General features: G+C 65.9%; 57 protein-coding genes and 4 pseudogenes (1 of these 61 running past the window's edge). 28 read left to right on the plus strand and 33 right to left on the minus strand.

Annotation, left to right across the window (positions count from 1 at the left end):
- The first annotated feature begins 160 nt into the window (after positions 1-160).
- On the plus strand, positions 161-679 hold the full coding sequence (locus BEMPMBAN_RS19790) for an Rv2253/PknI dimerization domain-containing protein (protein ID WP_159232961.1): 519 nt from the start codon (positions 161-163) through the stop codon (positions 677-679).
- 62 nt (positions 680-741) lie between these two features.
- Here the strand turns inward: BEMPMBAN_RS19790 and BEMPMBAN_RS19795 are convergent, their stop codons facing one another.
- The 12 genes from BEMPMBAN_RS19795 to BEMPMBAN_RS19850 all read right to left on the minus strand — a co-directional run bounded on the left by BEMPMBAN_RS19795 (position 742) and on the right by BEMPMBAN_RS19850 (position 15,292).
- The gene (locus tag BEMPMBAN_RS19795; RefSeq protein ID WP_159232962.1) at positions 742-2,322 is read right to left on the minus strand and encodes an MCE family protein; all 1,581 of its coding nucleotides are present in this window, start codon (positions 2,320-2,322) and stop codon (positions 742-744) included.
- On the minus strand, positions 2,322-3,653 hold the full coding sequence (locus BEMPMBAN_RS19800) for an MCE family protein (protein ID WP_159232963.1): 1,332 nt from the start codon (positions 3,651-3,653) through the stop codon (positions 2,322-2,324). The genes BEMPMBAN_RS19795 and BEMPMBAN_RS19800 overlap by 1 nt, the downstream gene beginning before the upstream one ends.
- A complete protein-coding gene (locus BEMPMBAN_RS19805; RefSeq protein WP_159232964.1) occupies positions 3,650-5,140 on the minus strand; it encodes an MCE family protein in 1,491 nt (496 codons plus the stop codon). Before BEMPMBAN_RS19805 ends, BEMPMBAN_RS19800 begins: the two co-directional genes overlap by 4 nt.
- Positions 5,124-6,227 carry an MCE family protein gene (locus tag BEMPMBAN_RS19810; protein WP_159232965.1) on the minus strand — a complete coding sequence of 368 codons (1,104 nt, stop codon included), beginning with the start codon at positions 6,225-6,227 and terminating at the stop codon, positions 5,124-5,126. The genes BEMPMBAN_RS19805 and BEMPMBAN_RS19810 overlap by 17 nt, the downstream gene beginning before the upstream one ends.
- A complete protein-coding gene (locus BEMPMBAN_RS19815) occupies positions 6,227-7,252 on the minus strand; it encodes an MCE family protein (RefSeq protein WP_159232966.1) in 1,026 nt (341 codons plus the stop codon). Before BEMPMBAN_RS19815 ends, BEMPMBAN_RS19810 begins: the two co-directional genes overlap by 1 nt.
- On the minus strand, positions 7,249-8,412 hold the full coding sequence (locus BEMPMBAN_RS19820; RefSeq protein WP_159233021.1) for an MCE family protein: 1,164 nt from the start codon (positions 8,410-8,412) through the stop codon (positions 7,249-7,251). The genes BEMPMBAN_RS19815 and BEMPMBAN_RS19820 overlap by 4 nt, the downstream gene beginning before the upstream one ends.
- 53 nt (positions 8,413-8,465) lie before the next feature.
- Positions 8,466-9,323 carry an MlaE family ABC transporter permease gene (locus tag BEMPMBAN_RS19825; protein WP_159232967.1) on the minus strand — a complete coding sequence of 286 codons (858 nt, stop codon included), beginning with the start codon at positions 9,321-9,323 and terminating at the stop codon, positions 8,466-8,468.
- Positions 9,324-9,334: 11 nt separating this feature from the next.
- Complete coding sequence (locus BEMPMBAN_RS19830; protein ID WP_159232968.1) at positions 9,335-10,144, minus strand: MlaE family ABC transporter permease; 810 nt, start codon at positions 10,142-10,144, stop codon at positions 9,335-9,337.
- On the minus strand, positions 10,134-11,303 hold the full coding sequence (locus tag BEMPMBAN_RS19835) for a thiolase C-terminal domain-containing protein (protein WP_159232969.1): 1,170 nt from the start codon (positions 11,301-11,303) through the stop codon (positions 10,134-10,136). The genes BEMPMBAN_RS19830 and BEMPMBAN_RS19835 overlap by 11 nt, the downstream gene beginning before the upstream one ends.
- A 67-nt stretch (positions 11,304-11,370) precedes the next feature.
- Positions 11,371-12,546, minus strand: a complete 1,176-nt coding sequence (locus tag BEMPMBAN_RS19840) for an OB-fold domain-containing protein (RefSeq protein ID WP_159232970.1) — start codon at positions 12,544-12,546, stop codon at positions 11,371-11,373.
- A gap of 35 nt (positions 12,547-12,581) precedes the next feature.
- Positions 12,582-13,790 (minus strand): CaiB/BaiF CoA transferase family protein, encoded by a 1,209-nt coding sequence (locus BEMPMBAN_RS19845; protein ID WP_159232971.1) that lies wholly within the window; start codon positions 13,788-13,790, stop codon positions 12,582-12,584.
- Complete coding sequence (locus BEMPMBAN_RS19850; protein ID WP_159232972.1) at positions 13,787-15,292, minus strand: aldehyde dehydrogenase family protein; 1,506 nt, start codon at positions 15,290-15,292, stop codon at positions 13,787-13,789. Before BEMPMBAN_RS19850 ends, BEMPMBAN_RS19845 begins: the two co-directional genes overlap by 4 nt.
- A gap of 292 nt (positions 15,293-15,584) precedes the next feature.
- Between BEMPMBAN_RS19850 and BEMPMBAN_RS19855 the strand changes: the two genes are divergently transcribed.
- The 5 genes from BEMPMBAN_RS19855 to BEMPMBAN_RS19875 all read left to right on the plus strand — a co-directional run bounded on the left by BEMPMBAN_RS19855 (position 15,585) and on the right by BEMPMBAN_RS19875 (position 19,334).
- Positions 15,585-16,286 carry an SDR family NAD(P)-dependent oxidoreductase gene (locus tag BEMPMBAN_RS19855; RefSeq protein ID WP_159232973.1) on the plus strand — a complete coding sequence of 234 codons (702 nt, stop codon included), beginning with the start codon at positions 15,585-15,587 and terminating at the stop codon, positions 16,284-16,286.
- A 42-nt stretch (positions 16,287-16,328) separates the two neighbouring features.
- Positions 16,329-17,189, plus strand: a complete 861-nt coding sequence (locus BEMPMBAN_RS19860) for a mycofactocin-coupled SDR family oxidoreductase (RefSeq protein ID WP_159232974.1) — start codon at positions 16,329-16,331, stop codon at positions 17,187-17,189.
- Positions 17,190-17,200: 11 nt separating this feature from the next.
- On the plus strand, positions 17,201-17,395 hold the full coding sequence (locus BEMPMBAN_RS19865; protein WP_159232975.1) for a ferredoxin: 195 nt from the start codon (positions 17,201-17,203) through the stop codon (positions 17,393-17,395).
- A gap of 49 nt (positions 17,396-17,444) precedes the next feature.
- Positions 17,445-18,815 (plus strand): cytochrome P450, encoded by a 1,371-nt coding sequence (locus BEMPMBAN_RS19870; RefSeq protein WP_159232976.1) that lies wholly within the window; start codon positions 17,445-17,447, stop codon positions 18,813-18,815.
- Between the two features lie 78 nt (positions 18,816-18,893).
- Positions 18,894-19,334, plus strand: coding sequence for a hypothetical protein (locus BEMPMBAN_RS19875; RefSeq protein WP_159232977.1), 441 nt, complete (start codon positions 18,894-18,896; stop codon positions 19,332-19,334).
- Between the two features lie 166 nt (positions 19,335-19,500).
- On the opposite strand, the gene BEMPMBAN_RS19880 is transcribed toward BEMPMBAN_RS19875, so the two are convergent.
- Together BEMPMBAN_RS19880 and BEMPMBAN_RS19885 are read right to left on the minus strand one after the other, a co-directional pair.
- Positions 19,501-20,688 carry an acyl-CoA dehydrogenase family protein gene (locus BEMPMBAN_RS19880; RefSeq protein ID WP_159232978.1) on the minus strand — a complete coding sequence of 396 codons (1,188 nt, stop codon included), beginning with the start codon at positions 20,686-20,688 and terminating at the stop codon, positions 19,501-19,503.
- Positions 20,672-21,682, minus strand: coding sequence for an acyl-CoA dehydrogenase family protein (locus tag BEMPMBAN_RS19885; RefSeq protein ID WP_159232979.1), 1,011 nt, complete (start codon positions 21,680-21,682; stop codon positions 20,672-20,674). The genes BEMPMBAN_RS19880 and BEMPMBAN_RS19885 overlap by 17 nt, the downstream gene beginning before the upstream one ends.
- A 247-nt stretch (positions 21,683-21,929) precedes the next feature.
- Here BEMPMBAN_RS19885 and BEMPMBAN_RS19890 point away from each other — a divergent pair, with 247 nt between their 5' ends.
- The 4 genes from BEMPMBAN_RS19890 to BEMPMBAN_RS19905 are packed head-to-tail and all read left to right on the plus strand — an operon-like array spanning position 21,930 to position 25,532.
- A complete protein-coding gene (locus tag BEMPMBAN_RS19890; RefSeq protein ID WP_234897592.1) occupies positions 21,930-23,054 on the plus strand; it encodes an amidohydrolase family protein in 1,125 nt (374 codons plus the stop codon).
- Positions 23,055-23,075: 21 nt separating this feature from the next.
- On the plus strand, positions 23,076-24,218 hold the full coding sequence (locus BEMPMBAN_RS19895) for an amidohydrolase family protein (RefSeq protein ID WP_159232980.1): 1,143 nt from the start codon (positions 23,076-23,078) through the stop codon (positions 24,216-24,218).
- A 3-nt stretch (positions 24,219-24,221) separates the two neighbouring features.
- On the plus strand, positions 24,222-24,614 hold the full coding sequence (locus BEMPMBAN_RS19900; RefSeq protein ID WP_159232981.1) for a Rieske (2Fe-2S) protein: 393 nt from the start codon (positions 24,222-24,224) through the stop codon (positions 24,612-24,614).
- A 33-nt stretch (positions 24,615-24,647) separates the two neighbouring features.
- Positions 24,648-25,532: an alpha/beta fold hydrolase gene (locus BEMPMBAN_RS19905; RefSeq protein ID WP_159232982.1), complete on the plus strand. Its 885-nt coding sequence runs from the start codon at positions 24,648-24,650 to the stop codon at positions 25,530-25,532.
- Between the two features lie 41 nt (positions 25,533-25,573).
- On the opposite strand, the gene BEMPMBAN_RS19910 is transcribed toward BEMPMBAN_RS19905, so the two are convergent.
- Positions 25,574-26,056, minus strand: coding sequence for a hypothetical protein (locus tag BEMPMBAN_RS19910; RefSeq protein ID WP_159232983.1), 483 nt, complete (start codon positions 26,054-26,056; stop codon positions 25,574-25,576).
- Between the two features lie 36 nt (positions 26,057-26,092).
- Here BEMPMBAN_RS19910 and BEMPMBAN_RS19915 point away from each other — a divergent pair, with 36 nt between their 5' ends.
- From BEMPMBAN_RS19915 to BEMPMBAN_RS19955, 9 genes and pseudogenes are all read left to right on the plus strand, one after another.
- Entirely contained in the window at positions 26,093-27,394 is a 1,302-nt protein-coding gene (locus BEMPMBAN_RS19915) for an NADH-ubiquinone oxidoreductase-F iron-sulfur binding region domain-containing protein (RefSeq protein ID WP_159232984.1), read from the plus strand.
- 8 nt (positions 27,395-27,402) lie between these two features.
- Positions 27,403-27,702: a ferredoxin gene (locus BEMPMBAN_RS19920; RefSeq protein WP_159233023.1), complete on the plus strand. Its 300-nt coding sequence runs from the start codon at positions 27,403-27,405 to the stop codon at positions 27,700-27,702.
- The gene (locus tag BEMPMBAN_RS19925; protein ID WP_159232985.1) at positions 27,699-29,345 is read left to right on the plus strand and encodes a thiolase C-terminal domain-containing protein; all 1,647 of its coding nucleotides are present in this window, start codon (positions 27,699-27,701) and stop codon (positions 29,343-29,345) included. Before BEMPMBAN_RS19920 ends, BEMPMBAN_RS19925 begins: the two co-directional genes overlap by 4 nt.
- An 83-nt stretch (positions 29,346-29,428) precedes the next feature.
- The gene (locus BEMPMBAN_RS19930) at positions 29,429-30,262 is read left to right on the plus strand and encodes an alpha/beta hydrolase (protein ID WP_159233024.1); all 834 of its coding nucleotides are present in this window, start codon (positions 29,429-29,431) and stop codon (positions 30,260-30,262) included.
- The gene (locus tag BEMPMBAN_RS19935; protein ID WP_159232986.1) at positions 30,262-31,080 is read left to right on the plus strand and encodes an NAD(P)-dependent oxidoreductase; all 819 of its coding nucleotides are present in this window, start codon (positions 30,262-30,264) and stop codon (positions 31,078-31,080) included. Before BEMPMBAN_RS19930 ends, BEMPMBAN_RS19935 begins: the two co-directional genes overlap by 1 nt.
- 63 nt (positions 31,081-31,143) lie before the next feature.
- Positions 31,144-31,935 (plus strand): NAD(P)-dependent oxidoreductase, encoded by a 792-nt coding sequence (locus BEMPMBAN_RS19940; RefSeq protein WP_200846056.1) that lies wholly within the window; start codon positions 31,144-31,146, stop codon positions 31,933-31,935.
- A 124-nt stretch (positions 31,936-32,059) separates the two neighbouring features.
- Positions 32,060-33,262 carry a cytochrome P450 gene (locus BEMPMBAN_RS19945; protein WP_159232987.1) on the plus strand — a complete coding sequence of 401 codons (1,203 nt, stop codon included), beginning with the start codon at positions 32,060-32,062 and terminating at the stop codon, positions 33,260-33,262.
- Between the two features lie 28 nt (positions 33,263-33,290).
- Positions 33,291-33,491, plus strand: coding sequence for a ferredoxin (locus BEMPMBAN_RS19950; RefSeq protein ID WP_159232988.1), 201 nt, complete (start codon positions 33,291-33,293; stop codon positions 33,489-33,491).
- Between the two features lie 189 nt (positions 33,492-33,680).
- Positions 33,681-33,848, plus strand: a pseudogene (locus BEMPMBAN_RS19955) (cytochrome P450); the annotation flags it as partial.
- A gap of 108 nt (positions 33,849-33,956) precedes the next feature.
- On the opposite strand, the gene BEMPMBAN_RS19960 reads toward BEMPMBAN_RS19955, so the two are convergent.
- The 13 genes from BEMPMBAN_RS19960 to BEMPMBAN_RS20020 all read right to left on the minus strand — a co-directional run bounded on the left by BEMPMBAN_RS19960 (position 33,957) and on the right by BEMPMBAN_RS20020 (position 44,184).
- On the minus strand, positions 33,957-34,241 hold the full coding sequence (locus BEMPMBAN_RS19960; RefSeq protein ID WP_159232989.1) for a DUF1330 domain-containing protein: 285 nt from the start codon (positions 34,239-34,241) through the stop codon (positions 33,957-33,959).
- A 17-nt stretch (positions 34,242-34,258) separates the two neighbouring features.
- Positions 34,259-34,450 (minus strand): ferredoxin, encoded by a 192-nt coding sequence (locus BEMPMBAN_RS19965; protein WP_159232990.1) that lies wholly within the window; start codon positions 34,448-34,450, stop codon positions 34,259-34,261.
- Positions 34,447-35,730 carry a cytochrome P450 gene (locus tag BEMPMBAN_RS19970; protein ID WP_159232991.1) on the minus strand — a complete coding sequence of 428 codons (1,284 nt, stop codon included), beginning with the start codon at positions 35,728-35,730 and terminating at the stop codon, positions 34,447-34,449. Before BEMPMBAN_RS19970 ends, BEMPMBAN_RS19965 begins: the two co-directional genes overlap by 4 nt.
- A gap of 84 nt (positions 35,731-35,814) precedes the next feature.
- Positions 35,815-36,375, minus strand: coding sequence for a carboxymuconolactone decarboxylase family protein (locus BEMPMBAN_RS19975; protein ID WP_159232992.1), 561 nt, complete (start codon positions 36,373-36,375; stop codon positions 35,815-35,817).
- Positions 36,372-37,217: a TauD/TfdA dioxygenase family protein gene (locus BEMPMBAN_RS19980; protein WP_159232993.1), complete on the minus strand. Its 846-nt coding sequence runs from the start codon at positions 37,215-37,217 to the stop codon at positions 36,372-36,374. The genes BEMPMBAN_RS19975 and BEMPMBAN_RS19980 overlap by 4 nt, the downstream gene beginning before the upstream one ends.
- 25 nt (positions 37,218-37,242) lie before the next feature.
- Positions 37,243-37,587 (minus strand): hypothetical protein, encoded by a 345-nt coding sequence (locus BEMPMBAN_RS19985; protein WP_159232994.1) that lies wholly within the window; start codon positions 37,585-37,587, stop codon positions 37,243-37,245.
- Between the two features lie 2 nt (positions 37,588-37,589).
- Entirely contained in the window at positions 37,590-38,861 is a 1,272-nt protein-coding gene (locus tag BEMPMBAN_RS19990) for an aromatic ring-hydroxylating oxygenase subunit alpha (protein ID WP_159232995.1), read from the minus strand.
- Positions 38,862-38,915: 54 nt separating this feature from the next.
- Positions 38,916-39,659, minus strand: a complete 744-nt coding sequence (locus tag BEMPMBAN_RS19995; RefSeq protein ID WP_159232996.1) for an SDR family NAD(P)-dependent oxidoreductase — start codon at positions 39,657-39,659, stop codon at positions 38,916-38,918.
- A 21-nt stretch (positions 39,660-39,680) separates the two neighbouring features.
- Positions 39,681-40,751 (minus strand): ferredoxin--NADP reductase, encoded by a 1,071-nt coding sequence (locus BEMPMBAN_RS20000; RefSeq protein ID WP_159232997.1) that lies wholly within the window; start codon positions 40,749-40,751, stop codon positions 39,681-39,683.
- A 45-nt stretch (positions 40,752-40,796) separates the two neighbouring features.
- A complete protein-coding gene (locus BEMPMBAN_RS20005) occupies positions 40,797-41,252 on the minus strand; it encodes a MarR family winged helix-turn-helix transcriptional regulator (RefSeq protein ID WP_159232998.1) in 456 nt (151 codons plus the stop codon).
- A gap of 39 nt (positions 41,253-41,291) precedes the next feature.
- Positions 41,292-42,551 (minus strand): metal-dependent hydrolase family protein, encoded by a 1,260-nt coding sequence (locus tag BEMPMBAN_RS20010; protein ID WP_159232999.1) that lies wholly within the window; start codon positions 42,549-42,551, stop codon positions 41,292-41,294.
- Positions 42,548-42,916, minus strand: coding sequence for a hypothetical protein (locus BEMPMBAN_RS20015; RefSeq protein ID WP_234897593.1), 369 nt, complete (start codon positions 42,914-42,916; stop codon positions 42,548-42,550). The genes BEMPMBAN_RS20010 and BEMPMBAN_RS20015 overlap by 4 nt, the downstream gene beginning before the upstream one ends.
- A gap of 2 nt (positions 42,917-42,918) precedes the next feature.
- Positions 42,919-44,184, minus strand: coding sequence for an aromatic ring-hydroxylating oxygenase subunit alpha (locus BEMPMBAN_RS20020; RefSeq protein WP_159233001.1), 1,266 nt, complete (start codon positions 44,182-44,184; stop codon positions 42,919-42,921).
- Between the two features lie 207 nt (positions 44,185-44,391).
- Here BEMPMBAN_RS20020 and BEMPMBAN_RS20025 point away from each other — a divergent pair, with 207 nt between their 5' ends.
- The 9 genes from BEMPMBAN_RS20025 (at position 44,392) to BEMPMBAN_RS20065 (ending at position 53,563) form a co-directional block, all read left to right on the plus strand.
- A complete protein-coding gene (locus BEMPMBAN_RS20025; RefSeq protein ID WP_425294996.1) occupies positions 44,392-45,834 on the plus strand; it encodes an aldehyde dehydrogenase in 1,443 nt (480 codons plus the stop codon).
- Positions 45,835-45,839: 5 nt separating this feature from the next.
- The gene (locus tag BEMPMBAN_RS20030; RefSeq protein WP_159233002.1) at positions 45,840-46,661 is read left to right on the plus strand and encodes an emopamil-binding protein; all 822 of its coding nucleotides are present in this window, start codon (positions 45,840-45,842) and stop codon (positions 46,659-46,661) included.
- Positions 46,654-47,574, plus strand: a complete 921-nt coding sequence (locus BEMPMBAN_RS20035) for an NAD-dependent epimerase/dehydratase family protein (RefSeq protein ID WP_234897594.1) — start codon at positions 46,654-46,656, stop codon at positions 47,572-47,574. Before BEMPMBAN_RS20030 ends, BEMPMBAN_RS20035 begins: the two co-directional genes overlap by 8 nt.
- Before the next feature lie 11 nt (positions 47,575-47,585).
- Complete coding sequence (locus tag BEMPMBAN_RS20040) at positions 47,586-48,329, plus strand: hypothetical protein (RefSeq protein ID WP_159233003.1); 744 nt, start codon at positions 47,586-47,588, stop codon at positions 48,327-48,329.
- 12 nt (positions 48,330-48,341) lie between these two features.
- On the plus strand, positions 48,342-49,298 hold the full coding sequence (locus tag BEMPMBAN_RS20045) for a TIGR03564 family F420-dependent LLM class oxidoreductase (RefSeq protein ID WP_159233004.1): 957 nt from the start codon (positions 48,342-48,344) through the stop codon (positions 49,296-49,298).
- A gap of 280 nt (positions 49,299-49,578) precedes the next feature.
- Positions 49,579-50,241 carry a TetR/AcrR family transcriptional regulator gene (locus BEMPMBAN_RS20050; RefSeq protein WP_159233005.1) on the plus strand — a complete coding sequence of 221 codons (663 nt, stop codon included), beginning with the start codon at positions 49,579-49,581 and terminating at the stop codon, positions 50,239-50,241.
- Positions 50,242-50,257: 16 nt separating this feature from the next.
- Complete coding sequence (locus BEMPMBAN_RS20055) at positions 50,258-51,556, plus strand: acyl-CoA dehydrogenase family protein (protein ID WP_159233006.1); 1,299 nt, start codon at positions 50,258-50,260, stop codon at positions 51,554-51,556.
- Positions 51,553-52,587 carry a phosphotransferase family protein gene (locus BEMPMBAN_RS20060; RefSeq protein WP_159233007.1) on the plus strand — a complete coding sequence of 345 codons (1,035 nt, stop codon included), beginning with the start codon at positions 51,553-51,555 and terminating at the stop codon, positions 52,585-52,587. The genes BEMPMBAN_RS20055 and BEMPMBAN_RS20060 overlap by 4 nt, the downstream gene beginning before the upstream one ends.
- Before the next feature lie 4 nt (positions 52,588-52,591).
- Positions 52,592-53,563, plus strand: a complete 972-nt coding sequence (locus BEMPMBAN_RS20065; protein ID WP_159233008.1) for an NADPH:quinone oxidoreductase family protein — start codon at positions 52,592-52,594, stop codon at positions 53,561-53,563.
- A gap of 123 nt (positions 53,564-53,686) precedes the next feature.
- Here the strand turns inward: BEMPMBAN_RS20065 and BEMPMBAN_RS20070 are convergent, their stop codons facing one another.
- The 5 genes and pseudogenes from BEMPMBAN_RS20070 to BEMPMBAN_RS33200 form a co-directional block, all read right to left on the minus strand.
- On the minus strand, positions 53,687-54,196 hold the full coding sequence (locus tag BEMPMBAN_RS20070; RefSeq protein ID WP_159233009.1) for a hypothetical protein: 510 nt from the start codon (positions 54,194-54,196) through the stop codon (positions 53,687-53,689).
- Positions 54,193-54,846 carry a TetR/AcrR family transcriptional regulator gene (locus BEMPMBAN_RS20075; protein ID WP_159233010.1) on the minus strand — a complete coding sequence of 218 codons (654 nt, stop codon included), beginning with the start codon at positions 54,844-54,846 and terminating at the stop codon, positions 54,193-54,195. The genes BEMPMBAN_RS20070 and BEMPMBAN_RS20075 overlap by 4 nt, the downstream gene beginning before the upstream one ends.
- Positions 54,847-55,049: 203 nt before the next feature.
- A pseudogene (locus BEMPMBAN_RS20080) lies at positions 55,050-55,169 on the minus strand (SDR family NAD(P)-dependent oxidoreductase); the annotation flags it as partial.
- A 33-nt stretch (positions 55,170-55,202) separates the two neighbouring features.
- Positions 55,203-55,337: pseudogene (locus tag BEMPMBAN_RS20085) on the minus strand (SDR family oxidoreductase); the annotation flags it as partial.
- A pseudogene (locus tag BEMPMBAN_RS33200) lies at positions 55,335-55,391 on the minus strand (SDR family mycofactocin-dependent oxidoreductase); its annotated part runs 47 nt beyond the window's last position; the annotation flags it as partial. The pseudogenes BEMPMBAN_RS33200 and BEMPMBAN_RS20085, both read right to left, overlap by 3 nt.

Consider the following 55,391-nt stretch of genomic DNA (forward strand, 5'->3'; position numbering starts at 1 on the left):
GGCGGTTGGGCGGCCGCGGGCGGGGCGGCGAGCACCCACGCGGGGCCTGCCAGAGCAGCCATCGCTGCGACGAGGAAACGCACCCCGCCATTTTTCCATGTGTCGGAACGAAATTCTCACTTTTGGAGAGCATTGCTCCCGTGCCGATTAGGCTGAAGCCATGCGCGCAGTACGTGTGATGAGTGGCCTCGCCGCGACGACGGTCGCCGTCCTCGGAAGTCTAGGCGGTGCACCGTCTGCCAAGGCCACGGATTTCGGAGCCAACATCTCAGGCACATGGGAGGTGTTCTCCGACGGCGAATGGGCGCGGACCAACGGCGTTCTGATCGACCAGCTGCCGGTGCGTGAAACCTGGACCGTCAACGTGTCGTGCGTGAGCCCGATCGAGTGCACCGGAGAGGCGACCAGCAGCCTGGGATGGACCGGCACCGTCAGGCTGGCCGACTATTGGTTCATCGAGCACGATGTTCCCAACTGGATGCCCTGCCCCAACGGAACTTTCGCCACCGGGCATCAGAAGTTCATCTTGTGGGGCGTGAACCGCGCCACCGAGGAACGGCTGCTCAATGACTACACGTACATGGCAGGCCGCAACGTCACCAAGAGCGCCAGCGGTGCATGTGGTGTCAACACGCCGAAAGTCATCGAACTGCCGGTGTCGGCGCAGAAGGTCAGCTGACTCTGAAGTGTTGACCGGCAACGGAACACGTCGCCGATCCCGCTTCACTCCTTTCTGTTCACTCAGGTGGGCAGCAGGTCTTTCCACGTCTTCGGTGCCGCCCCGATGGCCACCTGCTGCAACGCACCGTCCGCCGTGAGGTACTGGCCGGTCTCCGGGTTGTAATGAGCGGTGGCCACCGATGGCCCCGCAGAAGCGTTGCCGTGGAACGCACTCGGCGCAGCCGGCACCGCCTGGCCCGAAGCCGGCGGCTCCACCGGTGCCGGCGGCGGCGGCGGGGTCGGGGCCAGCTCTGGTGAACCCTGCGGGGTTCCGGACGGTGCCACGCCGGGTGGCAGCGGGGTCCCCTCCGTCGGCGCGAATATCCGCTCCTCGAAGTCGACGCGGTCATCGAGCGGGACGCCCTGCGAGATCAGGTTGGGGTCGAATGGATACGGGCCCAGGAGATGATCGCGCATCGCCAACGGCTGATAGCCCCTGGGGTCATTGCACAGTTCGACAGTGGGTGCCCGCTTGCCCGGATGCTCGATGCACGGGTAGTTGCGGGCGCCGCGGACGTTGAGCGGAGAGTCCTGAGGCAACTTGCAGTACAACCCGTCCGGAGTGTCGATCGTGGTCTCGTCCTCCGGTGACCGCCATTGTGACGGCGGCAGGAATCCGGTGGTGCACGGGTTCGGATCGCTGACCGTGAGCGCGAAGTCGCCGGTGGGCAGCCCCGTCGGGTTGTTCTTGGGCAGGCCGAAGGACTGCTGCGCGGCAATGATGCCCGGGAAGACCACCAGGAGTTGCTCGATGGCCGGGTTGTAGGTGAGCAGCACCTGGCTCACTGTGGTGAGGTTGGCGAGCAGTATCGGCAGCGTGGGCTTCACCTGATCAAGCAGCGAGCTGACTTCCTGGGCGAAGCCGGGGCCCCGCTGCAGAATCGCACGCACCTCTGGATCGTTCTGCACCAGTTGAGCGGTGACGCCGGACAGACTCCGTGCCCACGTCCGGATCTCATCGGTGGTCTCGGCCTGGGATTCCAGCAGCGGACCGATGTCATCGACCAACGCCCGGGTCTCGCCGGAGGCATCGTTGATCTTGTCGGTCACCTCGGAGGCGGAATCGAGCAGCGATCCGAACTCCGGGCCGGCGCCGTTGAACGCGTTGAAAGTCTCGTCGAGCAGGTCGGGAATGCGGTCCTTGGGCAGGCTCTCCACCAGCGCGCTGAGCTGATCGAGCATGGGGCCGACCCGTTGCGGAATCGTGGTGGACGACACCGGGATTCGTGATCCATCCTCCAGGAACGGCCCCGATTCGGTGCGCGGACGCAGATCGACATACTGCTCGCCGACCGCCGAGACGCTGAGCACATCGGCCTGTAGATCTGCCGGGATCTTCGGCGACGTATCGAGCGACAGCGTCGCTTCGGCGCCGTTCTCGGTCAGCGCGACGTCGGTGACCTTGCCGATCTGCACCCCGCGGTAGGTCACGTTGCTGAACCGGTAGAGACCGCCGGAGGCCGGCAGTTCAAGTTTCACTGTCAGCCGACCGACACCGAGCAGCGTGGGTACCTGCATGTAGGCGAAGATCATCACACCGACGCCGACGATCGACGCGATGGTGAAGAGGATCAACTGAGTCCGGACAAAGCGAGTCAGCATCAGCCGCCCCCTCCCGGTGTCGGTGCCTCGGCGGCAGGTGGCGGGGCGGGCGCGGGGGGTGGCGCCCCGTAAGGCCCGGCGAAGATCTGCGAACCGGTGATCGGCTGAGACTGCGGTAGCCACGGCGCTGACGGCGGCGGCGGTGCCACCGGCAGCAGCGGTCCGGTCGCCGGTGGCATCGGCTCGCCCGGGGCGGCCCCCGGCGCCGGCAGCGCCTCCTCAGGCGGCGGCGCCACGCCGATCTTCAACGGATCGTAGGAGTAGTTGAGGTAGTACGGGTCACCCGGCGCGGGGATCAGCTTCGCGTTCTCGTCGCCCCAGCGGGTTCCGAGCAGCAGGGTCTTCTTCAGCCGCGGATACGTGATGTCGAAGATCGCGTACAGGTTGATGTAGTCACCCCGGGTGATCTTCTCGGCGAATCCCGGCCCGTACGGAAATGCCGAAGCCCACAGCAACGCGAGGTTGAGGTCCGGCCCGATGTCGGCCAGCGCCCCGAGGACGGGCCCGAGATTGTCCAGGGTCTGCACGAGGTCGTCGCCGGCGTCGTTGACCAGACCGGTGGCGGTGTCACTGAACTGGCCGAGCCGGTCCAGTGCGGTGGTGAATTGAGGTCGCTCCCGGATCAGTACGTCCAACGCGGGCGGAATATCCTTGAGCGCGCGATCGATCACGTCGGTCTGACCGGCGAAGGTGCCGGCGACGCGCTGGAGTTGCTGAATCGACGCGATGATGTTGCCCTGCTGCTGCTCCAGTACCCCGACGAAGTCGTCGAGTCGCACGAGCAGGTCCCTGATCTCCGATTCGCGTCCGGAGATGCCCGCGTTGAAGTTGTGGATGATGTCACCGATCTGGCCGAGCCCTCCCCCGTTGATCACCGTCGACAGCGACGACAAGGTCTGCTCGGTGGTCGGGTAGGTCGACGACGCGTTCAGCGGCAGGGTCGCTCCGGGCTGCAGCCTTCCGCTCGGCTCTTCACCGATCGGCGGGTTGAGCGACAGATGCATCGAGCCCAGCAGGCTGGTCTGACCGACCGTCGCCACGGCGTTGCCGGGCACGACGATGTCGGGCTTGACCGAGACCGTCACGCTTGCATGCCAGTCGTCCACCGTCATCTCACCGACGCTGCCGACGACCACGTCGTCGATCAGTACCGGCGAGTTCGACTCCAGCGTCGCGACATTGGCGATCTCCACGTGATAGGTGACCGCGTCGGGCCCCCGGCCGACCGCTCCCGGCAGCGGCAGCGAGTTGACCCCCTGAAAGGCGCACCCGGTCATGGACAGGGCGACACTGCACCCCACGACCGTCCATCGCTTCACACCACGGATCATGACGGCGGCATCCCCTCTGCTGGCAGCAGTGGCGCACCCGGCGGCACCGGCGCCGGCGCCGGGGTCGGGGGCAACAGCAACCCGTCGGCCGTCTGCGGCTGCGCCGGCAGGTTTGACAGCACGTTCGGCGGCCCCGGGATGGGTGCACCAGGGAACAACGCCGGCGACGGAATGGCGGGGGCGTCGTCGTCGGTGGTGTAGATCCCCGGCGGACCGGCAGGTGAATGCCAACCCGGGGGCGGCGGGACATCCCCAGCGCCCGTGTATGCGGACACCGACGGCGGATTCTCGGGCGGATCGCCGGGGCCCGCACCGCCGGGTGCCAGCTTCGGGTCGGTGTAGATCATCCGGTCCGGATTTACCGCAGGCCGCAGGTAGGGGTTGATCGGGAACGGCAGGTTGCCGAAGTTCACCAGCTTCAACGCCGGCCCGAGGTACTGAGAGCACAATTTGGCGGTCTCGGGGGCGGTGGTGTTCGCGATGCCGCCGATCAGGCCGCAGACGAACCACACCGGGTTCGCGAAGTTCGACAGGGAGAACGCACCTGTCACCGATCCGCCGTTGGGGTAGTAGATGTTGTTGAAGTTGGCGATCGCATTCGGCGTGATGTGCAGGACGTTCTCGAGGTCAAGACGTTGGTCGGACAGGACCTGGAGAACGTTGCCCAGTCGCTCGACCTGCTCGGAGGTCTGATTCCTGCTGCCGGCCACGAAGCGCTGGACCTCACCCATCGCGACCGACAGTTCCGACAGCGCCGCGTCGAGGTCAGACCGGCTGTCGTTGACCACACTGGTCAGGCTGGCGAGGCGGTTCTGGAACAGCACGATCTGGTCTTTGCTATCGCGGAGCGCACTGACGAAGGTCTGCAGGTTCTTGATGATGTCGACGATGTTGCCGCTTCCCTCGGCGAAGATCCTCGCCGCGCCGGACAGCTGGCTCAGCGTCTGCCGCAGCTTGTCGCCGTTGCCATCCAGGGCGTTGGCGGCGCTGTCGACGAACCGCGAGATTGACGTATCGGAGATGCCGTTCTGCGGTCCCAGTTCGGCTGCCAGCCGGGTTAATTGGGTCTTGACCTCGTCCCACTCGACGGGCACCGCGGTCCGGTCGCTCGGGATGACGCCGCCGTCGCCCATCGTGGGCCCGTCCCCGTCCCGGTAGGAGGGGGTGAGCTGGACGTAGCGGGCCGCCACCAGGTTCTGCGCGACGATCACCGCTTTGGCATCCGCCGGAATGGGCACGCCGCGATCGACCTTGAGGGTCATCTTCGCCTGGGTACCCTCGGGATCGATGCTGTCGATGGTGCCGACCGCGACGCCGGCCACCCGCACGTCATCACCGGGGTAGATCGCGGTGGCCGTGGGAAAGTACGCCGTGATCGTCTTCGGTCCGAAGAACACCTGCCGGACGAGGAAAACCGCGCCGGCGACGAGGGTGATGGCCAGCAGGATCGTCGTGCCGGCCACCAGTCGCTTACGGGTTGCCGTCATTGGGGAGGTCTCCTGGCTGCGGGATGCTGTTGACGGGGAAGGGGAGCTCCGCCCGCGGGCCGGCGTTGTCCGGCGGCTGGCCGGCGTCGACGCCGCGCCGGAACCCGAAGGCGTATTCCAGGAACGGCTGCAGCAACTGTGCCGGTTGGATGTTGGGCACCAGGGCGTTGTAATAGGCGCCGTTGGAGACGATCTCGCCTTGGGTGAGGTAGTACTTGGCGGCACCGGGCAGGATCTTGGCGAGGTTGTCCCGGTTGCGCTCCAGCATCGCGACCACGTTGTTCAGTCGTTCCAGCGCCGGCGCCAGCTGTTGCTCGTTGTCGGCGACCACTCCGGTCAGTTCCCGCGATACCAACGCGATGTTCGACAGCAGACTCGTGATCGCGTAGCGGCGGTCGTTGAGCACCGCGAGGAGGTCGTTGGCATTGAGGATCAGCGTGTTGACCTGCCTGCTGCGCTCGGAGAAGATCCCGGTGACGTCGCCGGCGGTTCGCAGCAGTTCGGCCAGGCTCTCGTTGCGGTTGTTGAGCGACCGCGACAGCCGCGACAACCCGTCGAAGGTCGGCCCCAGCTGCGGTGAGATCTGGTCGAGCGTCTGCGCGAGGGTGTCCAGCGACTGGTTCAGCGAATCGGTGTCGGTGTCGGCGGTGTTGGCGGTGAGGTCCCCGACCGCATCTGTCAGCGAATACGGCGACGACGTCCGCGACGTCGGGATGACCTTCTGTCGATCGAGCTTTCCGCTGCCGTCGGAATCGAGTGCCAACACCCGCTCACCGAGCAGGGTTCCGGTGCGGATGTGGGCAGTGGTATCCGAGCCGAGTGCGTACTTGCCGTCGATGGTGAACCCGACGAGGGCGTCACCGTTGTCGAGTTCGACCGAATTCACCGAGCCGACCTTGATCCCCGAGACCGTCACGTCGTTGCCGACCGTCAGACCGCCGGCTTCGGCGAACAGCGCCTGATAGCGCACCGCGGTGGCCCACGACAGCAGGCGTTCGGGCTGCAATCCGACGGCGATGACCAGGATGATCACCACCACGCCGATGAAACCGGCCCTGGCGAGCTGAGATCCGCGATATTTCAGCATTACTCGTCCACGCACCTTCCGGTCTCTTGTTGGATCCACGGGAACACCACGGTGCGGCCCTCGAGATCACTTGCGCGGAAGGCGATGCCGCAGATGTAGTACGGGAACCAGGCGCCGTAGGAGCCGACCCGGGCGAGCTCGCGGTAGATCTCGGGCAACCGCTGGATCGTCGCGTCGAGACGCTCGAGGTCGTTGTCCACAAAGGGCGCGAGCCGAGCCAGTTCGTCCACGGTACCGGCCAACGGGGCCCGGCCGCGGCTGAGCAGGTCTGCGATCGATGCGGTGCCGTTGTCGAGTGCCTCGATGGCGGTGCCGATCGGGTCGCGATCGGTCGACAACCCGCTCACCAACTGCTCGAGTTGATCGATGGCGCCGGAGAATTCGTCACCCTGCTCGGAAAGCGTGGCCAGTACTGTCTGCAGGTCGCCGATCAACTGTTCGATCACCGCGTTGTTGTCGGCCAGCGAGTTGGTGAACGACGACGTCTTGGAGAACAGCGATTCGATGGTTCCGCCCTGCCCCTGCAGGATCTGCACCAGCGACGTGGTGAGGCCGTTGACATCCTCGGGGTTCAACCCCTGGATGACCGGTTTGAGGCCCCCCAGCAGCACATCGAGGTCGAGCGCCGGCGCGGTCCGGGACACGGGTATCTGGGAACCGGCCGGGAGGATCTGCGTCGAGTCCGGGGTGTCGACGAGCTCGAGGAATCGGTCGCCGACCAGGTTGAGGTAGCGGATCGCCACCTGCGTGCCGGTGGTCAGCGCGGTACTGCGGTCGGTGTCGAACGTGACCAGGACGTTCCTGTCCGCCTGCAGCTCCACACCCTTCACCGTGCCGACCCGGATTCCGGCGATCCGCACCGTATCCCCCGACTGCAACCGGGACGCATCGGTGAACACCGCCGAATACTGGTTGGTCGCACCGGTTCTGCTGTCGCTGAAGACGAGGAGCAGGAATGCCGTCAGCACCGCCATGACCAGGCCGAACGCCGTGAACTTGAGCAGCGTGCTGGTTGATCGCGTCATCCCGGCATTCCGATCTGCGCGGTGTTGCGGGGTGGTCCGTCCAGGGGGCCGAACAACCAGTTCTTGAGGCCCTCGGAGTTCAGCAGTATCCCGGCGTTGCCGTACTGGGCGGGGTTGGCTCCGACGTCACCGACGATCAGCGGCGGCACGAACTCGGACGGCAGCTCGGGCAAGCCGAGTTCGGTGCAGTAGTCGCGGCCACCGCTCTTGGCGGCCACCTTTGGCAGGTCACCGGGATAGCGGTACCGCTCGACGCCCAAGGTCAGCCCGGACGACACGAAAACCCCCGAGAACTGCGGCGGGGACTTCGCGAACGGGACGAGACCGCCGATACCGCACCACAGCGACTTGCGGTACTGGCGGAGTAGATCGGTGGTCGGCACCAGCAAGCGGGTGACGTCGGTCAGGCCCTGACGGTTGGCGCCGACCACCTCGTTGCCGAGCTCGGCCAGACCGGTTGCGCTGACCAGGAACTCGTCCAGGTTCTGCTGCTCCTCGACTATGGAGTTACTGAAGTCGGAGGTGTTCTCGATGATCGACACGAGATCCTGGCCGGCGTCACCGTAGGCGGCGAGCGCGGGAACGGACAATTCGATGTCGCGGGCGAGATTGGGCAGGCTGGGTTCGAGTTCGGCCAGTAGCGCGTTGAAGTCGGACAGCGTGTTGCCGAATTGTTCGCCGCGGCCGTTGAACGCCTGGGCGATGGCGCCGAGGGTCTCGTTGAGCTTGACCGGGTCGATCTTGTCGAAGACCTGAACCAGTTGCTGGAACACCGTGTTGATCTCGACGGTGACCGTGTCGCCGCGCAACACCTGATCTCTTCCCAGGGTTTGCGCAGCCGGGTCCGGCGGGGCCTCGAGCTGGACGAACTTGGCGCCGAACACGGTGGACGACGCGATGTCGACATCGACGTTCGACGGGATGAGGTGCAGTTGAGAGGGGTCCATGTCCAGCCGCAGGGCCGCGGTGCCGTCGGGCCGGTAGTCGATCGACTTGACCGAGCCGACCTGGACGCCCCGCATCTTGACCTTGGCGTCGGGATTCATCACCAGCCCGGCGCGATCCGAGATCACGGTGACGGGAACGGTTTCGGTGAAGCTGCCGCGGAACAGCCCGATCGACAACCCGAAGATCGCCAGCAACGCGACGATGAGGCCCATCCCAGCCAGCGGACGGACGAGCTTGGACCTTCGGTTTGCGCTCAACTCGTCTCCTAGCCCGACAGGTTGAAGTTGCCGTTGGAACCGTAGATCGCCAGGGACACCAACAGCGTCACCGACACCACCACGACCAGGGACGTACGCACCGCGTTACCCACCGCCGCACCCACCCCGGACGGCCCGCCGGTGGCGAAGAACCCGAAGTAGGTGTGCACCAACAAAATCGCTATCGCCATCAACACCGCCTGCAAGAACGACCACAACAGATCGATCGGGTTCAGGAACGTGTCGAAGTAGTGGTCGTAGAGTCCACCGGACTGGCCGAACAACACCACCGTGGTGAACTGAGAAGCCACGAAAGACAAGATCACGGCGATCGAGTACAACGGCGTGATCGCGATCATCCCCGCCACGATCCGGGTGGACACCAGGTACTCCACCGACCGGATTCCCATCGAGTCGAGTGCGTCGATCTCCTCGTTGATCCGCATGGCCCCCAACTGCGCGGTCACCCCTGCCCCGAAGGTCGCCGCCAGCCCGATCCCGGCGACCACCGGCGCGGCGATACGCACATTGATGAAGGCCGCCAGGAACCCGGTCAACGCCTCGATACCGATGTTGCCCAACGACGAATAGCCCTGGATCGCCAGCGTGCCGCCGGCGGCCAGGGTCAGGAACCCGACGATCACCACGGTGCCGCCGATCATCGCCAAGGTGCCTGCACCCATCGAGATCTCGGCGATCAACCGGATGATCTCCTTGCGGAAATGCACCGCCGCATGCGGCACACCGGCCAGCGCGCGGCCGTAGAACAGCACGTGGTCACCGATGCGGGACAGCCATGCCACCGGCCGACCGGCTTGGTTGACCAACCGCGGGAACCGCGACCGCACCACCGTGGAAGTACCCATGACCGCGGCCCCTATCCCGTCGTCATCCGGATGCCGATGGCCGTGACCACCACATTGATCACGAACAACGCCATGAATGCGTACACCACTGTCTCGTTGACCGCGTTGCCCACCGCCTTGGCGCCACCACCGGTGATCGTCAACCCGCGATAACACGCCACCAGGCCGGCGATCAGCCCGAACAGCGCTGCCTTCACACACGAGATGATGACCTCGGGTACCCCGGTCAACAGAGTGATCCCGGCGGCGAACGCGCCCGGGTTCACATCCTGAACAAACACCGAGAAGAAGTAGCCACCAAGTATCCCGATGATCACCACCAGGCTGTTGAGCAGCAACGCCACCAACCCCGCCGCCAGCATCCGCGGGGTGACCAGACGCTGCACCGGGTTGATCCCCAGCACCTCCATCGCGTCGATCTCCTCGCGTATCGTTCGCGACCCCAGATCGGCGCACATCGCTGTGGCGCCGGCGCCGGCCACGATCAACACCGTGACCAACGGCCCCACCTGGGTCACCGCACCGAACGCCGCACCCGCACCGCTGAGATCCGCCGCACCCAATTCACGAAGAAGGATGTTCAGCGTGAAGCTGACCAGGACGGTGAACGGGATCGCCACCAACAACGTCGGCGCCATCGACACCCGCGCCACGAACCAGCACTGCTCCAAGAACTCCCGCCACTGGAACGGCCGCACAAAGATGAACCGCACCGCATCCACCGCCATCGCGAAGAAGCCGCCGACAGCCGCCATGGCACCCGACACACCATTGGGCAGCGCAATACCCGTCGACCATCGCTCCGGTCCCTTAGACGCCATAACCCTCTGGTCCCTCCAGGATCGTGACGGCCGATACGGCTGTCGGACCGCCAATGTTGTGCGCCAGCGCGATTCGGGCGCCATCCACCTGATTGACCGCTTCGCCTCGCAGCTGTTGGAACAACTCGACGCACTGTGCCACACCGGTGGCCCCCGGCGGGTGACCTTTGGCTTTCAGGCCGCCGCTGGGATTGACGGGCAGCGCCCCGCCGACACTGGTTACCTCGGCTTCCAAGAGCTTGTATCCTCTCATCCTCTCGGCGAAGCCGAGGTCCTCGTAGCTCATCATCTCGATACCGGTCAGGAAGTCGTGCACCTCGGCGACGTCCACATCGGCAGGGGCCATGCCGGCCATCGCGAACGCCTGCTTGGCCGCCCGGGTGGTCGCCGGCAGCATCGTCATGTCCGGCTTGTGCTGGTGCATCACCGAATCGAGGCCGAGCCCGACTCCCCTGATCCAGACGGGTCTGTCGGTGAACCGGTCGACGATGTCCTCGGCGGCGATCACCAGCGCGGCGGCGCCATCGCTCTGCGGCGCACAGTCGTAGAGCCGGAACGGGGTCACAACCATCGGTGCGTTCAGGGCCTGCTCCATCGTGATCTCGAAGCGCAACCGCGCCTTGGGGTTGTTCACCCCATGCCGGTGGTTCTTAACAGCCACCATGGCTAAGTGTTCTTCAGTTGCCGGAGATTCGTGGAGATATCGACGAACATGCAGGGCGAATCCCGCTGGGGCGACCAGTCCGAGGGGGTAATCCCAGGCCATGTCGCGGGCCATCGCCTCCCATTCCCACAGCATGTCCGCAGATGTGGTGTCCCGCAGCTTGTCAGCGCCCATCACCAGCGCGACGTCGAAGGCCCCGGCTGCGACGGCGTACAACGCGTTGCGGATCGCGTCGTGCCCGGTCGCGCAGGAGTTCTCGATGCGGGTAACTGGCAAATCCGGCAGCCCCAATGTGTCAGCGAGGATCCCGGACGGAAACCCGTCGGCGGTGCCCATCGCGCCGAACCACGCGGCCTGCAGATCCGACTTCGCCAAGCCCTTGTCGACAGTCTGGGCGCAGTCGGAGAACGCCATCGGAAGAAGATCTTTGATGCCGAGCGCGAAGTGTTCACCGAACGGCGTCATGCCGGCGCCGACGATCGCCACTTTCCTCATGGCTCGGCTCCCACTCGGTCCAGTCCTCGCTGCGCTGCGATCCTCACTCGTGTTCGCGTTCGCGTCCTCATGCGACCACTCGCTCGGGTTCGAATGCATAACCGTAATCCGGCACCCCGGAGCGCACGGCGACGCGGCGCAAAGCCAGCCGTCCGCGGTCGCCGATGTCGACCACACCCGCCGGGGCACCGGTGACCTTGACCAGCGCGCGCACCCCGACACCGTCCAGGTCAACGATGACCAGTGAGTAGGGCGTCCGCAGACCGGGCACCGGGATGTTCACCGTGGTCTCGGTGTAGACCGTGCCGGTGCGCGGTAAGGGCACCAGCTCGTAGTCGGTGGCCAGCGCGCCGTCGGGTCCAACCCGGTATCGCGGTGGGAAATCGAACTCACCGGAGTCGGCGAACCGGCCCGCCTCCCACCGCACCTTCGCCTCGAAGGCCCGCTCGTAGGCGGCCAGCGAGATCGGGATGTCCATGCCGGCCGTGAAGGCGCCTTCGGGAACCGGCCGGGGACTCGGTTCCCGGCGGTGGATGAGGGCAGTCCCGCCGCTGACGGTGATGCCGGACAAGATCGCCTGTTCGACGGCGACCAACGGCCCCGTCGCACCCCGTGCAGCCATTCCCGCCAGCGCAAACAGGCTCGAGCTGGCTCCTGCAGTAGGCAGCGCAGGTGGATCCCCCAAGCACAGGTCGGCCGCGCGATCATGGTCCACCCCTGCCACCGCCGCCGGTGTGTCCAGCCAGGCAGCGGCCAGTGATGCGATCAGGCCGCGCTCGTGCAGCAGCCGCGGATCGCCGTAGTCGTGCACGTCGCCGGTGGTTCTGCGGGTGCGCACCGGCAGGCTGCGCGCGACACGGGCGGCCGTGCGCACCTGCAACCCGTGCTCGGCTGTCAGGATCGCCGCGGCCCCAGCCGGGTCGAGGTCGCTGCCGATGATCAACGTCCTGGGTCGCGCGGAGCTGAGCGCGTCGACGGTCGCCGGGGCGCCACCCAGCCGTTCGTCGACCTCGAGTTCGGGATCCAAACCCAGACCCGCGAGCAGAACCGCGGCATTGCTGCTTTCCACCAGCGGGAAGTCACGGCTGACGAACACCACGCGCTCGACGGCACCGCCACCGGTCAACGCCGCACGTCCCGCCTCGACGGCAATAGTGACGGCGTCTTCGTCGTCGCCGGCCACCCGGTGCAGGGCGGTCCCCCAGCACGGCAGGTAGGTGCCGACGGACACGACGTAGGGCATGCTGCTCTCTCTTCGGTGGTGAACTACGGCCGAGCTCAGGTGACAGCGCCGCCCGTCTTCAGGTCGATGATGCGGTCCCAGTCCAGGCCGAGTTCCAGCAGGATCTCATCGGTCTGTTCGGCGAAGCCGGGCGCGGGGCCGGTGTGCGGTGCGGCCACGTCGAACTGCACCGGGTTGGCCACCAACTCCAGTTCCCCCGCTTGAACCATGTACTCGTTGGCCCGGACCTGCGCGTCGCGAGCGGCCTGCAGCGTATCCTGCACAGGCGCCCAGGGACCGAGCAGCGTCGCGAAGCGCTCGCTCCACTCCACCAGCGGACGCTTCTTCATGGCTTCGGTGAGGATCTCATTCGCCGCGGCGGTGTTCTCGGCGATGGCTTCGGCAGTGGCGAAGCGCGGGTCGTCGGCGAGTCCGTCGAGTTCCATGTGCCGGCACACGTCGGCCCAGAACTTCGTGGGCTGCATCATGACAAACGAGATGTAGCGGTCATCGGAGGTCGGATAAAGCCCCACGAGCGGGTTGATCGGCGACCCGTGCACGCCGGGCGGGAACGCCTCCATGCGCTCGCCGAGGTGGTTGGTCAGCGCCACGGTGTGCCCCATCGCCCACAGCCCGCTCCCGAGGAGCGAGACGTCTACCACCGACGTTTCGCCGGTGCGCTCGCGTTTCAGCAGCGCCGCCGCGATCCCGCCCGCGAGGTTGGTCCCGGAGATGGTGTCGCCGTAGGCCGGCCCGGGAGGCCCGATCATGCCGGGCATGTCGGGCGGGGTGATGGTGCGGGCCGTGCCGGCGCGGCACCAGAACGCGGTCATGTCGTAGCCGCCCTTGACCGCTTCTTCGCCTCGGGGCCCGAGCGCGCTCCCTCTGGCGTAGACGATGTCGGGGTTCACCGCGCGGATGTCGTCGACGTCGATGCCGAACTTGTCGCGGTGACCGGGCAGGAAGCTGGTCAGGAACACGTCTGCGCGGCGGGCGAGGTCAAGAAGCACCTCTTTGCCTTCGGGCACCGACATGTCCAGGCCGATGCTTCGCTTGCCGCGGTTGGCGTGTTCGATGTTCGGGTTGGGATCGCCCTCGACCCGCAACAGCCCGGTCTGTCGCAGCCCCCGCTGCGGATCACCGGTGACGGCGTGCTCGACCTTCACGACGTCGGCGCCCCACTCGCCGAGCACGGCCCCCGCCGACGGGACGAACCCGTACATCGCGACCTCGAGAACCCGGATGCCCTCCAGTGGGCGGCTCATGACGTCGCCCCGGGCACGACTGTGGCAAAAGTCTTCGACTCCAGGAACTCCTCGAGACCGGCCTTGCCCATCTCCCTGCCGATCCCCGACTGCTTGAAACCGCCGAACGGGCTGTCCGGGCTGAAGTAGTTGCCACCGTTGATCGAGAAGGTGCCGGTGCGGATGCGCCGTGCCACCGCCAAGGCCCGGTCCTCGCTGCCGAACACGGCGCCGGAAAGGCCATAGATCGAGTTGTTCGCGATGCGCACCGCGTCGTCGTCGTCCTCGTAGCCGATCACGACCAGAACGGGTCCGAAGACCTCCTCCTGGGCGATCTCGCTGTCCGGGTCCACGTCGGCGAGCAGCGTCGGGGTGTAGAAGTAGCCGGGATCGACCTTCTCACCGCCGGTGACCAGAGTTGCCCCGGCGGCGACGGCTCTTTGAACCATGCCGTCGACCTTGTCCCGCTGCTTCTCGCTGATCAACGGGCCCATATAGGTCTTCGGGTCATTGGGATCGCCATACCGCACCATGCCGAAGTTGGTCTTGATCAAGTCGACGATCTCGTCCTTGTTCTTCTTGGGCACCAGCAGCCGCGAGGTCAACGCGCAGCCCTGGCCTGCGTGGGTCACCATGCTGAACGCGGAGAACAGGGCTGCGGTGCTGAAGTCTGCGTCGTCGAGCACGATCGCGGCGGACTTGCCGCCGAGTTCGAGGAACACCTTCTTGAGCGTTTCGCTGGCCGCGGCCATGATGCGGCGGCCGGTAGGCGTCGAACCGGTGAAGGTGACCATGTCGACGTCCGGGCTGGTGGTGAGCACCGCACCGACCTCGGGATCGGCACCGGAGAGCACATTGACGACGCCGGCGGGGATGTCGGTGTGGTTGGCGATCAGTTCACCCAACGCCAGGGTGATCAGCGGGGTGTCGGGCGCGGACTTCAACACGACGGTGCAACCGGCGGCCAGCGCGGGCGCCAACTTGGCCAGTGCGAGCTGGTTCGGATAGTTGTAGGCGATGATCGCGGCGACGACGCCTGCCGCTTCCTTCTCCACCCAGCGGTGGTGCTGCATGCCGCGGCTGGTGATGTTGCCCAGATCCTCCGTCATCGGATAGTCCGCCAACAGGTCGGCGTAGTACCGGACGATGCCGATGGGCTGGTCCAGCTGGGCGCCCTGGCAGAGCGCCTCGGTGGCCCCGACCTCGGCGATGGTCAGCGCAGCGAGTTCGTCGCGGTGGTCGACGAGCGTCTGGTGCAGCTGCTGGAGGCACCGCACCCGCAGCTCGACGTTGGTCGACCAGTCAGTGGTGTCGAACGCCTGGCGCGCCGCAGCGACCGCCGCACGGGCGTCGGCCACTGCTGCGTCCGGGGCATATCCGAGCACCTCTCCGGTGGCCGGATTGAGCGAGGGGAACGTGCGATCGGCCTCGAGCAGACGTCCACCGATCAACAGGCGGCGATCAGCGTGCGAGACGCGCGCCGCGCCCGCGCGGTCATCCGAGATCGTGGCTGTTTCCTGCATCATCCTCCTTGAGGACCTGTGACTTCAGCGCCTTGGAGTGGCTACTGTGATGGAAACTGCATTCTCATCCTCGGCGAATCATACATTCGCGGAATGAGAACTCAAGAAAACAGGCGGAACCATTACTGCCTGCGGAGAACGGTGCGACAATCGGCCATCAAACGTCTCACCAGTGCGAACAGCGCGGCCGACATGTCTTGCGAGAGAGCAGTGTGCGAGAGTACGGTTCTCATAATCGGAAGGATGATTCTTGGATGACCGAGAAGATCGAGAGCTCAGCCGGAGTCCGCAAGTGAAGACCGCGCTCGTGACCGGTGGCGGCTCGGGCATCGGAGCCGCCGTGGCACACCGCTTGCGATCAGACGGGCTGCGTGTGGCCACCATCGACCTCAACGCCGGCGAGGAGAAGTACTCCTACACCGCCGACGTCACCGATCGGGCAGCGGTTGACGCCGCACTCGACAAGATCCGCACGGAGCTGGGCCCGGTGACGGTGCTCGTCAACGCCGCGGGGCTGGAACGCTTCAAGCGTTTCGTCGACCTCACGTTCGCCGACTGGCAGAAGGTCGTCGACGTCAATCTCAACGGCGTCTTCCACTGCGTCCAGGCGACTCTTCCCGACATGATCGAGGCCGGCTGGGGACGCATCGTCAACATCTCCTCGTCGAGCACGCACTCGGGTCAGCCGTTCATGGCGCCCTACGTCGCGGCCAAGTCGGCGGTCAACGGCCTCACCAAGTCGCTGGCACTGGAGTACGGACCCAACGGCGTCACCGTCAACGCGGTTCCCCCCGGTTTCATCGACACCCCGATGCTGCGCAAGGCAGAAGAGCGCGGCTTCCTCGGCGACACCCAGAAGCAGATCGACGCGACGCCGGTGCGCCGCATCGGCCGACCCGAAGACATCGCCGCAGCATGTTCCTTCCTGATCTCGGAAGACGCCGGCTACATCACCGGACAGATCCTGGGCGTCAATGGCGGCCGGAACACCTGAGACAAGCCAGCAGACACCAGAACTTCGAAAGGACACCGGGTTATGGGACGCGTTCAAGGGAAGGTCGCCTTCATCACCGGCGCCGCACGCGGACAGGGGCGCAGCCATGCCGTGCGGCTGGCCGAAGAAGGCGCCGACATCATCGCCGTCGATCTGTGTGAGGACTTCGCGACCATCGGCTATCCGATGGCGACCCCGGAGGATCTGGAGGAGACGGCCGCGTTCGTCGAGAAGACCGGCCAACGCGTCTACACCGCCAAGGCCGACGTCCGCGACGCCGCACAGCTGAAGAAGGCACTCGAAGACGGCATCGCCCAAATGGGTGGCCTCGACATCGTCGTCGCTCAGGCGGGCATCGCCGGCATGAAGGGCGATCCGCCGATGCAGGCGTGGACCGACGTGATCAACACCAACCTGGTCGGGACCATCAACGCCATCCAGGTGGCGCTGCCCCACCTCAAGGAAGGCGCTTCGATAGTCGCGACCGGGTCAACCGCCGCGCTGATGGACGCCCACAACAAGCCCAACCCGGGCAGCGACCCCGGCGGCATGGCGTACATGACGTCAAAACGCCTGCTGTCCCAGTACGTGCACGACCTGTCGACGAATCTGGCCGTCCGCGGTATTCGCGCCAATGTGGTGCACCCGACGAACTGCAACACCGACATGCTGCAGAGCCCGCCGATGTACAAGTCCTTCCGACCCGATCTGGAGAACCCGACCCGAGCGGACGCCGAGCCGGTCTTCGGTGTCCAGCAGGCGATGAAGGTCAACTTCATCGAACCGGAGGACATCAGCAACGCCATCCTGTGGCTGGTCTCCGACGAGGCCCGCTACGTCACCGGCATGCAGTTGCGCGTCGACGCGGGTGGCTATCTGAAGTGGTACGACTACCACGCCTAGAAAGGAACGCCGTGAAGGTTCGGGTTGACTCACAGCGGTGCCAGGGGCACACGCTCTGCTCGATGATCGCGCCGGATTCGTTCGAGCTCAGCGATATCGACGGGACCGCTTCGCCGGTCGACGAGACCGTTCCGGCCGATCAGCAGGACGCGGTCCGCGAGGCTGCACAGTCCTGCCCGGAACAGGCCATCTCGATCGAAGAGTGACTACTTCGATGGCTGTCAGAAACAGCAAACGCACAGGGAGAAAACAGCTTTGAGTGTCGACGACGTCGTGAACGGCACCGCCGACGACAGCCACCGCAAGCACACCTTTCACTTCGACCGGCACACGCCCGAGTACCGGCTGCAGTTCCAGAAGATCACCGAGGAGATGCAGCGCAAGTGTCCGCTGGCGTGGACGGACACCTACGACGGGCACTGGGTGGCCGCCGACAGCAAGCACGTCTTCGAACTCGCCCGCTGCCCCGCGGTGTCCAACCATCACGACATCAGCGGTGAAACGCCGTTCAAGGGCATCACCATCCCGAAGGCCAGTCGCGCCACCGTCGTCCGCGGCGGCATCCTCGAGATGGACGAACCCGAGCACAGCACCTACCGCGGCGCGCTGAACCCGTATCTCTCACCCGCCGCGATCAAGCGCTGGGAGCCGTTCGTCGACGAGATCACCCGCGCCGCACTCGACGAGCACATCGAATCGGGTCGGATCGATTTCGTCGAAGACCTCGCCAACGTCGTGCCTGCGGTGTTCACGCTGGCGATGATGGGCATCGATCTCAAGAAGTGGAATGTCTACAGCGAGCCCACCCACGCCTCGGTCTACACCCCTGAGCACGCGCCCGAGCGGGAGAAGATCAACGAGCAGCACCGGGAGATGGGCATCGATCTCATCAACAACATGATGGAGATCCGGGAGAACCCCCGGCCCGGTCTGGTCAACGCGTTGCTGCAGTTGCGCATCGACGGCGACCCCGCTCCCGACATGGAGATCCTCGGCAACCTGGGGCTGATCATCGGCGGTGGGTTCGACACCACCACCGCGCTCACCGCACACGCACTGGAATGGCTCGGCGAGCACCCCGCCGAGCGGGACCGACTCAGCCGGGAACGCGACCAGCTGTTGCATCCCGCCACCGAGGAGTTCCTCCGCTTCTTCACCCCGGCCCCCGGTGACGGACGGACGTTCTCCGAGGATGTCGAGGTTGCGGGCCAGCAGTTCAAGCAGTTCGAGCGACTGTGGCTTTCCTGGGCGATGGCCAACCGCGACCCCTCGGTGTTCGAGAACCCGAACGAGATCGTGCTGGACCGGAAAGGTAACCGTCACTTCAGCTTCGGCATCGGCGTGCACCGCTGTGTGGGTTCCAACGTCGCGCGTACCGTGTTCAAGTCGATGCTCACGGCCGTGCTCGACCGGATGCCCGACTACATGTGCGACCCCGAGGGCACTGTGCACTACGACACCATCGGCGTCATCCAGGGCATGCGCAATCTGCCCGCCACCTTCACGCCGGGTACGCCCCGGGGTCCGGGACTGGACGAAACACTGGACAAGCTCCAACGCATCTGCAACGAACAGCAGCTCGCGCGGCCGATCACCGAGCGCAAGGAACCGGCCGTCATCGATTGACGGGCCGAACTGGGCCCATAATTCGCGGCGGAGTGGTTCCATGGGTGGCGTCGGATAGAAGAAGGGCAACACAGGATCATGAAGCTCAACAGGATCGGGTCCGCGGTGGCCGCGCTCATGGTGGCGGCGACGCTGCTCGCGCCGCCCTCGGCGGCGGCCGGAATGCAGTTGGGCAACTACGATCTGTGGACCAACAGGTACGACCGGGCTTCGTGGTTCTGGTTCGTCTCGCTGTGCTACCCCGAAAAGTCCCCGGACTGCGTCAATGTCGCCGCGCGACCTCGGCTGAAGTTCTACGACTACTACGAGGGCAAGGCATACCTGGTGGACGGACGGTACACGTTCACCGTCGACGTGCCCGACGGATTGCGCTGCTGGGGGCACAACATGCCCACGCGCGAAACCTACTCCTGGGATGCCACCACGCTGCTGGGCACCATCGACTCGCGGTTCGACGTCGGCTGCAACAACGGCCCTCCGGGAACCCAGTTCTGGACGTTCAAGCTCCAGCGCTTGTGATTTCGGCGCAGTTGGTCACGCTGCCGGTGACCAACTGCACCCGAATCGGCGGCTCACAGTATTGCGTACCGCTGCCGGATCCCGTTGAAGCGCGACCACATCTGCTCGGTGCGCTCCTGTACGGTTGCGCGTGCCGAATCCGCGGGCAGCACATCGGCCACCCCGGCTATCTCCGCGGCAGGCCGAGGACCTGCTGGGCGATGATGTTGCGCTGGATCTCAGAGGTGCCTCCGGCGATGGTCCCCGAGAAGCTGCGGGCGTAGCGCTCGAACCAGCTGGCGAAGTAGTGGTCGAGGTTCATGTGTTCGTAAGGCCCGGAGGTCGACGGGTGGATCAGGCCGTCGGGCCCGGCTGCCGTCAGACAGGCGCTGGCAGCTCGCATCTCAGCCTCCGCACCGAGCAACTTGGGTATCGACACCGACGCCACGTCCACCTCGCCACGCGCGGCTTTGGCCAGACCGACCGAACCCAGCAGACGCAGCGCCTGATAGTCCATGATCGTGGTCGCCAACTCATCGCGTTCGAGTGCGTTGGATGGCCGGGAATCGGCGATCGAGTTGGCGATTCGGTCGGCGAAGCCCAGCCACATCATGGTGCGCTCGTGGCCCAGCGATCCATTGGCCACTCCCCAGCCGCCGTTGAGCGGGCCGACGAGATTCTCGGCGGGTACCCGGACGTCGGTGAAGAAGACCTCGTTGAAGTCCAGGTTGTCGATCCCGGTCATGTCGGCGAACGGCCGGCACACCACACCCTCGAGGTCAGTCGGGATCAGCAGCACGCTGATTCCCTTGTGCTTGGGGGCATCCGGATCGGTGCGGACGAACGTCAGCAGGAAGTCGGCGTCGTGCGCACCGGAGGTCCACACCTTCTGACCGTTGACGACGAAGTAGGGCCCGTCACCGCCCGAAACAAACTCAGCCTTGGTGCGCAGCGACGCGAGGTCGGAGCCAGCGCTGGGCTCACTCATCCCGAGCGATGCGGTGCGCTCCCCCTTCAGGACCGGTACGGCCCACTGGTGCTTCTGTTCCTCCGTGCCGAACGTCAGCAGCGACGCCGCGATGATGTTGACGCCCTGCGGGTTGAAGCTGTGATAGATCCGGCGCCTGCACAGTTCTTCGAGGTGGACGTAGGTCTGCAACACGGTGGCGTTGCGTCCGCCGAACTCCGGCGGCTGAGCGGGCAACAGCCAACCGTTGTCGAACAGCTTGCGCTGCCAGTCGCGGGCCCACTGTGGCATGTGCGACACCGACCGGGGACGCTCCAACGTCTCGGCCGGGGTGGGCAGGTGCTCGTCGAGGAAGGCGGAGAACTCGGTCCGAAAGTTCTCGACGTCCTGATCAAAGGTCAGCTGCATCAAATTCCTCCGCGATGATGGCACGATGCTCGGCGGCGCCGCCCAGCATGTGTTCGCCGGCCTTGGCCCGTTTGAGCGCGAACTGAAGGTCGTTTTCCCAGGTGAATCCCATCGCGCCGAACATCTGCAGACCGTGCCGGAAGACCAGCGCCTGGCACTCCCCGGCCGATGCCTTGGCCATGGCAGCGGCGAGCCGGCGCCGCGGGTCGTCGGCGGCGATGGTGAGCGCCGAGAAGTAGCACAGCGCGCGTGCCCGTTCGATCGCGACGTGCATGTCGGTGGCCTTGTGCTGAATCGCCTGGAATGTCCCGATCGCCGCCCCGAATTGCTGACGGCTCTTGGCGTGTTCGAGTGCCAGGTCCAGGATCCGTTGACAGGCACCGACCATGGTGATGGCCATCCCCATCAGCGCCACGTGGCGGGCACGTTCGGTGTCGGCGGGAAGCCGTTCGGTGTCGGCGACGCGCACTCCGACCAAGGACACCTCGGCGACATGCAGAACCGGATCGAAGACGTCGACACGACGGGTGGTGACGTTGGCGGCGTCGGCTCGCAGATCGACGAGGAAGACCCCAGCGGGGGTCACGACGGCCATCCGCTCTGCGCGGTCTCCGTCGAGCACGAAACGGTCGGTTCCGGTCAGTACCCAACCCTGGGCATCCCGGGTGGCGGTCACACCGCTGTACACGGCGGCGCCCGCGCTCAGCGGGTCGAACCGATCCCCCACCAGCGGAGCGAACTGGGTCAGGGTCGCCAACATCGGCGTCGGATCGGTGACCCGGCCCAACTCCTCGAGAACGATCGCCAGCTCGACGGCGTTGTCCTGGTCTGTCAGCTCGGTCCAGCCCGCCTCGACGTAGCTGTTCCACAACGACGCCGGGTCCACGCCGTTCTCGGCGATGTCGCGGATCAGCGAGGCCGGACACTGTTTGGACACCGCGTCACGCACGGTCTCCTGCCACAGCCGTTGATCGGCATCGAACTCAAGTAGCATCCAGCGCCTCCTGTTGAACGGCCGTGACAGGAGAATAGCATTCTCGCATCTGGTGTCGACGTTCTCGCCCTACGGTTCGTCATTTCCAGAATCGAGAAGCTGAGCGACCGACCAGCAGCGAGTCCTACCTGCGCAGATGTTAAGCGCTCTGCTGGAGAACAGAATTCTTGCTTTAGAAGAACAACGATCTACACTGGAGGGAGTCTACGGTCGCGCCTTCGGCGTGCAGAGATCGAAGGATGGTTGCGTGAAGGAATTCAGTGCCGGGACAAACGGCGTCGACTCCGACCCGGTGAAGGTTCCCGTCATCGACACCAGCGTGCACATCTTCAGCCGGTCCAACAAAGACCTGCGGCAGAACTTCCTTCGCGAACCCTTCCGCAGCCGAGGCTTCCCCGACTACGAGATGGACTGGTACGGCGCACCGGGCGGCGAATACGCGAAGGGCACCGAAGGCCCCGATCGCCAGTACCCGGGATCCGATCCGGAGGTGACGGCCCAGCACCTCTTCGCCGATCGCGGTGTCGATCTGGCAATCCTGCACCCGATGACCCGCGGCATCATGCCCGATCGCCACCTGGGCACCGCGATCGCCGCGGCCCACAACGAGATGATGGTGACCCGCTGGCTGGATCACGCCGAGTTCGGCGACAGGTTCCGCGGCACCATCCGGGTGAACCCTGACGACGTCGCCGGTGCCCTGCGGGAGATCGACAAGTACAAGGACCATCCGCGGGTCGTGCAGTTGGGAGTCCCGCTGCAGTCGCGTGAGCTCTACGGCAAGCCGCAGTTCTGGCCGTTGTGGGAAGCCGCGGTAGAGGCGAATCTGCCTGTCGCCGTGCACTTCGAGGTCGGTTCCGGCGTGATGTTGCCGCCGACACCCAACGGGTTGACCCGCACCTACGAACAGTTCGTCGGGTTCACGGCGCTGAATTTCCTCTACCACCTGATGAATATGATCGCCGAAGGGGTGTTCGAGAGAATGCCCGCGCTGAAGTTGGTCTGGGCCGACGGCGCCGCCGACATGCTGACACCGTTCATGTGGCGGATGGACTGCTTCGGCAGGCCGCATCTCGAGCAGACGCCGTGGGCGCCGAGGATGCCCAGTGACTACCTGCCGGGCCACGTCTTCTTCGTCCAGGGCAGCCTCGACGGCCCGGGCGACGTCGACTTCGCCGGCGAGTGGGCCGGGTTCACCGGCAAGGACGACATGGTGATGTACGGCTCGAGCTATCCGCACTGGCAACTCAATGAGCTATCGGTCCCCGATTCGTACAGCGTCGAGCAGCGCGACAAATTGTGCTGGCGCAACGCCGCAGAGCTGTATGGGATCCAAAGTCCGGTCATTGCTTCCGCCGCTGGGGCACAGTAGAGGGAACGAGGAGGCAACACCATGACCACCACAGCCAATCCACGGGTACCCGCCGCCGAGCGCATTGCCGTGCGGTGCGTTGACTCCGACGTCCACCCGGCGCCTCGCAGCGGCGATCTCGGTCAGTACATTCCTGAACCCTGGCGCAGCAAGTACTTCGGCACGCACAAGGTCGGCGACCAGATCTACTACGACGCTCCCGACTACGCGCACTCCTACGCGATGCGCCTGGACACCTTCCCCCCGGACGGCGAGTTCGCCTGCAGTGACCCCGATCTGGCGTTCAAGCAGCTGATCATGGAGGCCGGCTCTGACATCGCGATCCTGGAACCCGCCGCCTATCCGGCGCGGATTCCCGAAGCGAACCACGCGATGAACTGCGCGCTCAACGACTGGCAGGCCAATCACTGGCTCGACAGCCACAACAACTGGCACGAGCGGTGGCGCGGGTCGATCTGCCTGGCCATCGAGGAGCCGGAAAAGAGTGTGGCCGAGATCGAGCGCTGGGCCGGACACCCCTACATGGCGCAGATCCTGATCAAGGCCGAGCCCCGTCCGTCCTGGGGCAACCCCAAATACGATCCCATCTGGGCTGCCGCCACCAAGCACGACATCACCGTGAGTTGCCACCTGTCACGCAGTCACTACGACGAACTGCCGATGCCGCCGGTCGGGTTGCCCAGCTACAACCACGATTTCATGGTCACCTACTCGCTGCTGGCGGCCAACCAGGTGATGAGCCTGATCTTCGACGGCACGTTCGACCGCCATCCCAACCTGCGCATCGTCTTCGTGGAGCACGCATTCACCTGGATCCTGCCCTTGATGTGGCGGATGGACGCCATCTACGAGGCCCGCAAGTCGTGGCTGGACATCAAGCGCAAGCCGAGCGAGTACGTCAAGGACCACATCAAGTTCACCACCCAGCCGCTGGACTACCCGGAGGACAAGACCGAGTTGACCCGGGCCTTCGAGTGGATGGAGTGCGAGAAGATCTTGCTGTTCAGCAGCGACTACCCGCACTGGACCTTCGATGACCCCCGCTGGTTGGTCAAGCACCTCCCCGAGCACGCCCGGGAAGCCATCATGTTCCGCAACGGCATCGAGACGTACAAGTTGCCGGACACGGTGCCGGCGCTCGAGGGCCAGGTCCGGGTCTTCTAGCTGATGGCAGAGAACGACAAGACGCCCCGGCTGGCGCAGGGGCGTGAGCACGTCGTCGCCACCGTCGACGAGATCCCGCCCGGCACACACAAATTGGTGCCCATCGGTCGCCACGGTGTCGGCGTGTACAACGTCAACGGCACCTTCTACGCGATCGCGAACTACTGTCCGCACGAGGGCGGTCCACTGTGCTCCGGACGCGCCCGCGGCTTGAACATCGTCGACGACAACGTGCCCGGCGATGCGGTGATGGTGCGGGACAAGGAGTACATCTTCTGCCCCTGGCACCAGTGGGGTTTCGAGCTCGCCACCGGGACCACCGCGGTGAAACCGGAGTGGAGCATCCGCACCTATCCCGTCCGGGTCGTCGGCGACGACGTCCTCGTGCAGGCCTGACACCGAGATCGATCCCAGGAAATCGGAGAGAAGTTGCCCAACAAGAAGATCGAGATCAATGGCGGCAACGTCGTCTACGAGATCCTGGGTGCCAAGAACACTGAAGGCGAGTTCATCGCCCTCACTCCTGGCGGCCGGTTCAGCAAGGACATACCGGGCCTGAAGCCGTTGGCCCGCAAGCTTGTCGAAGGCGGCTATCGGGTGCTGCTGTGGGACCGGCCGAACTGCGGCAAGTCCGACGTGCAGTTCTACGGCCAGAGCGAATCACACATGCGCGCGGAGACCCTGCAGCAGCTGATCACCAAGCTCGGCATCGGACCGTGCATCATCGCCGGCGGGTCGGGAGGCGCGCGCGACTCGATGCTGACCACCATGCTCTACCCCGAGTTGGTCACGAAGCTGGTGGTCTGGAACATCGTCGGCGGCGTGTACGGCTCGTTCGTGCTCGGCTCCTACTACATCGTGCCGAGCATCCTCGCCGTCCGCGGAGCCGGGATGAAGGCCGTCGCGAAAGTTCCCGAGTGGCAGGAGCGCATCACCGAGAATCCGGACAACGAGGCGCGCATCCTCAGCCAAGACCCCGACCAGTTTCTCAAGTTGATGCTGCGCTGGCTCAATGCCTTCGTGCCCAAGCCGGGGCAGACCATCCCAGGCGTCGAGGACGAGATGTTCGACAACATCACGGTGCCGACGCTGATCATCCGCGGTGGCGAGAACGACCTCGACCACCCCAAGCGCACCTCACTGGAGGTGAGCTGCCTCATCAAGGGGTCGAAGGTCATCGACCCGCCATGGCCCGAGGATGCCTGGGAGCGCGCCGGTGAAGCACGGGCGTCTGGAAAGGTCAAGCGCTTCAACATGTTCGACACCTGGGTGCAGGCCGCCCCGGCGATCCTCGATTTTCTGAAGAAGTCATGATCATGCAGTCCGCCGATGATGGCTGCGCGCGGGGCGAACCGCTAGACGCCGATGATCTGGACCTCGCAGTTCAGCGATGCCTCCAACGCAGTGTGCACCCGGCTCTCGGGGACGCGCAACAGGTCGGACTTGAGCAGCGTGACCTTGACGATGTCCCAGCCGTCGTCGGTGGGAACGCGCTCGATCTCGCCACGCAGGCCGAGCCCCGCCAACACCCCGTGCGCGTCGTCGTCGGTTCCGCGGCTGACGTAGGTCAGAACACCCGCCGACGGTTGGGCGCCGAATCGTCCGAACGCCTCGACGCACAGGCCGACCGCGGTGTCCTTGAGATGGTCGGGGTCCTCTCCGGCGACGAGGACCTCGACCTGTCGACGGCTGGCCGGCATCGACGCGAGATCGGCGTCGACGACCTGGATCCCGAGTTCGGCAGCCGACTCGACGAGCGCGGTCATGCCGTCGCGTAGTTGTGCCGGCGTCAGCAGCGCCGACGGGTCGACGTCGACTCGCACCACCGCAGTTCTCATGCCCGCCAGCCTATCCGCGGGCAGGAAGGCTCGATCATGACCACCACCGACGACGGGTTGGCAACCGGGTTGACCGTCACCGCGTGGCCCGGTGTGCCGCCCCGCCTGCTGCGAATCCCCGACACCACCGAGGTCGAGGATCACCCGGCATACCTCAACTCCGGCGGCTACCAGGAGCTCGACGACCCGGACGGACTGCTCGAGGAGGTCGACCGCAGCGGGTTACTCGGCCGCGGCGGCGCTGCGTTCCCACTCGCGGTGAAGCTGCGCACGGTGCGCGATGCGGGACGCGCCGGGAGCCCGACCGTGGTGCTCGCCAACGGCGAGGAAGGCGAACCCGCCTCCGTCAAAGACAAGTGGCTGCTGCGCAACCGGCCGCATCTTGTGCTCGACGGCGTCCGGCTTGCCGCACGCATCGTCGGTGCCGACCGCGCCTATGTCTACGTTTCTGACGCCGAGGCCGCCGGCGCGCTGCGCACCGCGCTGGATGCCGCGCCCGTGGGTGACCTCGCCACAACGGTGGTGACGGTCGAGCCCGGTTACGTCGCCGGCGAGGAGACGGCCGCGGTACGCGCCGTCAACGGTGGTCCCGCCAAGCCCACCGACAAACCCCCACGTCCGTTCCAACAAGGCGTGGGTAATCTCCCCACGGTGGTCGCAAACGTGGAGACGCTGGCGAATCTGCCCTTCATCCTGCGCCACGGCAGCGACGCGTTCCGCGACCACGGCACGTCGGCCTCACCCGGAACGTTCCTGGCCACCGTCACCGGCGGCGGCAGACCGCCGACGCTCTACGAACTGCCGCACGGCACGCCGGTCACCGATCTCCTCGAGCACCATCGGGTTCCCGCGGGTGACGTGAAGGGCGTGCTGATGGGCGGTTACTTCGCCGGGCTGCTCAACCGCGAGGTCCTCGACGCCACGCTCGACCATGAGTCCATGCGTCGGCTCAACAGCGGACTGGGCTGCGGCGCGGTCTCGGTCCTCACCGACGACTGCCCGGTCGCGGTCGCCGCGTCGGTGATGGCGTACTTCGACCGTGAGAACGCCGGCCAGTGCGGCTCGTGCTTCAACGGCACCGCGGCGATGTCCGCGGTCACCGACGCGTTGCGCCACGGTGCGGCCACCGAGGACGACCTGACCCGGCTGCAGCGATGGTCGGTGGTACTGCGTGGCCGGGGCGCCTGCGCGACGCTGGATGCGGCCACCAACGTCGCGGCCAGCCTGCTGCGGGCGTTCCCGACCGACGTCGCCCGGCATCTGGCCGGGGACTGCGATGCCTGCCGCGCCCATGTCTACCACGCAATGCGACCCTACGAGGTGGAGGCGATTTCGTGAGCGAGCCGATGAAGATCAAACTGGACCGCACGATGTGCGACGGGTTCGGCATCTGCGCCAAGCATGCGCCCGGGTACTTCTCCCTCGACGACTGGGGTTACGCCTCGATGATCGGCGACGGCACCGTCGCCGAAGCCGACCGCGACGCGGTGATGCGCGCGCTGCTGGACTGCCCCGTGCACGCCATCACCGAACTGGGCGAGCACGGGCCGCTCGGCCAGCGGTCGCCGGCAGTCAGCCCCGAGGAAGCCACCGAGCCGAAGTTGACCAGTGAAAACAGCGAAGCGATTACGGAGTTTGTTCGTTGACCAGACCATTGCCCCAGCTGACCGCGCAGAACGAGTTCTTCTGGACGTCGGGCGCCGACGGCAAACTTCGCATCCAGGAGTGCCTCAGCTGCCAATCCCTGATTCATCCACCCGCACCCGTGTGCCGGTACTGCCGCGACACCAGGATGGGTGTGCGTGAGGTGTCGGGTAAGGCGACGCTGGCAGGCCTGACCGTGAACCACCGCTTCGGCTTCCCGGACATGCCCCCGCCCTATGTGGTGGCTGAGGTGGCACTCATCGAGGACCCACGAGTCCGGTTGACCACCAACATCATCGATGCCGATCCCGAGGAACTCGCCCTCGGCCAACCCGTCGAGGTGACGTTCCAACAGGTGGAGGACGTGTGGCTGCCACTGTTCACGCTCGCCGCCGACCGGTCCGCGCCCACCGCGATGCCGACCGACGAGATCCCACCCGAGCAGTTCGCCAAGCACGTTCGGCCGATGCTGGGCGACAAGAAGTTCGAGGATCACTCCGCCATCACGGGCATCGGCATGTCGACGATCGGCCGCAGGCAGATGGTCCCACCGCTGTCGCTCACGATCGCTGCCTGCGAGCAGGCGGTGGCCGACGCGGGGCTCACCTACGACGACATCGACGGGCTGTCCACCTACCCCGGCCTCGACGTAGCGGGCATGGGCGAAGGCGGGGTGAGCGTCCTCGAGGGCGCCCTCGGCTTACGGCCCACCTGGATCAACGGCGGCATGGACACTTTCGGCCCCGGTGGTTCGGTGATCGCCGCGATGATGGCGGTCGCCACCGGGATGGCACGCCACGTGCTGTGCTTCCGCACGCTGTGGGAGGCGACATTCCAGCAGCTGATGAAGGAGGGCAAGATGTCCCCTCCGATGGGTGCTCGCACCTCCAGCTGGCAACATCCATTCGGCGCCATCTCCGCGGCACACGTGCTGGCACAGAACGCAAGTCGTCACTTCCACCGGTACGGGACCACCCGGGAGACCCTGGGCTGGATCGCGTTGAACCAGCGCGCCAACGCCGCACTCAACTCGACCGCCATCTATCGCGACCCGATGACGATGGACGACTACCTGTCGGCCCGGATGATCACCACGCCGTTCGGGTTGTACGACTGCGACGTGCCGTGTGACGGCGCTGTCGCGGTGGTGGTGTCGGCGGTGGACGCGGCGCGGGATCTGCCCAAACCCCCGGTGCGGTTCGAGGCGGTCGGCACCCAGATCATCGAGAGGCTCGACTGGGACCAGACCACGCTGACCCACGAACCGCAGGTCCTCGGCCAGTCCGCCCACCTGTGGTCGCGAACATCGTTGCGGCCCGCCGACGTCGACGTCGCGGAGTTGTACGACGGCTTCACGTTCAACTGCCTGTCCTGGCTCGAGGGACTGGGCTTCTGCGGCATCGGCGAGGCGAAGGACTTCCTCGACGGCGGCGCGGCCATCGCCCGCGACGGGATCATCCCGCTCAACACGCACGGCGGCCAACTGTCGCACGGTCGTACCCACGGCATGGGACTGATCCACGAGGCGGTCACCCAGTTGCGCGGCGAGGCCGGTGACCGCCAGGTGCCCGGCGCCCGGGTTGCGGTGGCCAGCAGCGGCGGGCTCACGCCGAGTGGCGTGATGCTTCTGCGGACCGACGAGTGACGGCCCACGACGAGGCCTTCCACGACGAGGTGGCGGCCGTCCCCCCACCCCGCCCGCGCGTCGTGCTGGTCGACGGGGTGCCGATGTCGGGACTGGCTGTGCAGGTGCAGGATCCACGAGGGGTCGTCGTCGCGGTACACGGCGGGGCCACCTCGTCGGCGTACTTCGACTGTCCCGGGCAGCCCCGCCTGTCACTGCTGCGATCCGCTGCGGCGCGCGGTTTCACCGCGATCGCCCTGGACCGCCCCGGATACGGCGCCTCCGCGGTGTACGCGGCCGACTTCGCCGACCCCGACCGGCGGGTCACCGCCGCGTTCGCGGCGGTGGACAAGATCCTCGGCGACGGCGATCGGGGCGCCGGGCTGTTTCTCGTCGGCCACTCCGCCGGCTGCGAGCTCGCGCTGCGGATGGTGACGGCGCGGTCTGACGTCCTCGGCATCGAACTGGCAGGGACCGGGTTGCGCTACAGCGACAACGCCAAGGCGATCATCAGTGAAGCCACCGTCACGTCACGGCCGGCCGGGCTGCGGGATCTGTTGTGGCAGCCCACCGAGCTCTATCCGGCCGAGGTGCTCACGGGAGCACTCTCGGCGCCAGGAGTGGCCTACGAGGCAGCGGTCACGGCCAACTGGGCGCGGCGCGACTTCCCCGAGATCGCCGCCCGCGTGGATGTACCCGTGCAGTTCAGCGTCGCCGATCACGAGAGCGTCTGGGAGTCCACGCCCGAGGCGCTCGGCGACGTGGCGGCGCTGTTCACCAATGCCCCCCGCGTCCTCGTCAGCACGATGACGGACAGCGGACACAATCTCAGCGTCGGCCTCAGCGCCGACACGTACCACCGGAACGTCATGTCGTTCATCGAGGAATGCATCGCGGGCTCCCAGGATCGCGATCACGAGCAGTCGGAGGCGGGTTGATGAGGGTCGGATTCATCGGGCTGGGCAGTCAGGGCGGGCCGATGGCGCGCCGGATCGTCGAGGGCGGGTTCGAGCTCACACTCTGGGCCCGCAGGCCCGCGTCGGTCGAACCCTATGCCGACACCGCGGCCAAGGTGGCCTCGACACCCGCCGAGCTCGCGGCCGCCAGCGACCTGGTGTGCCTGTGCGTCGTCGGCGATGACGACGTGCGAGAGGTGCTGACGGGAGAGTCCGGGGTGCTGGCGGGGCTCGCTGCAGGTGGCGTCGTCGCGATCCACAGCACCGTCCATCCCGACACCTGTCGCGAGCTCGCCGATATCGCTGCCGCACAGGGGGTCACCGTGATCGACGCCCCGGTCAGCGGCGGCGGGCCCGCGGTCGAGGAGGGCACATTGATGGTCATGGTCGGCGGCGAGGACGACGTCGTCGAAAGGGTCCGTCCGGTCTTCGCGACCTACTCCGACGCCATCGTTCACCTCGGCGCGCTGGGCAGTGGCCAGGTCGCGAAGATCCTCAACAACCTGTTGTTCAGCGCGAATCTCGGTGCGGCGATGAGCACCCTCGAACTCGGTGACGCCCTCGGCATCCCGCGTGACCGCCTCTGCGAGGTGCTGCACCGCGGTTCGGCGACCAGCAAGGCGGTCGGCAGCATCACGGTGTTCGGCGGAAGCCTGGAAGGGCTCGCCCCGATCGCCGGCGCGTTGTTGCAGAAGGACGTCCGACACGCGGCGAGCCTCGCCCGACATGCAGGGGCGCCAGAGGGCACCGTGTTCCACGTGGCGGACACCGCGCTGAGGCTGATGGAGCACGGTCGATGAGCGCTCGCGCGAAGAGAAGACAGACCCGATGAGCGCTCGCGCGAAGAGAAGACGAGGGCGCTAGTGGACGTCGGATTCGTCGGCGCGGGGCGGATGGGCGCGCCGATGGTGCGTCGGCTCGTCGACGCGGGTCACCGGGTGCAGGCGCTCGGCCGCACCGCCGAGAAGCGCGCCGCTGTCGAAGAGCTCGGCGCGCGTCCGGTCGCCGACACCGCAGCCGTCGCGGACGGCGCCGACGCCGTCGTGGTCTGCGTGTTCACCGACGAACAAGTCAAGCGACTGTGCCTCGACGGTGACCTGGTGGCCCGGATGCGGCCTGGGGCCACGCTGGTCCTGCACACCACCGGGAGCCCCAGGACCGCTCAGACGGTCGCCGCGCGTTTCGAACACGTCGAGGTCATCGACGCGCCGGTCAGCGGCGGCCCCCACGACATCGCCGCAGGGTCGGTGACGCTCTTTGTCGGGGGTTCCGATGACGCGGTAGCCGGGGTCCGGCCGGTGCTGGAAACCTACGGCGACCCGATCCTGCACGCCGGGCCCCCCGGCGCCGGGCAGCTGGTCAAGCTCGTCAACAACACGATGTTCGCTGCGCAGATCGGGTTGGTCGCCGAGGGTGTGCGGCTGGGTTCTCGCCTCGGTGTCGACGAGGGTCCGCTGCTCAACGCGCTGACGCATGGAAGCGCACAGAGCCGCGTTCTGTCCATGATCGCGTCGGCGGGGTCGGCCGATGCGTTCATCTCCGCAGTCGGCGAATTCATCGGGAAAGACGTCGCGGTCGTGCGCAACACCGTTGCCGAACTAGGCGGTGACCTCGGCAAGCTCGAGGCGTTGGTCGACGCCGGAGTGAAGTCGTGACACGCCTGTGTGCTGTTGACCAATCAGCAGAATTCAGCGACGATTTGCCCCATACTGCAAGCATTACAGTCAGTCAGCCTTCCGTAACGTTTGCGGCCCTGTGGACAGCGCCGAGGAGGACGCAGTGACCAAGCCCCACGTGGAGTTCAACCCGGTTGCCCAGGAGTACTTCGACAATCCGTACGAGATCTACAAGCGGATGCGCGACGAAGCTCCGATCTACTACGACGAGCGGGAGGACTTCTACGCGCTGACCCGCCATGCCGATGTGGCGGCCGCATTCAAGGATCACGAGTCGTTCTCGTCGGCCCGAGGATGCGACCTCGGCATGGTCCGATCCGGCGACGTCCCGCAGAAGTCGATCATCTTCATGGACCCCCCGGACCATCGGCACATGCGCAGCCTGCTGAACAAGGCGTTCACCCCGCGTGCCATCCAGGCACAGCGTGAGACGGTCATCGAACTCATTCGGCACTACCTCGGCAAGGCGGATCCGGAGCACTTCGACGTCGTCCAGGACTTCTCCGGCCCGTTCCCCGTCGAGGTGATCACCCGGATGGCGGGTGTACCCGAGGACTTCCGGCAGCAGGTCCGGCTCTGGATCGACACCAGCCTGCATCGCGAGCCGGGCCAGATCGACTGGAGCGAAGAGAACCAGAAGGCCAACGTCGACTCCGGCATGTACTACTACGGTTTGGTTCAGGAGCGTCGGCAGAATCCGCAGGACGACATGATCAGCCGACTGATCGCCGCGGAGATCCCCGGCCCGGACGGCGAACTGCGCAAGCTCGATGACATCGAGATCACCGGCTTCACCACGCTGCTCGGTGGCGCGGGTGCCGAGACCGTCACAAAGCTCGTCGGCAGTGCGATGGTGGAATTCGCCCGGCATCCCGAGCAGTGGCAGTTACTGCTCGACGACCGCAGCAGGATCCCCGACGCCGTCGAGGAACTGCTGCGCTATGTGGGCCCGGTGCAGTACAACGTGCGGTACAGCGTGCGGGAGGTTGAGCTACCCAGCGGCACCATCCCGGCGAACAAACCGGTTTTCCTGATGGGCGCCGCGGCAAACCGTGACCCGCGCGCTTTTGACGATGCCGAGACATTCGACGTCACCCGCGACCGGCTTCAAGCGCAGAACCTCGGGCTGGGCTACGGCATCCACAGCTGTCTCGGCGCCGCGCTCGCCCGCATGGAGACCGTGCTCGCACTCGAGCACTTGCTCGACTTCATGCCACGCTACGAGGTCGACTTCGACGGCCTGCAGCGTGTCAACATGCAGAACGTCGCCGGCTACCACCATGTCCCGGTCAAGGTGCTGAAGTGAACCAGCAAGAAGCGAAGTGGGAGCGCGTATGACTCAGAAGGTGGACGTCGACTTCGGACTCTGCGAGAGCAACGGGGTGTGCATGGGCATCATCCCCGAGGTGTTCGACCTCGACGACGACGACTACCTGCACATTCTCCAGGAAGAGGTGACACCGGAGAACGAGCAGCAGATCAAGGAAGCCATCCGCCAGTGTCCGCGCCAAGCGATCTCCCTCAAAGACGGATGACCGCAACCTAACTGGTTCTTGACCCGTTCTCCGAAGAGTTCTTCAACGGTCCCTGGGAGATCTATCGGCGGATGCGCAGCCTGGTCAACAAGGTGTTCACTCCCCGAGCGATCGCGAACCTGAAGCCGATGGTCATCGAGACCATCGAGCAGTGTTCTCGCGCCGCCGACCCGGAGCACTTCGACGTCGTTGCACAGCTGCCTCGGCGCCGCACTGGCCCGAATGGAGAGCGCCATCGCACTCGAACGATTGCTCGACTTCATGCCCCGTTACGAGGTCATCTGGGACGAGGGCAAGCGGGTGGCGATGCAGAACGTCACCGGCTGGTCTCACGTTCCCGTGCGGGTACTGAAGTAGCACCGCACTCGCCGTTCTGATCCCTAGCCCCCGCGAGCTTGCGTGTTTGCACACGACACGCCGTGCATATGTGGCACTTCGCGCGAGCTCGCCGGCCGCGACCGCCCGTCAGAAGCCGGAGACGATGACCCCGTTGCAGTCGGCCGCTGCCTGGCGCAGCTTCGCGGCCGCCTGATACTCGTCGGAGTAGTACCACTGCTTGGCCGCCTCGACGGATTCGAATTCCAGCAGCACGGTCTGGGTGCCGTGCCACTGCCCCTCGAGCGTTTCGGCCGCCGGACCGAACGCCAGCACCTTCGCGGTGCCCATCGTCTGGCTGGCCAGCTTGCCATACTCAGCCATGCCGTCGGCGTCCTTGATGTCTTCGGTGATGATCACATAACCTTTGGCCACTCGAATATCTCCTGTTCTCAGTCGGTCTCGCGGATCGCCCGCTCTGGGCAGTTCTCGATGGCCTCGCGGGCAGCGCTCTCCAGCCCCTCGGGAACGTCCCCCGGGTCGGCGACCGCCCAACCGTCATCTGTCAGATCGAACACCTCGGGACACAGCGTCAGGCACATGCCGTGGCCGGCGCAGCGGTCCTCGTCGACGGTGACCTTCATTTCAGGTCGAACTCGATGTGCAATTGTGTCAGGCCGCGCAGGATGTACGTCGGAATGTACTGGTAGGTACGCGCGCCCGGTGCGCCGTGCTCCCGCTCGGAGATGCGGATGTCCGTCGTCCGGTCGAGCAGCCGTTCCAGTCCCACGCGCGTTTCGGCCCGGGCCAGCGGCGCTCCCGGACAGCTGTGGATACCGCGACCGAAGGCGAGATGCTGGCGGGCGTTCTTGCGCTCAGGGTCGAAGGTGTCCGGATCCTCGAACCGGCGCGGGTCGCGGTTGGCCGCGCCGTTGACGACCATCAACGTGCAACCCGCGGCGAGCGCCTCCTCACCGACGGTGGTGGGGACCCGAGACAACCGGAAATCGCCCTTCACCGGGCTTTCGATGCGCAGGCATTCCTCGATGAAGTTCGGCAGCAGGCTGCGGTCGGCGCGCAACCTCTGCTGAATGTCGGGGTGGTCTCCCATGACCTTCAGCGCGGTGCTCAGGAGGCGGACCGTGGTCTCCTGGCCCGCGGAGAACACGTTGGTGGCCACCCGAACCACATCTGCGACTTCGGGCATCGTCCCGTCCGGGAACGTCGCGGTCGCCAGGCCGGTCAACACGTCGTCCCGAGGTTCGCGGCGGCGGTCCTCGACATACTCGGCGAAGACGTCGTACAGGTACTCCAGCGGCGTCTTGGTCAGTGCTTTGTCGGCGTTGCCCAGCCCGCCGCCATGGGTCCCCTTCGCCAGTCGCTCAAGGAGTTCGGCACGGTCCTCGTCGGGTACGCCGAGCAGGTCGGCGATCACCCGCAATGTGAACGGGCCTGCGAAACCGGAGATGAACTCGCCTTCACCCGGCGCCAGGAAGTCGTCGAGGATTTCGTCGGCGAGCTGCCACATCGCGTCCTCGTTCTCTTTGAGACGCTTGGGCGTGATCAGGCGCATCAGCAGTGCGCGGTGGTTGGTGTGCGTGGGCGGGTCCAGCGTCGGCAACTGGTCGCTGAACGGGATCTCGTCGCGGTGCTTCTCGATCAGCTCCGTGATGTCTCCGTCTTCCATCCCCTCCAGCGACACAGGGAAACCCGGGAACGGCCCGGTCACCGAGATGCACGACGAGAAGCTGTCCGCGTCGTTGTAGACATCGACGGCCTCCTGCCAGCCGGTCACCATCGTCACGCCGTAGTGGTTCTCCCGGCTGACAGGGCACTTGCTGCGCAGCGCCTCGTAGAACCGATAGGGGTCGTCGACGAGTCGTTCGTCGCGGAAGAAATCGACCGTGGTGAGGTCTTCGGTCATGCACTACTCCGTTCCGACGATCTCGCCCAGCGAGAACGCAATTCTCATCTTTGCGTATCAGGTTTTCATACCGGTGGTGCGCCGTCAACGAGAGGGTTTGAGGTAGTCCTCGGGGGCGATGCCGAGCGTGTTCACCGCCAGGGCGAGCAGGTGGTATCCCCCGACGGTGAAAATGAGGTCGAGCCGCTGGTCATCGTCGAAATGGTCGCCCAGCGCCGCCCAGGTGACCTCGGTGATGCGGAGGTGCTCGGCGAGTTCACCGACCGCCGCGACGACCAGGCGGTCGACAGGGTCCGCCGGCTCGCCGTGCCGGATGTCTTCGATCTCGGCGTCGGTGAGGCCCGCCCGCCGGGCGAGCGGCACGTGATGGTCCCAGAGGTATAGCGACCCGCTCGTCAGTGCCGCGCGCAGTACGGCCACCTCGCGCACCCGTGCCGAAAGGTTCGAGTTGCGCAGCAGGTAGGCGTTGAACGTCAGGTATGCGTGCGTCAGGGGCTGGTTGCGGACCAGGGTGGCCAGAATGTTGCCCGCGTCGCGCGGATTGGCCCGTTCGGCGGGCAGCAGCGGGCTCAGGGCGTGCCGGACGCCGTCGTCCCACTGTTCGTCGGGCAGCGGCGCAAGTCGCGGCAGCGAAGGGTCGGTCATCGGATGGGTTCGTCGCCGAGAACGGTGGTACGCAACATCAGTCGCGGTGAGTCTGGCGCGTAGGGCGCAGCGCGGTGCAGTACGCCGCGGTTGTCCCAGATCACCATGTCTCCGACCGACCAGCGGTGCCGGTAGACCAACTCGGGCTCGGTGGCTCGGTCGAGCAGGTCGGCGAGCAGGGCCCGGCCTTCCTCGAGGTCCATCCCGACAACGTGATCCGCCGAGGCGCCGAGCACCAGCGACCTGCGGCCGCTGCGGTGTGTCCAGACCAGCGGGTGTTCGTGGACGGGGCGGGCCCGCCACCGGGCCAGTTCCTCGGGTGACGGATCGGGGTGGACGCGGCGCTGCGAGGCTTCCAGCGAGTGCACGACGCGTAGGGAGCCGAGGCGGCGCTTCTCTGTGTCGTCGAGTGCCTCGTAGGCGGCGTAGGAGTTGGCGAACTCGGTGTCCCCGCCTTCGTCGGCGACATGAAGCGCCGAGAGCGCGGTGGCCTTCTGGGGGCATTCATCCCGGGTCGGCGTGCATCCGTCGATATGCCAGTCGAAGGTGGCCAACAGATAGGCGGCCGAGGAGTTCTTCGACTTGTCCAAGGTGACGGGGTAGATGCCGGCGATCGGGTGGTGACCGTCGGAGGAATGGTCGATCCCGCCGAGGCGCCGGCAGAAGGCGACCTGTGTTTCCGGGTCGACGTTCAGGTCAGGAAATACCAGGACGCCGTTGTCCTCGAGCGCCTCGAGCACCGCCTCACCGAGCAATTCGTCGGTGGCGAGCCGATCGGGGTCGACCCCGGTCACTTCCGCGCCCACGGCGCCGGTGAGCTTGTTCATGGTCAGCAGGCCCATCGAAGGTCCTTTCGCGGTGGAGTGGTCACGGAACCGGCGAACTGACGCGGTCGATGACGGCGTCGGCGGAGTCAATGGGTTTCTGCGTACCGAAGACCTCCACGGCCATCGACACCATGATCATCGAGTAGACGAGGTGCAGGAGGTTCAGCACGTCCTCGGGCACGTCGTCGAGCGGGAACTTGTCGCAGTATTCGATCGCTTCCTCGAACCGGGGCGAGAACGCGTCGTAGAACGCGTGAATCTCCGGCATCGGGGTGGCCAGGCGCATCTCCCAGCGCTCGGGTTCTGTTGGCAAACACCACTTCTCGGTGAATTGCTGGAATTCGGCGAAGACGCTGGGCAGTTGCTTCGGTGAGCTCTCGGACATCGTCAGACCCCCACCGGGCAGCGCTCGCTCCGGTATTCGTCGACCCAGTCGACGGCGACCTTGTGTAGGTGACGAACGAGGATCTCCTGGTCGCTGAGCGGATAGTCGTCGACTATTGGTTCGTCCAGGCCGTACTCCAGCGCCGCCTGGGTGCCGCCCAGCATGCCGGCATCCTGCAGCGCGAACTCCTTGAGGACCACGGAGGCGACCTCGTGCTCGACGCGCTCGCGGACGGTGCGCGCGGGATGAAAGGCGTTGTACGCCTCGAACTTGTGAGTGTTGTGTGACGTTGGCCAGTAGCGGTACAGCAGATACCAGCCGTGATAGATCAGGATCTCCAGGTTGGGGAAGATCTGGAAGTTGGTGATGCCCCACGGCTCGATGCCGCCGGGGTTCAGTCCGGCCGACTGGTGAGTTTCCGGCGTCCGCCACGGCCCCACCAGGCCGCTGCGCGTCGCGCGCTCGACCGGGTACATGAACTCCGGCGCAAGAAGCCAGCGCCGGGTGCCCGCCGTGGACACCAACCGGTGCGGGCCGTCGATCTGGAAGTGGCCGCATTCGAACGTGGCATCGGGCTGGCGCACCTCGGACGGCACCTGCTGCGAGTGCAGCGACGGCACATGGTAGTACTCCTGGAACGCGTCGGCGAAGATCTTCCAGTTGCTGTTGTTGTGCGCGACGAATTCGTAGCGCTCGGTCATCATCTCGAACGGGTAGTCGTCGAGCGCGGTGATCATCGGGCCGAGGAACTCGCGCAGCGTCCACCGCGGCTCGGTGTCAAAGTTGATGAAGATGAACCCGTTCCACACTTCACAGTGCACCGGACTCAGGCCGTAGTCGGCGCGGTCGAGACCGAAGAACTCCGACTCTTGCTGGATGAACTTCAGCTCACCGTCCAGCCCGTACCGCCAAGCGTGGTACTTGCAGGTGAACTGGCGGCAAACGCCTTTGACCTCTTCGTTGGGGTAGTCGTTCCACACCAGCTTGTTCCCGCGGTGGCGACAGATGTTGTAGAAAGCCCGGATTCGTTCGTCACGGCCCTTCACGATGATCACCGACGTGTTGGCGGCGTCGATCTCCTTGGTGAAGTAGCTGCCGACGCGCGGCAGCTCCTCGACCCGGCCGACATTGAGCCAAGCCCGTTTGAAGACCGCCTCGCGCTCGAGTTCGTAGAACTCCGGTGAGGTCGAGTCGCGGAATGACACCGGCCCGTTGCCGAGGCCGGGGTAGTGCCCGGTCCAGCTTCCCTCCGCCGGTTTAGGCCACTTGACCATGCGAACCTCCCTGTGCTGGTTGAACTTGCGACCGGAATCCGGGCCTTGTGGTCATCACATCACCGATCCACCGTTGACGCCGAGGGTCTGTCCGGTGATGAACCCTGCCTCGTCCGAGCACAGAAATCCGACCGCTGCGGCAATGTCGTCGCTCGTGCCGAGGTGTCCGATCGGAATGCTGGCTGCCATCTGCTCATTGGGAGGCAGATGACCTTCGGCCTGCGACTTGTGCTGCATCGGCGTCTCGATACCAGACGGTGGAATGTTGTTGACGGTGATGCCCACCGACCCGTATTCACGCGCGAACGACTTGGTCAACGAGATCAGCGCACCTTTTGACGCGGCATAGTGCGCCATCCCGGGTGATCCCCGTTGAGCGCTCGACGACGAAATCATCACGATGCGGCCCCAGCGCGCCTCGATCATGTCGGGCAGTGCGCACTGAGCGCAGTAGAACGTCCCGCTGAGATTCACGTCGATCATCCGCGTCCACGCCTGCGGCGTGATCTCCAGGGCGGGCGCGAAGTCCACGATGCCTGCGCTGGTGACCAGGATGTGCACCGGCCCGAGCTCGGTGCGGACCTTGGCGAACGCTTCACCGACGGCAGCGTGATCGCTGACGTCGACCGCCACAGCCAGCGCCGTCACTCCGTCGGCGCGAAGCGCGTCGACAACCCGTTGGGCGGCAACCTCATCGAGATCCAGCACGGCGACCGCGTGGCCGCGCCTGCCTAGCTCGCGGCATGTCGCCTCGCCCATGCCGGAAGCGCCCCCGGTGACGACTGCTACCCGCGCCATGCGCTCACCCCCACCCTGTTGTCACTCATAGATGATGTGAACCTTCCGGCTGGCGGGCAGTGATTGACAGGTGAGCACCCAGCCCTCCTCGACCTCGTCGTCCTCGAGTGCGTCGTTGTTCAGCATCCGGGCGCTGCCCTCGACCACTCGAGCCATACATGTTCCACAGGAACCGGTTTCGCACGAAGACGGTGCTCGCAGGCCCGCCATCCGGGCAGTCTGCAGGAGCGTGTTTCCGGCGCGATAGGCAGCGTTCGTCCGGTTCCGGTCCAGCTCGATGACGACTTCTTCCGTCGGCTCGGCGGAATCCTCCGTGACGCCCAGCGGCACCTGCGCCACCGAGAAGCGCTCGAGATGGACCCGGGTGCCTGGTGCGCCGGACTTCAACACCGCCTTCTCCACGGTTTCCATGAAAGGCGCCGGGCCACAGATGTAATAGTCGGCCGAGTCGACGGGGTCGACAGGGTCGATGAAGTGCTCGATCGCCGACGGCGTCACCACACCGCCGTCCTCGTCGAAGTGATGGACGATGACCAGCCGGTCTGGGTGCGCGTCGGCCAGTCCATCAAGCACTCGCGCGAAGATGGCGGACTCGCGGGCCCGGTTGGCGTAGAAGAGCCGGATGGGTCTGCTCGATGTGGCCAACACCGTGCGGACCAACGAGATGATCGGGGTGATTCCGCTGCCGCCCGCGAAGGCGACCAGTACATCGGCAGCGTCGCTTGCTTCACGCAACACGAAGCGGCCCTCCGGCGGTGCGGCATGGAGTTCGACACCTTCTGCTGCGGTGTCGTTGATCCAGTTGGACACCGCACCTCCGGGGTCGCGCTTGACCGTGATCTGCAGTTCGTCTTGGACCGGCGCTGACGACATCGAGTAACAGCGACGAAGTTCCCGGCCGTCGAGGGTGACCCGCACGGTCAGGAACTGTCCTGCCTGATAACGGAATTCGGACGAGCAGTGCTCAGGCACATCGAGAACCAGCGACACCGCGTCGGCCGTCTCGCGTACCACTCGTGTGATGCGTAAGGACGCGAACCCCGCTGCACCACTGACATCTGTGGCACCTCCGCCATCGGCGACTCCGCTCATCACCTCGGACAATATCAAGTACTTGTCATCATTATCAAGTACTTACTACTGGCGCTCGATCGGGTCGCTGTCCACCTTGTGCCCCGTCCCCTGCTCGATGACCCGGCTGAGCAGCTCCCGTAGGGTTGCCTGCTCGTCGCTGCTGAGCACGCCGAACACCTTGTGGTGCGCGTCGATCGCATCGTTGACGACCGCATTGGCGACCTTGCGCCCCTCGTCGGTGAGATAGGCCTGCAGCATCCGGCCGTGTTGCGGATTCTGCTTGCGCTCCACCAGCCCGCGGCGCTCGAGTTCTTTCACTGCCAACTGCACGCCCTGGGGACTGATGAGGAGCCGGCGCGCAAGGTCAGCCCCGGACAGCCCCGGCTCGCGGACCAGCTGGCGCAGCATGCCGATCTGCGCGGTGCTGACGCCGTGCTCGCTCACCGAGTCGTTCACGGTCGTCAACGCGAAGTACCACGCCTGCTTGAGCAGCCAGAGGATGTTGTCGGATTGTTCCATTCCCATCTCCTGCCGTTCTCCTGCCGTGACCTCCTGACGTTAGCGCTTGATGACCTGACCGTCCTTCATCACGAAGCGGACGTCGAGCGTGGTGGTGATGTCGCGCGACGGATCGCCGGGAACGGCGATGATGTCGGCGAGATAGCCGGGAGCGAGCCGGCCGAGATCATCGTCGGCCTCGATGAGCTCAGCGCTGGTGATCGTCGCGGCGCGCAACGCCTGCATCGGCGTCATCCCGCGAGCGACCAGCGCGCCCAGCTCCCTGGCGTTCTGGCCGTGCGGCACCGCGGGAGCATCTGTACCGCAGGCGATCCGGACACCGGCGGCGATCGCTTTCGGGAGCATCGCCTGCGCCTGCGGAAAAACCACCTCGGCCTTCCTACGCAACTCCGGCGCGATCCGGTCGATCGCCATCGCCTCGGTGAGGTAGGTCGTCGACACCAGGAACGTGCCGTGGTCGACCATCATCTGGATGGTGTCGTCGGAGGCGAGGAAACCGTGCTCGATACAGTCGATGCCCGCTCGGATGCAGGCGCGTATCGCGCTGTCGCCGACCGCGTGGGCGGCGACGCGGACGCCGGCGCGGTGCGCCTCGTCGGCGATGGCCGCGAACTCGTCGTCGGAGTACTGCTGGGCACCGGGAGCGGTGCTGTGTGACATCACCCCGCCCGACGCAGACACCTTGATCAGCTTCGCCCCGTGTCGGATCTGGTAGCGCACACAGGTACGCACGTCGTCGACGCCGTTGGCGATGCCTTCGGCGACCGACAGCGGCATGATTCCCGGCGCCAGTCGCTGAAAGACCGTCGGATCCAGGTGCCCACCGTAGGGTGTCACCGCGTGCCCGGCCGGGAAGATCCTGGGTCCGACGTGCCAGCCCTGGTCGATGGCGCGCTGCAGCGCCACGTCCAGCAGGTAGCCACCGGTCTTGACCATGAGCCCGAGATTGCGGACGGTGGTGAAGCCCGCCTCCAGCGTGGTCCGTGCGTTCACCGCCCCGCGCAGCGTCCGGTAGACGGGGTCATCCTGCACTCCGTGCATGGGGCTGGGCAGGCCCTCGGGCCCACCGGGTCCGCCGATGAGCAGATTGAGTTCCATGTCCATCAGGCCCGGCAGCAACGTCACATCGCCCAATTCGATGACATCTGCCGAGTTCGGCAGCGGATCCACAGGATTGATCGCCTGGATCCGGCTTCCCTCGATCACCACGACGGCGGGCGAATGCACCTCGCCGGCATCGATGTCGGCCCACCGGTCCGCACGCAGCACCGTGACCGCGCCCCCGCGGGGTTCGGTCACGGGCGAGGTTCGGAGTCGCAGTTCAACCAGGTAGCACCAGAGTCAGGGACCTTCGGCTGCTTCCAGCACTCCACCGGGAACGACACAATGATCATGGAATAGAGCAGGTGCATCAGGTTGAGGACGTCCTCGGGCATGTCGTCGAGCGGAAACTTGTCGCAATAGGCGATCGCTTCTTCTGCCCGTGCGGTGATGGCATCGTAGAAAGCCTGCATCTCGGCCATCGAACTGGCCAGCCGCTTCGCGTACCGAAGCGGCTCGGAGCCGAGGCACCAGTCGGAATACTGCTCCAGATCGGCGAATTCAGCAGGAAGCTTCGGCTGCTCTGTCACTGTGCCGGTAGCCGTCGCGTCGATTCTCGGCACCATCACACCCCCGCCGTTCCACGTTGATACTGGTCGATCCAGGCGGCCGTCTCCTTGTGCAGGTGCCGGACCAGCACCTCCTGATCGCACAGCACGAACTCGTCGAGAACGCGCGATTCGATCATCGACTGCGTCGCCTCCAGGGTGTTGGCGTCCTGTAATCCATACTCCTTGAACGAAACCGCGGCCAGTTCCTGGGCGATGCGCTCACGAGGTGTCCGTGGCTGCGGAAAATAGACCGTGCCTTCGAAGATGTGCGTGTTGTGGGACGTCGGCCAGTAGTGATAGGTCATGTACCAGCCCTGGCCCCAGAACAGCAGGACGAAATTGGGGAACAGCTGGAACGAATCCAGGCCCCACGGATCGCATTTCGCCGGGTTGAGGCCCTTCGGCATCTCCCCTAGGTCCGGCTCGTCCCAAGGCCCGAACAGTCCGCTATGGCAGATGTCCTCGATCGGTTTGCGCATCTCTGCCGACATCTCCCAGGCGCGGACGCCGGAGGTGCTGACGAGCCGGTGCGGACCCTCGATTCGGTAGTGCGGCGCCTCGAAGCCGGCTTCTGCGGCGGCCTTCGAGTACGCGGTCGGTGACTGGTTCGCGTGCAGCACGGGTGCGTGGTAGAACTCCTGGAACGCGTCCATGTAGAGCTTCCAGTTGGCCTTGACCTCGGACTGGTAATGCCAGCGCGACGTCATTCGATCGAAGGGATAGCCCTCGAGGTCGGTGATCATGGGACCGAGAAACTCACGAAGAGACTGTTCCGGCCGGTCGGCGAAGTTGACGAAGATGAAGCCTTCCCAGACGTCGCAGTGGATTGGGACCAGCCCGTAGCGGCTCTTGTCGAGGTCGAAGAACTCCGATTCCTGCTGCACGAAGGTCAGGTTGCCGTCCAGGTCGTAGCGCCAGGCGTGGTACTTGCAGGTGAACTGCTTACAGACCCCGCTGGTCTCCTCGAGCGGCATGTCGTTCCACACCAGCTTGTTGCCGCGGTGCCTGCAGATGTTGTGGTACACCTTCACCTCGCCGTCGGTGTTGCGCACCACGATGATCGAGGTGTTGGCGACCTTGAGTTCCTTGGTGAAGTAGCTGCCTTTGCGTGGAAGTTGTTCGATGCGACCCACATTCAGCCAGGCACGCTTGAACACCGCCTTGCGCTCGACCTCGTAGAACTCGGGGTTGATGGAGTCTTCGTACGACACCGGTCCCGTACCGAGCTGTGGATAGTGCTCCGTCCAGCTGCCCTCTGCCGGCTTGGGAAATCGGGCCATGTCATCTCCTGTTGGCTGCCAACGGCGCTGCGTCGCCTCGCGATGGGTCGAGCCGAGCGTCTCGCGGAAACAACCAGGCGCAGCTGCGGTTTCACTGTTTCGCTCGGATTCGGCACTGTCGACGGTATATGCTCCCGTCGGTAGTCGCAAGTAGTTGATATTCCCGAGTGGGTGAGGACGGAGGCCGTCGGCGTGCCCTACGACGAGCTGTTCATCGGTGGCACCTGGCAGCAGCCGAGCACCGACCACCGCATCACGGTGATCTCGCCGCACACCGGGGAACCCGTCGCCCAGGCAGCCGCCGCGGGGCCGGCCGACGTGGATGCCGCTGTCCAGGCCGCACGATTGGCGTTCGACACCGGTCCGTGGCCACGGACCGCTCCCACCGACCGCACCGACGCCGTGCGCCGCCTGGCCAATGCCTACGACCGGCGTCGCTCCGAGATGGCCGACCTCGTCACGGCCGAGATCGGCGCCCCGATCAGCTTCTCCCAGCGCGCCCAGGTCGCACTGCCGTGGTCGATGATCAACGCCTTCTGCGACGTGGGCGAATCGTTTCCGTGGCGCGAGGACAGACCCGGCATGTACGGCTCGGACATCCGCGTCCTGCGGGAGCCTGTCGGCGTGGTGGCGGCGGTGGTGCCGTGGAACATGCCGCAGTTCCTCATCGTCACCAAGCTCATCCCCGCCCTGCTGGCCGGTTGCTGCGTCATCGTCAAACCCGCACCCGAATCCCCGCTCGACGCGCTGCTGCTCGCCGAGATCATCACCGAGGCCGACCTTCCGCCGGGCGTGGTCAGCGTGCTGCCCGGCGACGGACCTCTCGGCGAGACCCTGGTCACCCATCCCGGTGTCGACAAGGTGTCGTTCACCGGGTCCACGACCGCCGGGCGCGCGGTCGCGGCGGCCTGCGCAGCCGGCCTCAAGCGTGTCAGCCTCGAACTCGGCGGCAAGTCCGCCGCGATCGTCCTCGCCGACGCCGACGCCGCCGCCGTCGCGACCGGAATCCGATCGGCGAGCCTGTCCAACAGCGGGCAGATCTGCAACGCGCTCACCCGCATCCTGGTGCCGGAGAACCGGGCCGCCGACTTCACCGACGCGCTGGCCGCCGAGATGACGGCGATGATCGTCGGGGACCCTGCCGACAGTGCCACCCAGGTCGGCCCGCTCGTCACGCAACGCCAGCAACAACGCGTACGCCAATACATCGAGATCGGCCGGCACGAAGGTGCACGCCTGGTCGTCGGCGGCGCCACGATGCCCGACGGCATCGAGCGGGGGTGGTATGTCCGCCCCACCCTGTTCGCCGACGCCGACAACTCCATGAGGATCTCCCGCGAGGAGATCTTCGGGCCGGTTCTCACCGTCATCCCCTACACCGACGAAGCCGAGGCGGTCGCCATCGCCAACGACTCCGACTACGGCCTGGCCGGGTCGGTTTTCACCGACGACCCTGACCACGGCACGCGTATCGCCGAGCGCATTCGTACCGGAACCTTCGGCATCAACCAGGGGTACACCATGGACCCGTTCGCACCCTTCGGCGGCGTCAAAGCGAGCGGCTACGGACGCGAACTGGGCCGCGAAGGTATCGACGGCTACACCGACACCAAATCAATTGCCGGGGCGCCGGTGAGCAAGGAAGCGTAACCGACATGTCAGAGCAGATGTCCACGCAGCTCTCCGCCCATCCGCCGGGGCGCGAGCCGAACTTTGCCCGTCCGTGGGCACCACACCGCCGGCGGATCTACCTGGCCGCAGCGGGTTTCACCGGAGCCGTGTTCGTCCTCGTGGTGGTGGGCGTCGGTCTCGGTGTCCTGCCCCCGACGTTCACCGTCGACGTCGTCGCGAACCTGCTCTTCGGCATCCCGGTGATCCTGCTCCCTTTCGTCCTGCTCTGGAGTGCACCGGGAGAGAACCGCACGCGGCTGGACAAGGCGTCGGAGCTCACGCTGTTCTACCTTCCGTACACGGCGGGAAGCCAGATCGGGTACGAGCTGATCTTTCTCATCGGCCATCCTCTGAACCTGTGGACCCCGACCGACGACCCCGGGTGGAAGTGGTTGTGGTGGCAGTACGGCCTTGCCGATACCCGCTACACCAGTGGCAACAACTGGATCTTCGGGTTGGAACTGGTGGGTGTGACGGTCGGCGTGATGCTCTTCCTGGTCTGGACCCGCCTCATCCGGCCGGACCTGCCGGCGGAGTCCCGCATCAAGAACCTGTGGCTGGCCTTCACCGGCGTCGCGATGCTGGCGAGCAGCACCGGGGTGTACTTCCTGTCGGAGGTCCGATCCGGCTTCGGAGACATCGGACAGGGCGCCTTCGGTCTCTGGTTCAAATTCATCGCCGAGAACGTTCCGTTCATCCTCCTGCCGGCCGTGGTGCTGTATTCGATCTACCTTCAGATCGACTACCTGACACGACGGGCCGGCGTTCCGGCCGAATTCACCTCGCCGGCCAGGCGCTATGACTGAAGGGATGCTCGACGCAGAGAAGATCCTCATCACCGGCGCGACCGGCAAGATCGCCTTCCCGATCGCGCGCGCCCTCGCCAAGAACAACGAGGTGTGGGGGGCGGCGCGGCTGAGAAATCCCGGCGACCGCGAGAAGCTCGCCGAAGCCGGCATCACCCCGATTGCCCTCGACGTCAGCGCAGGTGACTTCTCCGAGTTGCCTTCGGACTTCAGCTACGTCTTCCACGCGGCGGTGGACACCGGCCAAGGCGAGTGGAGCCGGTGTGTCGACACCAACGCGCAGAAATCTGGTGACCTGCTCTACCACTGCCGCTCCGCCAAGGGTTTCGTCTTCTGCTCCACCGGTTCGGTCTACGGCTATCAGGGACAGCGCCCGCTGCGCGAAGACGATCCACCCGGCGTGCCATTGCGCGCCAATTACAGCTTTTCCAAGATCGCCGCCGAAGCAGTCTGCACCTGGGTCGCCAAGCAGTACGACATTCCGCTGACCATCATCCGCATCTGCTCCACGTACGGACCCGAAGGCGGCGCGCCCGCCGACCGCTTGGAGATGATGTTGGCGGGTAAGCCGATTCGGCTGTACCCCGACAAGCCGAACAACTACAACCCGATCTACGAGGACGACTACGTCGAACTCGGCATCCGGGCCATGGAGGTCACGGCGACCCCGCCGGTCGTCGTGAACTGGGCCGGAAGTGAGACGGTCAGCGTCGAGGAGTACTGCGCCTACCTGGGTGAACTGGTCGGCGTCGAGCCGATCTTCGAGTACACCCCGGAGGCGCACACCCCACTGTGGCCCGACGTCACGTACATGCACGAGGTGCTGGGGCCGACGAAAGTGCCGTGGCGCGAGGGATTCCGGCGGATGGTCGAGGCGCGCCGCCCGGAACTTCTACGGCAACCGAGGGACTGAACGGAACACTGATGAAGCTACCCGGCACACCGTCCGACGAGCGAGATGACGTCCTGGCCGAGGGCCGCGGCGACGTCACCACACTGTTCGTGTCCATGGCGCGGCGGCACCCCGAGGGTGCCGACGTCGACTACCTGCGCTGGCACACCCTCGACCACCGCCCCGAGCAGCACCGGCTGTCCGCGGTCCGGGCGTCGCTGCGGCTGGTGTCGACACCGGAATGCCGCGCGCTGCGGGCCTGCAGTCGCGACCGCCACGACGAGATCGACCACGTGATGACCTACTTCTTCACCGACCCGGGCGGGATGGAGCCGTTTCTGGCCCTGTCGAAGGCACTCGGTAACGCGGGACGCAAGCTGCCGCTACTGCCGCCGGTCGAGCGTGGCGTATACGAGGTTGGCGAGAAAGTCGCGGCGCCGCGCGTCAAGGTCGGTGCCGACGTGCTGCCCTGGTGGCCGGTGCGCGGCGTCTACCTGCTCCTCGAGTCGGCCAACTCAGCGCCGACCGACCTGCACCAGGTGGACGGCGTCGCGGGGGTGTGGTCGGCGACATCACTGCCCGTCGAGGCACGGTTGGCCAGTGCCCGAGTCGGACAGATGATCTCGTACTGCTTCCTCGACGACGACCCAGTCGCCGTCGCCGAGCGACTGAATCCGGTGCTGGACAAGCGGTGGAGCGACGACGACGTCGAACCGATATTCGCCGCGCCGTTCTATCCGATCGTCCCACACGAATGGGATCGTTATGTGCCGTGAGCGGAGGACGTGATGCGCATCGGCGTGATGGTTGGATCGGACAGGGAACGTCCGCGTGCCGACCGACTGGCCGGGCTGCTGGACGACGGAAGATTCGCTGAGGAACAGGGTTTCGCATCGTTCTGGATGCCACAGGTGCCCGGCTACCTCGACGCGTTGACGGCGGTCGCACTGCTCGGCCAGGCCACCACCACGATTGAACTGGGAACCGCGGTGGTCCCCATCCAGACCCGCCACCCGCTCACCCTGGCACAGCAGGCGTTGACCACCGCTGCGGCGTGTGCCGGCCGACTCACCCTGGGTCTCGGGCTCTCACACGACTGGATCATCAACGGGCAGTTCGGGCTTCCGTATGATCGGCCGGTACGCACACTGCTCGACCACCTGGAGGTGATGTCGGCAGCGTTCGCCGGGCCGGGGACCGTCGACGTCGACAACAACGGCTTCCGCGTCCACAGCCCCGTTGACGTGACCGACATCGGTGCTCCACCCGTCCTTCTCGCCGCCCTGGGGCCCACCATGCTGCGGATCGCAGGGGAACGAGCCGACGGCACCATCCTGTGGATGGCCGACGAACGCGCGGTCGGTGAACACGTCGCTCCGCGCATCACCGCGGCCGCCGAGTCGGCGGGGCGGCCCGCGCCCCGCATCGTCGCCGGTGTTCCCGTCGTCCTGTGTGCCGAAGCCGAGGTCGACCAAGCCCGCACCACCGCCAGCGAACTGCTGGGACATGCCCACCACTCCCCCAACTATGTTCGACTGCTCGAACACGGCGACGCCGAGGACGTGGGCGACACGATGGCGGCCGGGAGCGAATCCACCGTTGCCGACCGGCTGCGTCGCTACCGCGACGCCGGTGTCACCGATCTGGCCGCGCGTGTCGTCACCCTCGGCGACGGGTCCGCAGCGCGACATGAATCCCGCAGGCGCACTACCGAGTTTCTCGCGTCGCTGGTGTCCGCGCTGTAACCACACTGCGCTGTAACCACACTGCGCAGTAACCACACTGCGCAGTAACCACACTGGGAAATCACCCCGTGGAATCGGATCCCAGCCCGTAGGCGCCCATGAACTCGATCGGCACCCCGCCCATCGAACAGAAGAACAGGTCGACGCCGGGCACACCGGCGTCGAAGACGGTTACGTCGTTGGCATGCGACTTCGCATCCCGTGGTGCGGTAGCTCGGCGACAAGAGCTGGCCTTAGTTAGACTCTAGTCAGCTCCTCGGGTACGAAGTATGGTGCGTAGATGGCCGGTATCTCGGGAAGTGCTCAAGCTGACCACGGTCAGCGTCGGGCATCCTTTCAGCGGGCCCGATCGCACGCGACCAAGCGCAGCCTCGTGCAAGCGGCGATGGCGCTGTGGCGCACCAATGGTTACGCCAGCACCACGATCGCCGACATCTGCACGGCGGCCGGTGTCTCCAAAGCGCTGTTCTACTTCTACTTCCCACGCAAAGAGGACGTGCTCTTCGAGGTCGGGGTGATGTCCACCCAATCGGCACAGCGCGCGATCCACAAACTGCTGCAAGGCCCTTACGAGATCGAAGCCGTCATCGCCGTAGCCCTCACCACATTTGAGCGCTCGATGGCACGCAACCCGCGGGAACTGGTCATCGAGACGATCCTCGAGGGCTACCGGCACGAGCATCGCATTCTCGCCGAAGGCACTCCCTCCGACGTCGACGCCGACATGTTCAGCGAGCTGTTCACAAGGGCGGCGGCCGACGGCAAACTCCCTGCCGACTTGAACGATGAAGACATCACTCACTTGGCCTACCTGGCTCAGACGATGGTCAGCGAGGGCGCCCGGCACCGGGCGGCCGGCGCGTTCGGCACACGTTCCTTCGCCGAGGTGGTGACTGCCGACATCACCACGCTGATCGAGGGATACCGAAGCAACAAATCCTGACCGGCGAGGAGGCCGCATGTGGGACTTTGAGACCGACCCTGATTATCAGGAACTCCTGGACTGGGCCGACGAATTCGTGCGCGAGGAGGTCGAACCGCTCGACCTCATCTGGCCGCACCTGCAGTTCACGCCGTTGACCGAGACCAGACGTGAGGTGGTCGACCCGCTCAAGAATCGGGTGCGCCAGAAGGGACTGTGGGCCACCCATCTCGGACCCGACCTCGGTGGGCAGGGCTATGGGCAACTCAAGCTGGCACTGCTCAACGAGATTCTCGGCCGCTCGCAGTGGGCGCCGATCATCTTCGGCTGCCAGGCCCCCGACACGGGCAACGCCGAGATCATCGCTCACTACGGCACTCCCGAGCAGAAGCACCGCTACCTGCGTCCACTGCTCGAGGGCGAACTGTTCTCCAGCTACTCGATGACCGAACCGCAGGGCGGCTCCGACCCCACCCAGTTCACCACCAGCGCCGTTCGCGACGGGGACGACTGGGTGATCAACGGCTGGAAGTACTTCTCCTCCAACGCCAACACCGCCTCCTTCCTCATCGTGATGGTGGTGACCAACCCTGACGTCAGCCCGTATCAAGGCATGTCGATGTTCCTGCTGCCGACGGACACCCCCGGGGTGAACATCATGCGCAACGTCGGCCTGTACGGCGAGCGGGAAGGTGAAGGCAGCCACGCGCTGATCCACTACGACAACGTCCGCGTTCCCGACTCCGCACTGTTGGGAGGTGAGGGTCAGGCGTTTGTCATCGCGCAGACGCGGCTCGGCGGAGGCCGTATCCACCACGCCATGCGCACGATCGGGTTGGCGCAGAAGGCGATCGACATGATGTGCGAACGCGCGCTGAGCCGCGAGACCGCCGGCAGCCGACTCGCCGACAAACAAGCCGTTCAGGAGTACATCGCCGACTCCTACGCGCAGCTCAAGCAGTTCCGATTGATGGTGCTCCACACCGCGTGGGAGATCGACAAGTACAACGACTACAAGAAGGTGCGCAAGGACATCGCCGCGGTGAAGGTCGTGATGCCCACCGTGCTGCACGACATCGCGTGGCGCGCTATGCAGGTGCACGGAGCGCTCGGCGTCACCAACGAGATGCCCTTCCTCGGCATGGTGACCGGTGCAGCGGTGATGGGTCTGGCCGACGGACCCACCGAGGTGCACAAGACCACCGTCGCCAAGCAGGTGCTGCGCGGTTACCGGGCCAGCGACGACATCTGGCCCTCGGAGTGGTTGCCGCGCAAGCGCGACGCGGCCCGGGAACGCTTCGCCGAGTACCTCGACCTGGAGGCGGGGAACAGTTGAGCGCCTTGAACACCGATCGGCTCGCCGCCTGGCTTGACGAGGCCGAAGTCCTGCCCGGCAGGGGCGAACCGGTTCAGACCCGCTTCCTGTCCGGCGGGACGCAGAACGTCATCTACGAGATCATCAGAGGCGGCGAACGTTGCGTCGTCCGGATGCCGCCCCCGGGCGCGCCGCCCGATCGGGACAAGGGCATTCTGCGGGAGTGGCGGATCATCGAGGCACTCGACGGAACCGACGTGCCGCATACCGCGGCGGTTGGGGTATGTGAGGACCCCGGGGTGCTCGGTCGGCCGTTCTACCTGATGGGGTTCGTCGACGGCTGGTCTCCGATGGACACGCACGCTGTGTGGCCCGCGCCGTTCAACGATGATCTCGGCGCCCGTGCGGGTCTGAGTTATCAACTGGCCGAGGGTATTGCGTTGCTGTCAAAGGTGGACTGGAAAGCCAAGGGGTTACACGACCTGGGCCGCCCCGACGGATTCCACGAGCGTCAGGTCGACAGGTGGATCGGCTTCCTGGAGCGGATCAAGAGGCGGGACCTACCCGGCCTGGAGGTGGCCACCGATTGGCTGCGGGCACACAAGCCGCTGGACTTCATCCCGGGCCTGATGCACGGCGACTACCAGTTCGCGAACGTCATGTACCGCCACGGCGCACCGGCGCAGTTGGCCGCCATCGTGGACTGGGAGATGGGCACGGTCGGCGACCCGAAGCTGGACCTCGGCTGGATGGTGCAGAGCTGGCCCGCGGACATTGGAGCCACGGACTCGTCCAGTGAGATGTCCTACGTCGACATGCGCGGCATGCCGTCGCGCGACCGGGTCGTCGCGCACTACGCCGAGGTGTCCGGCCGCCAAGTCGACGACCTCGACTACTATCTGGTGCTGGCGAAGTGGAAGCTGGCCATCGTGCTGGAGCAGGGTTTCCAGCGGGCCGGCGACGACGAGAAGCTGCTGGCGTTCGGTCCCGTCGTGACCGATCTGATGGCCTCGGCCGCCGAACTGGCCGAGTCCACGGACTACCGGGGCTAGGTCGATGTCGCGTGCCGTGGTCTGCGCAGAATACGGTCCGCCGGAGGTCGTCCGCGTGCAACAGCACCCGGTGACCGCGGCCGGGACCGGTCAGGTCGGCGTGCGGGTGCAGGTGGCCGCGGTCAACTTCCCCGACGTACTTCTCGTCGCCGATTCGTACCAGATCAGCATCCCCACCCCGTTCGTACCAGGCAGCGAGTTCGCCGGCATCGTCGACGAACTCGGGCCGCAGACAACCGGTTTCGCACTCGGCGATCGGGTAACCGGGGCCGGGATGTCCGGTGCCTTCGCGGAGCGGGTGGTGGTCGATGCAGCGAGTCTGGCGCTCATCCCGGACGGTGTCGACACCGTCGCCGCGGCGGCTTCCGGCGTTGCCCACCGCACGGCGTATCACACGTTGCGGTCGGTGGCCCGGTTGCGGGCGGGAGATGAGCTCGTCGTTCTCGGGGCGGGTGGCGGCGTCGGGTTGGCGGCCGTGCAGCTGGGTGTGGCGTTGGGCGCCCGGGTGACGGCGGTTGCCTCGTCGACCGAGAAGCTGGATGCGGCAGCCGATCACGGCGCGGCCCGGACGATCAATCACCGACTCGGCGACCTTCGGTCGGCCCTGCGTGACGCAGTTCCGCACGGTGCCGACGTCGTCGTGGATCCGGTGGGGGGCGAGCTGTCCGAGCCTGCGCTGCGCGGGTTGCGCCGCGGCGGCCGGTTCGTGACCGTCGGGTTCGCCTCGGGGGGCATCCCCCGCATCCCGCTGAACCTGGTGCTGATCAAAGGAATCCAGGTTCTGGGTTTCCAGTTCCAGGACGTCCCGCCCACCGAGTTCGCTCGTAATGAGTCCGAGCTCCGCGACCTGCTGGTGTCCGGGCGCGTCACCCCCCACATCGACACGGTGTACCCGTTGGCCGAGGCGGCCAAGGCGCTGCGGCACGTGGCGGACGGGCGGGCCATCGGCAAGGTGCTGATCGACCCTCGAACGTGAGGAGCGAAAAGGGCACCGCGGACGTGAGGAGCGAAAAGGGCACCGCGGACGTGAGGAGCGAAAAGGGCACCGCGGACGTGAGGAGCAAAAAGGGTACCGCGGACGTGAGGAGCAGGAAGTCTGTCAGCTCGCCGGGGTGAGATCCGCGGCGACCGACGGCAGCGCCGCCAGACCGCACCGGAAGGTCTCGACATCCCCGACCGCACCCGCCTGCGGGTCCGCGGTCGCGGCCAGCGCCTGGGACTTGAACGCACGGGCCGCTGCGCTCAATTGGTGTCGCACCGAGCCGACGGTGCTGTCGAGCTCGTCCGGACACCGCTCTCCCCACAGCGTCACCTCGGTCATGCCCTGGTCCAGCGCGGTGAGCACCCCGGTGCGGACACGCTCGTCGGCGGCGAACAGATCCGCGGCGACGGCGACGGTCTGCGGGTGCGGACGGTCGGCCCACTCTTCGAGAGCTTCAGCGAGGTCGTCGATCCTCACACCGAGGATCTCCAGCGGCCGCACGTCGTCGACGTCGTACATCAGCACCGTGACGTCCCACCCGGCCATCACCCGGTCGACGATCCACCCGCCGGCGAATCTGACCACCTCGGAGACGTCGCGGGCAACCACGTCGAGTCGGTACCTCATCTCGGGGATCCGATCGAGGCTATCCCCTCCGGACTCCCTTCCGCCCGCGGCGTGAAGTCGCGGGCGAGTGCTTCGCCGTACCCCTTGAACACTTCCGCCAGAGGTATCGAAGGATCGAGCAACCATGCGGTCTCCATTCCATTGATGAAGGCGAGAATCTCGACGGCCTTGATGGCTGGGTCGAAGTCGGTGCGATAACGGCCCGCACGCTGGCCGTTCTCGATCAGTTGGGCGACGATCTTCACGGCCTCGCGCTGCCTTGTCAGCAGACGGTCGTGAAGCGGGGCGTCGGGCGCGATGTTCTCGACCAGCAGCACGGTGAACGTGCCGACCAGTTCCGGTGCCCTGTCGAAACGCTCGGCGACCCGGCAGATCTCGGCGATCAGATCTCCCGAGCGGTCGGCGTGCATGTCGTCGTCCGCGTCGCGCGCGTCGAGGACGGCGTTGAGCAGCTGCTCCTTGGATTCGAAGTGGTGCAGCAACCCCGCGGGAGTGACTCCGGCCGCCCTCGCGATCTGCGCCAGCGAGGTGTTGCGCCATCCGTGGCGCGCCAGCAACCGCTCTGCGACCTGGAGGATCCGCTGTTTGCGGTCCTCGCCCTTCGCGAGCAGCGTGGCATAGGGGCGCACCACGGCCTCCGGTCTCGTCACTGAGCTCCCTCGGTCAACCAACCTAGTGAACACACAGTAGGTAGGTTTGCCGGCTGTGACAAGGGTCTCAGTAAAGAAAACCCTTGACGGCCGTTCCACCTGCGGTTTTATTGTCAGCTCGGCGCCGGCCGGCGCCTGCGGGCGGCTGCTCGTTACATCACCGCACCGCCGTTGACGCCAAGAACCTGCCCTGTGATGAAGCCGGCCTCCTCGTCGACGTCGAGGACCGCCACCGAATGGCCGCGCCGCGCCAGCTCGTGGCACGTCGCCTCCCCCATGCCTGACCCGCCGCCGGTGACGACGGCGACACGTTTCGTGATCATCTTCTCCATCTCTGCGCTCTGTCCGGCACGCCGCTACTTCAGACAACTGCCCAGGTCGATCGGCATGGCTACGCCGGTCACGAAACGGGAGTCGTCCGAGGCGAAGAACATCACGGCGTTGGTGATGTCCTCGGCCTCCACCCACGGCCTCGGCATGGTGTGGAACATGATGTCGGCACCTTCCTCGGCGAGTTTCAGCGCGTGGCTTCGCCCCTGTCCACA

Origin of the sequence: Mycolicibacterium austroafricanum, assembly GCF_902705885.1 — a bacterium.
In the GTDB taxonomy this organism is placed as follows: Bacteria; Actinomycetota; Actinomycetes; order Mycobacteriales; family Mycobacteriaceae; genus Mycobacterium; species Mycobacterium vanbaalenii_A.

Excerpts from the sequence above, each read along its gene's own strand:
- BEMPMBAN_RS20045 (WP_159233004.1), top strand. The coding sequence starts at position 48,342 with ATGCGCATCGGCGTGATGGTTGGATCGGACAGGGAACGTCCGCGTGCC.
- BEMPMBAN_RS19950 (WP_159232988.1), top strand. The coding sequence starts at position 33,291 with ATGACTCAGAAGGTGGACGTCGACTTCGGACTCTGCGAGAGCAACGGG.
- BEMPMBAN_RS19830 (WP_159232968.1), bottom strand. The coding sequence starts at position 10,144 with ATGGCGTCTAAGGGACCGGAGCGATGGTCGACGGGTATTGCGCTGCCC.
- BEMPMBAN_RS19835 (WP_159232969.1), bottom strand. The coding sequence starts at position 11,303 with ATGAGGAAAGTGGCGATCGTCGGCGCCGGCATGACGCCGTTCGGTGAA.
- BEMPMBAN_RS19910 (WP_159232983.1), bottom strand. The coding sequence starts at position 26,056 with ATGAGAACTGCGGTGGTGCGAGTCGACGTCGACCCGTCGGCGCTGCTG.
- BEMPMBAN_RS19810 (WP_159232965.1), bottom strand. The coding sequence starts at position 6,227 with ATGCTGAAATATCGCGGATCTCAGCTCGCCAGGGCCGGTTTCATCGGC.
- BEMPMBAN_RS20005 (WP_159232998.1), bottom strand. The coding sequence starts at position 41,252 with ATGGAACAATCCGACAACATCCTCTGGCTGCTCAAGCAGGCGTGGTAC.
- BEMPMBAN_RS20055 (WP_159233006.1), top strand. The coding sequence starts at position 50,258 with ATGTGGGACTTTGAGACCGACCCTGATTATCAGGAACTCCTGGACTGG.
- BEMPMBAN_RS19800 (WP_159232963.1), bottom strand. The coding sequence starts at position 3,653 with ATGATCCGTGGTGTGAAGCGATGGACGGTCGTGGGGTGCAGTGTCGCC.
- BEMPMBAN_RS19980 (WP_159232993.1), bottom strand. The coding sequence starts at position 37,217 with ATGGGCCTGCTGACCATGAACAAGCTCACCGGCGCCGTGGGCGCGGAA.
- BEMPMBAN_RS19805 (WP_159232964.1), bottom strand. The coding sequence starts at position 5,140 with ATGACGGCAACCCGTAAGCGACTGGTGGCCGGCACGACGATCCTGCTG.
- BEMPMBAN_RS19845 (WP_159232971.1), bottom strand. The coding sequence starts at position 13,790 with ATGAGCCGCCCACTGGAGGGCATCCGGGTTCTCGAGGTCGCGATGTAC.
- BEMPMBAN_RS19930 (WP_159233024.1), top strand. The coding sequence starts at position 29,429 with ATGTCGGGACTGGCTGTGCAGGTGCAGGATCCACGAGGGGTCGTCGTC.
- BEMPMBAN_RS20070 (WP_159233009.1), bottom strand. The coding sequence starts at position 54,196 with ATGAGGTACCGACTCGACGTGGTTGCCCGCGACGTCTCCGAGGTGGTC.
- BEMPMBAN_RS19875 (WP_159232977.1), top strand. The coding sequence starts at position 18,894 with ATGAAGCTCAACAGGATCGGGTCCGCGGTGGCCGCGCTCATGGTGGCG.
- BEMPMBAN_RS19965 (WP_159232990.1), bottom strand. The coding sequence starts at position 34,450 with ATGAAGGTCACCGTCGACGAGGACCGCTGCGCCGGCCACGGCATGTGC.
- BEMPMBAN_RS19825 (WP_159232967.1), bottom strand. The coding sequence starts at position 9,323 with ATGGGTACTTCCACGGTGGTGCGGTCGCGGTTCCCGCGGTTGGTCAAC.
- BEMPMBAN_RS19895 (WP_159232980.1), top strand. The coding sequence starts at position 23,076 with ATGACCACCACAGCCAATCCACGGGTACCCGCCGCCGAGCGCATTGCC.
- BEMPMBAN_RS19880 (WP_159232978.1), bottom strand. The coding sequence starts at position 20,688 with ATGCAGCTGACCTTTGATCAGGACGTCGAGAACTTTCGGACCGAGTTC.
- BEMPMBAN_RS20040 (WP_159233003.1), top strand. The coding sequence starts at position 47,586 with ATGAAGCTACCCGGCACACCGTCCGACGAGCGAGATGACGTCCTGGCC.
- BEMPMBAN_RS20065 (WP_159233008.1), top strand. The coding sequence starts at position 52,592 with ATGTCGCGTGCCGTGGTCTGCGCAGAATACGGTCCGCCGGAGGTCGTC.
- BEMPMBAN_RS19860 (WP_159232974.1), top strand. The coding sequence starts at position 16,329 with ATGGGACGCGTTCAAGGGAAGGTCGCCTTCATCACCGGCGCCGCACGC.
- BEMPMBAN_RS19820 (WP_159233021.1), bottom strand. The coding sequence starts at position 8,412 with ATGGGCCTCATCGTCGCGTTGCTGGCGATCTTCGGGTTGTCGATCGGG.
- BEMPMBAN_RS19815 (WP_159232966.1), bottom strand. The coding sequence starts at position 7,252 with ATGACGCGATCAACCAGCACGCTGCTCAAGTTCACGGCGTTCGGCCTG.
- BEMPMBAN_RS19985 (WP_159232994.1), bottom strand. The coding sequence starts at position 37,587 with ATGTCCGAGAGCTCACCGAAGCAACTGCCCAGCGTCTTCGCCGAATTC.
- BEMPMBAN_RS19990 (WP_159232995.1), bottom strand. The coding sequence starts at position 38,861 with ATGGTCAAGTGGCCTAAACCGGCGGAGGGAAGCTGGACCGGGCACTAC.
- BEMPMBAN_RS20035 (WP_234897594.1), top strand. The coding sequence starts at position 46,654 with ATGACTGAAGGGATGCTCGACGCAGAGAAGATCCTCATCACCGGCGCG.
- BEMPMBAN_RS20050 (WP_159233005.1), top strand. The coding sequence starts at position 49,579 with ATGGCCGGTATCTCGGGAAGTGCTCAAGCTGACCACGGTCAGCGTCGG.
- BEMPMBAN_RS20020 (WP_159233001.1), bottom strand. The coding sequence starts at position 44,184 with ATGGCCCGATTTCCCAAGCCGGCAGAGGGCAGCTGGACGGAGCACTAT.
- BEMPMBAN_RS19900 (WP_159232981.1), top strand. The coding sequence starts at position 24,222 with ATGGCAGAGAACGACAAGACGCCCCGGCTGGCGCAGGGGCGTGAGCAC.
- BEMPMBAN_RS19795 (WP_159232962.1), bottom strand. The coding sequence starts at position 2,322 with ATGCTGACTCGCTTTGTCCGGACTCAGTTGATCCTCTTCACCATCGCG.
- BEMPMBAN_RS19850 (WP_159232972.1), bottom strand. The coding sequence starts at position 15,292 with ATGCAGGAAACAGCCACGATCTCGGATGACCGCGCGGGCGCGGCGCGC.
- BEMPMBAN_RS19790 (WP_159232961.1), top strand. The coding sequence starts at position 161 with ATGCGCGCAGTACGTGTGATGAGTGGCCTCGCCGCGACGACGGTCGCC.
- BEMPMBAN_RS20000 (WP_159232997.1), bottom strand. The coding sequence starts at position 40,751 with ATGAGCGGAGTCGCCGATGGCGGAGGTGCCACAGATGTCAGTGGTGCA.
- BEMPMBAN_RS19995 (WP_159232996.1), bottom strand. The coding sequence starts at position 39,659 with ATGGCGCGGGTAGCAGTCGTCACCGGGGGCGCTTCCGGCATGGGCGAG.
- BEMPMBAN_RS19885 (WP_159232979.1), bottom strand. The coding sequence starts at position 21,682 with ATGCTACTTGAGTTCGATGCCGATCAACGGCTGTGGCAGGAGACCGTG.
- BEMPMBAN_RS19935 (WP_159232986.1), top strand. The coding sequence starts at position 30,262 with ATGAGGGTCGGATTCATCGGGCTGGGCAGTCAGGGCGGGCCGATGGCG.
- BEMPMBAN_RS20030 (WP_159233002.1), top strand. The coding sequence starts at position 45,840 with ATGTCAGAGCAGATGTCCACGCAGCTCTCCGCCCATCCGCCGGGGCGC.
- BEMPMBAN_RS19975 (WP_159232992.1), bottom strand. The coding sequence starts at position 36,375 with ATGACCGACCCTTCGCTGCCGCGACTTGCGCCGCTGCCCGACGAACAG.
- BEMPMBAN_RS19970 (WP_159232991.1), bottom strand. The coding sequence starts at position 35,730 with ATGACCGAAGACCTCACCACGGTCGATTTCTTCCGCGACGAACGACTC.
- BEMPMBAN_RS19920 (WP_159233023.1), top strand. The coding sequence starts at position 27,403 with ATGAAGATCAAACTGGACCGCACGATGTGCGACGGGTTCGGCATCTGC.
- BEMPMBAN_RS19915 (WP_159232984.1), top strand. The coding sequence starts at position 26,093 with ATGACCACCACCGACGACGGGTTGGCAACCGGGTTGACCGTCACCGCG.
- BEMPMBAN_RS19840 (WP_159232970.1), bottom strand. The coding sequence starts at position 12,546 with ATGCCCTACGTCGTGTCCGTCGGCACCTACCTGCCGTGCTGGGGGACC.